Here is a 40,619-nt window from a genome sequence, read left to right on the forward strand (position 1 = left end):
TAGCGAATCTTAATCCTTCTTCTATTGCTATTGAGTTTATTAACTCTATAGTCATTTGTATGTTATCTCCAGGCATAACCATTTCTGTACCTTCTGGTAACTTACAAGTTCCTGTTACGTCAGTTGTTCTGAAGTAGAATTGTGGTCTGTATCCATCGAAGAATGGAGTATGTCTTCCACCTTCTTCTTTTTTAAGAACGTATACTTCTGCATTGAACTTAGTGTGAGGCTTAACTGTTCCTGGCTTAGCCATAACTTGTCCTCTTTCTATTTCATTTCTTTGTACACCTCTTATTAATGCTCCTATGTTATCTCCAGCTTGTGCTTGGTCTAATAACTTTCTGAACATTTCTACTCCTGTTACTACAACTTTTCTTGGCTCGTCAGCAAGTCCTACTATTTCAACTTCGTCTTGAACCTTTAATACTCCTCTTTCAACTCTACCTGTAGCAACTGTTCCTCTACCTGTTATAGAGAATACGTCTTCTACTGGCATTAAGAAGTCTTTGTCAACGTCTCTTTCTGGAGCTGGTATATATTCGTCTATTTGCTCGAATAATTCAACTATTTTGTCTCCCCACTCTGAAGAAGAATCTTGTAATGCCATTAAAGCAGATCCTCTTACTATTGGAGTGTCATCTCCTGGGAATTCGTACTCATTTAATAAGTCTCTAACTTCCATTTCAACTAACTCTAATAATTCTTCGTCGTCTACCATATCACACTTGTTTAAGAATACTACTATGTATGGTACACCAACTTGTCTTGATAATAATATATGCTCTCTTGTTTGAGGCATTGGTCCATCAGTTGCTGAACAAACTAATATAGCACCATCCATTTGAGCTGCTCCTGTTATCATGTTCTTAACGTAGTCAGCATGTCCTGGACAGTCAACGTGTGCGTAGTGTCTGTTTGGAGTTTCGTATTCAACGTGAGCAGTTGATATTGTGATTCCTCTTTCTCTTTCTTCTGGAGCTTTATCTATGTTAGCGAAATCTACTGCTTCTCCTAATTGATATCTATCGAATAAAGTTTTTGTTATTGCAGCTGTTAATGTAGTTTTACCGTGGTCAACGTGTCCTATAGTTCCTATATTAACGTGCGGCTTATTTCTTTCAAATTTAGCTTTAGCCATTTTGAAATACCTCCCTATATATATTTTATGTAAGACGAGGTAACCTCGTCTTACTTATTATACTTATTTTTAAAAAAATTATTATTTTCCTTCAGCTATTTTCTTAGCAACTGAAGCTGGAACTTGCTCGTAGTGGTCGAATATCATTGTGTATGTTGCACGACCTTGAGTAGATGATCTTAACTCAGTAGAGTATCCAAACATTTCTGAAAGTGGAACGAATGCATTTATAACTTGTGCACCAGATCTAGCTTCCATACCTTGTATTAAACCTCTCTTAGAGTTTAATCCACCCATAACATCTCCCATGTACTCTTCTGGAGTAACAACTTCAACTTTGAAGTAAGGCTCAAGTAATACTGCATTACCTTTCTTCATAGCTTCCTTCATAGCCATAGAACCAGCCATCTTGAATGCCATTTCTGATGAATCGACTTCATGGTAAGAACCATCGTATAATTCAACAGCAACGTCAACAACTGGGTATCCAGCAACTATACCAGATTGCATTGCACCTTGTATACCTGCATCAGTTGGTCCAACATATTCCTTAGGAACAGATCCACCAACAGTTTTGTTTTCAAACTTGTAACCAGCACCTGGCTCTTGAGGATTAACTCTGATCTTAACGTGTCCGTATTGTCCTCTACCTCCTGATTGCTTAGAGTACTTGTATTCAACATCTACTGGTTGAGTTATAGTTTCTCTGTAAGCAACTTGTGGAGCACCAACGTTAGCTTCAACTTTGAATTCTCTTAATAATCTATCAACTATTATCTCTAAGTGTAATTCACCCATACCAGATATTATAGTTTGTCCTGTTTCTTCATCAGTCTTAACTCTGAAAGTTGGATCCTCTTCAGCTAATTTTTGAAGAGCTATACCCATCTTTTCTTGAGCTGCTTTAGACTTAGGCTCTATAGCAACAGATATAACTGGCTCAGGGAATTCCATAGATTCAAGTATTATTGGATTAGCTGGATCACATAAAGTATCTCCAGTAGTAGTATCTTTTAATCCTACTGCTGCAGCTATGTCTCCTGCGTATACTTCTGTTATTTCTTCTCTTGTATTAGCATGCATTTGTAGTATACGTCCTATTCTTTCTCTCTTACCTTTAGTAGAGTTTAGTACGTATGATCCACCTTGCATTATTCCAGAGTAAACTCTGAAGAATGCTAACTTACCAACGAATGGGTCAGTCATTATTTTGAATGCTAAAGCTGAGAATGGTTCTTCATCAGATGAGTGTCTTTCTGCTTCTTCACCATTTTCTAATATACCTTTTATAGCAGCTATATCAGTTGGAGCTGGTAAATAATCAACAACTGCATCTAATAATAACTGAACACCTTTGTTCTTGTAAGCAGATCCACAGAATACTGGGTTCATTTCACAAGCTATAGTAGCCTTTCTTATAGCAGTTTTTAACTCTTCTATAGTTGGCTCTTCACCTTCAAGATATTTCATCATTAGATCTTCATCAGTTTCAGCTACTGCTTCAACCATTTTTTCTCTCCACTCTTGAGCTAATTCTTTCATATCTTCTGGTATTTCAGTTATTTCTATTTCTTTTCCTAAGTCGTCTTTATAGATATGAGCTTTCATTTCTAATAAGTCAACTTCACCTTCTAACCAATCTTCTTTACCTATTGGTAATTGCATTGGTACAGCATTTGCATTTAATCTTTCTCTCATCATTGATACAACGTTAAAGAAGTCTGCACCCATGATGTCCATTTTATTTACGAATGCTATTCTAGGTACACCGTAGTTATCAGCTTGTCTCCATACGTTCTCAGATTGAGGTTCAACCCCACCTTTAGCACAGAATACAGCAACTGAACCGTCAAGAACTCTTAGAGATCTTTCAACCTCAACTGTGAAGTCGACGTGTCCTGGTGTATCTATTATGTTTATTCTATGGTCTCTCCATGCAGCAGTAGTAGCGGCAGAAGTTATTGTTATACCTCTTTCCTTCTCTTGCTCCATCCAGTCCATTTGAGAAGCTCCTTCGTGAGTTTCTCCTATTTTATGTGTTTGCCCTGTATAGAATAGGATTCTTTCTGTAGTAGTAGTTTTTCCTGCATCTATATGAGCCATGATTCCTATATTTCTAGTTCTTTCTAAAGGAAACTTTCTAGCCATGGTTCTCCTCCTTACGATATCCCTTAAAAGGTATCTTTATATCCTACTATTAGAATCTGTAGTGAGCAAATGCTTTATTAGCCTCTGCCATCTTATGAGTATCTTCTTTCTTCTTAACTGAAGCTCCTGTGTTGTTTGCAGCGTCCATTATTTCTTTCGCTAACTTTTCAACCATTCCTTTTTCTCCACGAGCTCTAGTGTAGTTTACTAACCATCTTAAACCTAAAGTTTGTCTTCTTTCTGGTCTAACTTCAACTGGAACTTGGTAGTTAGCTCCACCAACTCTTCTAGCTTTAACTTCTAAAACAGGCATTATGTTATCCATAGCTCTGTTGAATACTTCTATGGCTTCTTCTCCTGTTCTTTCAGCTACTAAAGCAAAAGCATCATATACTATTGTTTGAGCTTTTCCTTTTTTTCCATCTATCATTAAATTGTTTATTAACTTAGTAACAACTTTACTTCCATACATTGGATCAGCTAATACTTCTCTCTTTGGAACATTACCTTTTCTTGGCATTTTGCTTCCCTCCTTAATTATTTGATATTATTAAATCATAGGTACTCGACATCATAATATGCCGTGATGCCATAAATATCTATATATATTTAAAGCACCGCACTATAATCAATTGTTAATTTTTACTATTTCTTTGCAGCTTTAGGTCTCTTAGCACCGTACTTAGATCTTGCTTGCATTCTCTTATCAACACCTGCAGTATCTAATGTACCTCTTAATATGTGGTATCTAACCCCTGGAAGGTCTTTTACTCTTCCTCCTCTTATAAGAACAACACTATGCTCTTGTAAGTTGTGTCCTTCACCTGGTATATAAGCAGAAACTTCTATTCCGTTTGTTAATCTAACTCTGGCAACTTTTCTTAAAGCTGAGTTAGGTTTCTTAGGAGTTACTGTTTTAACTGAAGTACAAACTCCTCTTTTTTGTGGTGAACTTGTGTTAGTAGATTTCTTGTGTAAAGAATCGTACCCTTTTTGTAATGCTGGAGCAGTAGATTTCTTTTCTATTGCTTGTCTTCTTTTACGAACTAATTGGTTAATTGTTGGCATCATCTGCACCTCCTTTTCCAAATTTTCGATCTTAATGACCGCCAACTACATCAATATGAAAGCATATTGATTCATAGTAACTTACGTTACTCACAATTAAATGTCTATTAACTCACATTCCTGTGGTTTTAGCTCTTTGCAGTTTGGTGCTGCTAGTTCTTTAATTATATAAAGTCCAATTGAAAACTCTAAGAGCCATAAGCTCTTAGATAACTTTCAATTGCACACTTTAACATTTTATCACCAGACATAATTACTGTCAAGTTACTTTCTAGCTATTAATCGGCTAGTTCAAGCTTACTCTTCAATTTTTTCAACAGCTATGTTCTTGTATCTCTTCATACCTGTTCCTGCTGGTATTAATTTACCTATTATAACATTCTCTTTAAGACCTATTAAGTGATCTTCCTTACCTTTTATAGCTGCTTCAGTAAGAACTCTTGTTGTTTCTTGGAATGAAGCTGCAGATAAGAATGATTCTGTAGCAAGAGAAGCTTTAGTTATACCAAGTAAAGTTCTCTTAGCAACTGCTGGTCTTAAACCGTTAGCAATAGCTTCTTCATTACATTTATTGAATGTTAATACATCTTCATAACCACCTGGTAATAATTCTGTATCTCCTGGATCTTCAACCTTAACTTTAGATAGCATTTGTCTAACTATAACTTCTATATGCTTATCGTTAACGTCAACCCCTTGCATTCTATAAACTCTTTGAACTTCTTTAACTATATAGTTTTGAACTCCACTTATACCTTGTACTCTTACTATATCATGTGGATTTATAGAACCTTGAGTTAATGGATCTCCTGCTTCAACCATTTGACCTTGCTTAACTCTTATTCTTGATCCGTAAGGTATTGCATATACTTGAGTTTCTCCTTCTTGTGGTATTACAGCTACTTCTTTTCTCTTACCAGTTTCATCTATTTCAACTCTACCAGCAACTTCTGTTATAACTGCTAAACCTTTTGGTTTTCTGGCTTCGAATAATTCCTCAACCCTTGGAAGACCTTGAGTTATATCTCCACCGGCAACCCCACCTGTATGGAATGTACGCATTGTAAGCTGTGTTCCTGGCTCCCCGATTGATTGAGCAGCTATTATACCTACAGCTTCACCTATGTTTACTTCCTTACCTGTTGCAAGGTTTCTACCATAACACTTAGAACAAACTCCGTGGTTTGTCTTACAGTTAAGAACTGTTCTTATTTCAACTTTTTCTATTCCAGCTTCAACTATTCTATCAGCATCAGCTTCTTGTATCATAGCATCAGCTTCAACTATAACTTCACCAGTTGTAGGATTTACTATAGGAGCTATAGTATATCTTCCAACAATTCTATCGTATAGTTCTTCTATTACTTCGTTTCCATCTTTTATTGCAGTAACTTCTGTTACATCACTAGTTCCACAGTCTATTTCTCTTACTATAACATCTTGACTGACATCAACAAGTCTTCTTGTTAAGTAACCTGAATCGGCTGTACGAAGCGCTGTATCGGCAAGACCTTTTCTAGCACCATGTGATGATGTGAAGTATTCCATTACTGTTAACCCTTCACGGAAGTTAGATTTAACTGGAACTTCAACTGTTTTACCAGATGCATTGGCCATCAGACCACGCATACCAGCTAACTGTCTTATCTGGTTCTTAGAACCTCTGGCTCCAGAGTGAGCCATTATGAATATATTATTAAGCCTTTCTAGACCTGACATAAGAGCATCTGTAACTTTTTCAGTAGTCTCTGTCCAAGTTTCTATAACTCTTTCATATCTTTCTTCGTCAGATATAAGACCTCTTCTATATGCTTTTTCATATTTATCAACTTTTTCTTCTGCAGCTGCTATATGATCCTTCTTCTCTTCAGGTATCTTCATATCTGCAACGGCAACTGTTATACCACCTCTAGTAGAGAATTTAAATCCTAAAGATTTTATGTGGTCTAACATCATAGCTGTTCTAGTGTTTCCATGTCTTCTGAAACACTTATCTATTATTTTACCTAGAGATTTTTTGTCAACTAAGAAATCAACTTCTAATCCAAATGGATCTTTCTCTCTATCAACAAATCCTAAGTCTTGAGGTATATTTTCATTGAATATAAATCTACCTACTGTACTTTCAACTAAAGAACTTCTTCCATCTTCAAGTACAACTCTCATCTTTACTAATGAATGTAATTCAACCGCTTTATTCTCATAAGCAAGTAACATTTCATTGTAATCTTTAAATATTGTACCTGTTCCTTTTTCTCCACCTTGGTCTTCTATTGTTAAGTAGTAACAACCTAGAACCATATCCTGAGAAGGAGTAGTTATTGGTGTACCATCTTTAGGTGCAAGTATGTTGTTTACAGATAGCATTAAGAATCTTGCTTCTGCTTGTGCTTCTACTGATAAAGGAACGTGAACCGCCATCTGGTCACCGTCGAAGTCAGCGTTGTACGCTGTACATACTAGTGGATGTAGTTTTATTGCTTTACCTTCTACTAATACAGGTTCAAATGCTTGTATACCAAGTCTGTGTAGAGTAGGAGCACGGTTAAGTAGAACTGGATGACTCTTTATAACTTCTTCTAAAACATCCCAAACTTCTGGCTTAACTTTTTCTACTATAGTTTTTGCACTCTTTATGTTGTGTGCATAACCTTCTTTAACTAATCTATCCATAACGAATGGCTTGAATAATTCAAGGGCCATTTTCTTTGGAAGACCACATTGATAGAATTTAAGTTCTGGTCCAACAACTATAACTGAACGTCCTGAGTAGTCAACACGCTTACCAAGTAAGTTTTGACGGAAACGTCCTTGCTTACCTTTTAGCATGTCTGATAAAGACTTAAGTGGTCTATTACCAGGTCCTGTTACAGGTCTACCTCTTCTACCATTGTCGATTAAAGCATCTACAGCTTCTTGAAGCATTCTCTTTTCATTTCTAACGATTATGTCAGGAGCTCCAAGTTCTAATAATCTCTTTAATCTGTTATTTCTATTTATAACTCTTCTGTATAAATCATTTAGGTCAGAAGTTGCAAATCTTCCACCATCAAGTTGTACCATTGGTCTTAAATCTGGTGGTATTACTGGAATAGCATCTAATATCATCCACTCAGGCTTGTTTCCTGACTTTCTGAATGCTTCCACAACTTCTAATCTTCTTATAGTTCTAACTCTCTTTTGTCCAGTGCTGTCCTTAAGGTCAGCTCTTAACTCTTTGCTTTCTTGCTCTAAATCAATATTTTGTAATAATTGTTTTACAGCTTCAGCACCCATACCTACTGCGAAAGTATTGTATCCATACTTATCAACTGCAGTTCTGTATTCTTTTTCTGTTAATAATTGCTTAGCATTTAATCCAGTTTCTCCTGGATCAACTACTACGTATGAAGCAAAGTATAGTATCTTCTCTAAAGATCTAGGAGACATATCAAGTAAAAGTCCCATTCTACTTGGTATCCCTTTGAAGTACCAGATATGAGACATAGGAGCTGCTAGCTCTATATGTCCCATTCTTTCTCTTCTTACTTTAGCTTTAGTAACTTCTACTCCACATCTATCACAAACTACACCTTTGTATCTTACTCTTCTATATTTACCACAGTGACATTCCCAGTCTTTTTGAGGTCCAAATATTCTTTCACAGAAAAGACCATCTTTTTCTGGTTTTAGTGTACGGTAGTTTATAGTTTCAGGCTTTTTTACTTCTCCTCTAGACCATTGTCTTATTTTCTCTGGAGAAGCTAGTGCTATCTTTATCGACTCAAAATTGTTTAATTCAAACAAGGAGTTCTCTCCCTTCTATTTGATATTTACATTAATAAAAATATTATACATCAAAGTCTTCTGTATCATCATAGTCTATTTCATCATAAACTATGTCTTCTTCAAATTCAATGTTATCCATATCACCATTCTCGAAATCTTCTTCTTCGATTTCTTCTATTATATGGTCATCTTCCATTTCTTTAACATTTTCTATTATATCTAATTCAAATTCACCAGTAGTTTCTTCTACATCTAGTGATTCTCTGACTTCTATTTCTTGATCTTCATCAGTTAATACCTTTACATCTAAGCATAAACTTTGAAGTTCTTTTATAAGAACCTTGAATGATTCTGGTATTCCTGGTTCAGGTATATTTTCACCTTTTACGATTGCTTCGTATGCTCTAACACGTCCTACAACGTCGTCAGATTTAACAGTAAGTATTTCTTGAAGTATATGAGCAGCTCCGTATGCTTCTAGAGCCCAAACCTCCATCTCACCGAATCTTTGTCCACCGAATTGTGCTTTACCACCTAGTGGTTGTTGAGTTACTAATGAGTATGGTCCTGTACTTCTAGCATGTAACTTATCATCAACTAAGTGATGTAGTTTTAACATGTACATGTATCCAACTGTTATTGGGTTATCGAAAGTATCACCTGTTCTACCATCATATAAAGTTATTTTTCCATCTTCTGGGTATCCAGCTTCAACTAATGCTTTTCTTATATCTGGCTCTTTTGCACCATCAAATACTGATGTAGCAACATGCCATCCTAAAGCCTTAGCAGCAAGACCTAAATGAACTTCAAGAACCTGTCCGATGTTCATACGAGATGGTATACCTTGTGGGTTAAGAACTATATCTAATGGTGTTCCGTCTGGCATGAATGGCATATCTTCTTCTGGTAAGATTCTAGATATAACCCCTTTATTACCATGACGTCCAGCCATTTTATCCCCAACAGTTATCTTTCTCTTCTTAGCTATATAACATCTAACTAATTCATTAACACCTGGAGATAAATCGTCACCATTTTCTCTAGTGAACACTTTAACATCAACTATTATACCAGATTCTCCATGAGGAACCTTAAGTGAAGTATCTCTAACTTCTCTAGCTTTTTCTCCGAATATAGCACGAAGTAATCTTTCTTCTGCAGTAAGCTCAGTTTCTCCTTTTGGAGTTACTTTACCAACTAATATATCTCCAGAATCTACTTCAGCACCTATTCTGATTATACCTCTTTCGTCTAAGTTCTTTATAGCACTTTCTCCAACATTAGGTATATCTCTAGTTATTTCTTCAGGTCCTAATTTAGTATCTCTAGCTTCACATTCATATTCTTCTATATGAATTGTTGATAATCTATCTTCTTTAACTAATCTTTCATTTATTAAGATGGCATCTTCGTAGTTATAACCTTCCCAAGTCATGAACGCTATGAAGCAGTTTCTTCCTAATGCTACTTCTCCAAGATCTGTTGAAGGTCCGTCAGCTATAACATCACCTTTTTCTATCTTATCTCCTTTATTTATTATAGGAGTTTGATTTATACAAGTACCTTGGTTTGAACGCTTAAACTTAAGTAATTTATATCTATCTTTGTTTCCATCTTCTCTTTTAATTATTATTTCATCAGCTGTAACTCTTTCAGCTATACCAGAGTTCTTAGCAACAACAACTGCTCCAGAGTCTTTAGCAGCTCTGTACTCAACCCCTGTACCTATGATTGGAGCTTCTCTTCTCACTAGAGGTACTGCTTGACGTTGCATGTTCGATCCCATCAGCGCACGGTTGGCATCGTCATTTTCTAAGAATGGTATCATTGCAGTTGCTATAGAAACAACTTGCTTTGGAGATATATCCATGTAGTCAACTCTTGATACTGGAACTAGTTCAACAGCACCATTTTTAGTTCTACATACTAATCTCTTGTTTATGAATGTTCCATCTTCTTCTAATGGTTCATTAGCCTGAGCTCTTATGAATAAATCTTCTTCATCAGCTGTTAAGTAATGTATCTCATCAGTTACTCTACCATTTTCCTTATCTACTTTTCTATAAGGAGATTCTATGAAACCAAATTCATTTATCTTAGCATAAGTACCTAATGAGTTTATAAGACCGATGTTTGGTCCTTCTGGTGTCTCTATAGGACACATTCTTCCGTAGTGAGAATGATGAACGTCACGAACTTCGAACCCAGCTCTTTCTCTTGAAAGACCCCCTGGTCCTAGTGCAGATAATCTTCTCTTGTGTGTTAACTCAGATAATGGGTTAGTTTGATCCATGAACTGAGATAACTGTGAACTACCGAAGAATTCTTTTATAGCAGCAGAAACAGGTCTTATGTTAACTAGAGCTTGAGGAGTTATGGCTTCCATGTCTTGAACAGTCATTCTTTCCTTTATAACTCTTTCCATTCTAGATAAACCTATTCTAACTTGGTTTTGTAATAACTCACCAACCGATCTTATTCTTCTGTTACCTAAATGATCTATATCATCTATGTAACCTATTTCATGGAATAAGTTGAATTGGTAGTTTATAGATGCTATTATGTCATCTAATAATATATGCTTTGGTATAAGCTCTTTTATTCTAGATTTTATAGCTTCTTTTATTTCTTCTTCGTCACTATATTCATCCATTATCTCTTTTAAAGTTGGGTAATGAACTTTTTCTTTTATATTTAAATCATCTATATTGAATTCTATATGTGATTTTATATCTACAAAGTTATTACCTATAACCTTAGCAGTCTTTTCATCATCTAGTAATAAACTAACTACGTTTATTCCAGAATTTTGAATATCCTTAGCTACTTCGTAGCTTATTTTTTCTCCAGCTTTTACAAATACTTCTCCAGTTTCTGGATTAACTATATCTTCAGCTGAAACTCTGTTCATTATTCTGTAGCATAGAGCAAGCTTTTTGTTAAACTTATATCTACCTACTTTTGCTAAGTCATATCTCTTAGCATCAAAGAATAATGCATTTAATAATGATGATGCACTTTCTACTGTTGGTGGTTCACCCGGTCTTAACTTCTTGTATATCTCAATTAAACCTTCTTCAACAGAAGTAGTATTATCTTTTTCTAATGTTGCAGCTAATCTCTCATCTTCTCCAAGAAGTTCGATTATTTCTGCATCCGTACCTATTCCTAGAGCTCTTAATAATACTGTTACTGGTTGCTTTCTAGTTCTGTCAACTCTTACAGATATTACATCATTAGAATCTGTTTCGTATTCTAACCATGCTCCTCTGTTAGGGATTACAGTAGATGATATTAACTTCTTACCTGTTTTATCTCTCTCTAAAGCATAGTAAACGCCAGGAGATCTAACTAACTGACTTACTATAACTCTCTCAGCACCATTTATTATGAAAGTTCCTTTTTCTGTCATTAAAGGGAAATCTCCCATAAATACTTCTTGCTCTTTTATTTCCCCAGTTTCCTTATTTATAAGTCTAACCTTAACTTTTAGAGGTGCACAGTATGTGGCATCTCTATCTTTACATTCTTCTATGTCATACTTAGGCTTATCGTCTAAAGAGTAATCAACAAATTCTAATATAAGATTACCTGTGTAATCTTCTATTGGAGATATGTCTTCGAAAACTTCTTTTAATCCATCTTCGATAAACCACTTATAAGAATCAACTTGTAATTCTATAAGATTTGGCACATCAGCTATTTCTTTTATCTTAGAAAAGCTCATTCTAGTTCTTTTACCTATCGTGACAGGATGTGGCATTCACTTTTCACCTCTCAATAATAAAAAATAAAACCATAGTTTATTCTAACGCATCTAATAATTTTATCATAATGTCAAGCATTTTTCAATATGTATATTATTCTATTCTTTACATTTAATTTATCCTACAAAATATGCATTATTTATTATGCGCAAAATATTAAACTAAAATTCTCATTTTTTACATATTTTTTTAGAAAACAAAAAAGGTGCCCCAAACAGGACACCTCTTAAAAGAAAACTACTTAACTTCTACTGAAGCTCCAGCAGCTTCTAATTTTTCTTTCATTTGGTCAGCTTCTTCTTTAGAAACTCCTTCTTTTAATGTCTTAGGAGCGTTGTCAACTAATTCCTTAGCTTCTTTTAATCCTAATCCAGTTATTTCTCTAACAGCTTTTATAACTCCAACTTTTGAAGAACCAGCGTTAGCTAATACTACGTCGAATTCTGTCTTTTCTTCAGCAGCTCCACCAGCAACTGCACCAGCCATCATAACTGGAGCTGAAGCAGATACACCGAATTTTTCTTCAGCAGCTTTAACTAATTCATTTAATTCTAAAACTTTCATATTTTCTATAGCTTCTAATATTTGTTCTATTGTCATTTTTAGCACCTCCGAATTATTTTCGTTAATTTTTAATTAATTATATAACCAATCCAATTTTTTCTTGGTTAATGTTTATTAAGCTTCTTGACCTTCTTGTTTCTTTATCATTGCATCTAATAAGTATGCGAAGTTTGACATTGGAGCTTTTAAGCTTCCAAGTAATTTTGCAAGAAGAACTTCTCTTGATGGTATGTTAGCGAACTCAACTATTTGAGACTCGTTGTAGAATTCTCCTTCTACTATACCCATCTTTAATTGCATTTTTGGATGAGAATCCATGAATTCTTTTAATATTCTAGCCGGAGCAACAGGGTCTTCGTATCCGAAAGCTATTGCATTAGTTCCAACTAATAATTCATCGTTGAATTGTTCTATACCAACTTCTTTAGCAGCTTTTCTAACTAAAGTGTTTTTGTATACTTTGTATTCAACACCAGCTTCTCTCATTTTCTTTCTTAGTTCAGTAACCTCTTCAACTGTTAATCCTTTGTAATCAACAACAACAGCAGCAGATGACTTTTCTAATTTTTCAACTATTTCAGCCACAACTTGTGATTTAAGTTCTATAGCTTTTCTCATCTAGATGTGCACCTCCTTCACCTGATTAGGTTTAGTATTCGCCGCAATCTCATTTAAAAAAGCTTTCGTGTCTAAAAGTAGACAACAAAAGCTTTAGTAATTTCAATTTATCTAAAACCTCGGTAGGATATTAAGCCCTTAAGCACCTACTGTCTACGGCAAATCTATTCTTTTTTATATCAACAAATGTTATATTAACATTTTTGTTTAGCCATGTCAACAGTTTTTATTATTCTGCTATTTTAGCTGGGTTTATTTTAACTCCAGGTCCCATAGTAGATGCAACTGTTATACTTCTTAAGTATTGTCCTTTAGCAGCAGCTGGCTTAGCTTTAACTATTGCTTCCATTAAAGTTGCAAAGTTTTCAGCTAACTTTTCTCCACCAAATGATACTTTTCCTACTGGAACGTGTATTATGTTAGTTTTGTCTAATCTGTACTCAACTTTACCTGCTTTTATTTCATCTATAGCTTTAGCTACATCAAATGTAACTGTTCCTGATTTAGGGTTTGGCATTAAACCTTTAGGTCCTAATACTCTACCTAATCTACCAACTACACCCATCATATCTGGAGTAGCAACAACTATATCGAAATCAAACCAGTTTTCACCTTGTATTTTTTGAACTAATTCTTCAGCTCCTACAAAGTCAGCTCCAGCTTGTTCAGCTTCCTTAGCTTTTTCACCTTTAGCGAAAACTAAAACTTTCTTAGTTTTACCAGTTCCGTGAGGTAATACTACAGCACCTCTAACTTGTTGATCAGCGTGTCTTGAGTCAACACCTAATTTTATATGAGCTTCAACAGTCTCATCGAACTTAGCAGTAGCTATTTCACTAACTAATGCTAAAGCTTCTGTAGCATCGTAGAATTTAGCTCTGTCTACTTTGCTTAATGCTTCTACATATTTCTTTGCTTTTTTAGCCATTTTTATTTTCCTCCTTGTGGTTATATTCGGTTTTTAAACCTCCCACTTCTTAAAGAAGTGTCTAATTTATTTGAAATTAGTCTTCTACAACGATTCCCATACTTCTTGCAGTACCAGCTATCATTCTCATAGCAGATTCTACTGAAGCAGCGTTTAAGTCAGGCATCTTTAATTCAGCTATTTCTCTTATCTTAGCTGAAGATAAAGTAGCAACCTTCTTCTTGTTTGGTTCTCCTGATGCAGTATCTAAACCAGCAGCTTTCTTTAATAATACTGCAGCTGGTGGAGTTTTTGTTATGAATGAGAATGATCTATCTTGGTATACAGTTATAACAACTGGTATTATCATTCCAGCTTGATCTGCAGTCTTAGCATTGAATTCTTTTGTGAATCCCATTATGTTAACACCGTGTTGTCCTAATGCTGGACCAACTGGTGGTGCTGGAGTAGCCTTTCCTGCAGGTATTTGTAATTTTATTTGACCTATAACTTTTTTAGCCATTTTTCGTACCTCCTTATTTTTATATTTGAGTAACTATTATAATTTCTCTATACTATCTGACTCTACAACAAATAGAGTCTTCTTTCCAAATGCATCTATGCACACTTTAACTTCTTTAGTTTCTACGTCTATCGCTTCAACTGTACCTACTTGTCCAGCGAATGGCCCGTTTGAAACTTCAACAGCATCTCCTATTTCTAAGTCGATATCGCTGTTACCTATTTTAGGTTCAGTTAATTCTATGCCCATAGCTAGTACTTCATCTTCACTTAATGGTACTGGCTTAGACCCTGGTCCAACAAATCCAGTAACTCCCTTAGTATTTCTTACGACATACCAAGATTCATCAGTGATTATCATTTTTACTAGAACATAACCTGGAAATATCTTACGTTGTCTAGTTTTTTCTTTCCCTGTTTTAGTAGTTTCAACTACATCTTCAGTAGGTACAACTACTTGCTTTATGTAGTCTTCCATACCTCTAGTTTTTACAGCTTTTTCTATCGTAGCTTTAACCTTATTCTCATGTCCTGAATAAGTATGTGCAACATACCATCTTGCTTCTTGTAATTCCGACATTTTGATTCTCCTTTTCTATTTTAGTATCAGCCCTAGTGCACCAGATAATACACTATCTAAAACCCACACTAATATAGTAGATGAAATAACTACAGTTAAAACTACCCCTGTATTTTTAAGTAATTCTTTCCTACTTGGCCATGAAACTCTACTAAGTTCTTGTTTTGTTTCTTTTATATAAGATACTAAACCAGTTCTCTTTTTCTTAGTTCCTGCGCCTTGATTTGCTTGGGCAGCCATTTAATCCACTCCTTATAAAAAACTATTTTGTTTCTTTGTGAGTAGTGTGCTTCTTACAGAATCTACAGTATTTTTGTAATTCTATTCTGTCTGGGTTGTTTTTCTTGTTCTTAGTAGTGTTGTAGTTTCTTTGATTACACTCTGTACATGCTAAAGTTACTTTAACTCTCATCTGCTACACCTCCAACTTTTTTATGCAATAATAATTAATATATATATAATAATATAACACCTTAATTATTTATTGAGGTATTATTACCTTCCTGAATCATTACCTTGTATAAGTTATCACAAAATTATAGTGGTGTCAATGTTTTTGTGGTTTCTCTCTTTAAAAAAAGAGGGGGTTAAAACCCCTCTTTTATCTATAGATTAATCACCTAAGAAAAGATTACTCTATTATAGAAGCAACAACACCTGATGCTACTGTTCTTCCACCTTCTCTTATCGCGAATCTTAATCCTTCTTCTATTGCTATTGAGTTTATTAACTCTATAGTCATTTGTATGTTATCTCCAGGCATAACCATTTCTGTACCTTCTGGTAACTTACAAGTTCCTGTTACGTCAGTTGTTCTGAAGTAGAATTGTGGTCTGTATCCATCGAAGAATGGAGTATGTCTTCCACCTTCTTCTTTTTTAAGAACGTATACTTCTGCATTGAACTTAGTGTGAGGCTTAACTGTTCCTGGCTTAGCCATAACTTGTCCTCTTTCTATTTCATTTCTTTGTACACCTCTTATTAATGCTCCTATGTTATCTCCAGCTTGTGCTTGGTCTAATAACTTTCTGAACATTTCTACTCCTGTTACTACAACTTTTCTTGGCTCGTCAGCAAGTCCTACTATTTCAACTTCGTCTTGAACCTTTAATACTCCTCTTTCAACTCTACCTGTAGCAACTGTTCCTCTACCTGTTATAGAGAATACGTCTTCTACTGGCATTAAGAAGTCTTTATCAACATCTCTTTCTGGAGCTGGTATATATTCGTCTATTTGCTCGAATAATTCAACTATTTTGTCTCCCCACTCTGAAGAAGAATCTTGTAATGCCATTAAAGCAGATCCTCTTACTATTGGAGTGTCATCTCCTGGGAATTCGTACTCATTTAATAAGTCTCTAACTTCCATTTCAACTAATTCTAATAATTCTTCGTCGTCTACCATATCACACTTGTTTAAGAATACTACTATGTATGGTACACCAACTTGTCTTGATAATAATATATGCTCTCTTGTTTGAGGCATTGGTCCATCAGTTGCTGAACAAACTAATATAGCACCATCCATTTGAGCTGCTCCTGTTATCATGTTCTTAACGTAGTCAGCATGTCCTGGACAGTCAACGTGTGCGTAGTGTCTGTTTGGAGTTTCGTATTCAACGTGAGCAGTTGATATTGTGATTCCTCTTTCTCTTTCTTCTGGAGCTTTATCTATGTTAGCGAAATCTACTGCTTCTCCTAATTGATATCTATCGAATAAAGTTTTTGTTATTGCAGCTGTTAATGTAGTTTTACCGTGGTCAACGTGACCTATAGTTCCTATATTAACATGTGGTTTATTTCTTTCAAATTTAGCTTTAGCCATTTTGAAATACCTCCTGTTTTTATATTATTAGTTATAGCTTACATTAAGCTTATGATAAGTATTTTACTATTAATTATTCCTGTTTTCAAGATGTTTTTCTAATTTTCTCTTGACTCTTTGAAGAGCATTATCTATTGATTTTACATCTCTTTCAAGCTTGTCTGCTATATATTGATAAGACTTACCGTTTAAGTATAGTTCTAATACTTCTTGTTCTAGATCACTTAAAAGCTCATCCATCTTACGTTGAATGTGTTTTAGCTCCTCTTTACTTATTATAAGCTCTTCTGGATCACTAACTATGCTTGTTGTTATTATATCTAAAAGAGTTCTATCAGACTCCTCATCATATATCGGTTTATTTAATGATATGTAGGAATTTAAAGGTATATGTTTTTGCCTAGTTGCTGTTTTTATAGCAGTTATTATTTGTCTAGTTATGCATATTTCAGCAAAGCCTCTAAAAGAATTTGTTTTAGTAGCATCAAAATCTCTAACTGCTTTGTATAAACCTATCATACCTTCTTGTATTATATCTTCTTTGTCTGCCCCTATTAAAAAATATGATTTCGCTTTTGCTTTAACGAAATTTTTATATTTTTTTATAATATATTCTAATGCTATTGTATCCCCATTACTCGCTTTTAATACTATTTCGTACTCATCTTGTTGCGAATTGTCTATTAACCCATATTTTTCGTCATTAGCTACGAACATGTAAATCTCCCCCAATAAAAACATTTTCATAGCTATATTATAAGCGAATAATTTTAGTAATTTCAATGCATTCTACGAATGTTCTCAAGTTTCGACAATGTCTCTTTATCTAATCTTTCTTCTAACCAATTTCGCTGTATCTTTTTTTGGTTACTACTGTTTTTTTCCCTTATATTCGACTTAGCTTTGTCTAAGTCTAACTTTAACTCTCTGGCAGATATTCTTGTTGCTCCTTTTCCTAAAATAATTTGCTGCTCTGCATAATCATTTGTAGCAACTCTTATATCGTCGTATCTGGAAAGAGTATTTATAAATTTTTCTATGTAGCTATCTGCAGTTTGATGCTCTCTAGTGTATACCACAGTTATATATTTCCTGTCTTCTACAGTTTCTCTACTATGCTTTACATTATATGCATCAAACACTATTATAGCTTTTCTTCCTGTAAATTCAGCATATTCGATTATTATGTCTATTAATTTTTCCCTAGCACTTTCTAGACTTGTTTGAGCAATGTCCTTTAACTCATCCCATGCGTTTATTATATTGTAACCATCTATTATTAGATAACTTTTTACATTTCTTCTCAATTTATTTTACACCTGATCTTTGTTTAAATATCTCATAAAGAAGTATTCCACCTGCTACAGATGCATTTAGTGATGTAACATTACCTATCATAGGCATTTTTATAGTGAAGTCGCAGTTTTGTTTAACTAATCTAGATATACCAAAACCTTCACTTCCTATTACAAGACCTAATGCACCTGTAAGGTTTTGTTCATAGAATACTTGTCCATCCATATCAGCTGCTGCTATCCATAGACCTTCTTCTTTTAATCTTTTTATTGTATTAACTATATTAGTTACCTTACATATAGGTACATATTCTACAGCTCCTGCTGATGCTTTAGCAACTACTGGAGTAACATGAACTGATCTTCTTTTTGGTATTATAACCCCATGAGCTCCAACTGCATCTGCTGTTCTAATTATTGAACCTAAATTGTGAGGGTCTGTTATTTCATCTAGTATTATAAAAAATGGATCTTCTCCTTTTTCTTTAACGCTATCTATTAAATCATCTAATTCCCAATACTTAAGTTCACTTACTTGAGCTATTACACCTTGATGAGAGTGACTTGTACTAATTTCATCTAATTTATGCTTATCAACATATTGAACTATTATGTTCTTCTCTTTAGCCATTGCTATTATTTTTTTTATTGATCCTTCTTTTGCAGAGTTAGCTATCATTATCTTATCTATTTCTCTGCCATTTTTTATCGCTTCTATTACAGGATTTCTACCTTCTATACTTGCCAATTCTTCCACCGCCTATAAATTTTTAAACTTTTCTCTTATCTGAACTATATTACCACATGTCATGTTACCTTCTGGGCAAGGTCCTTTTACACATTTGGGTCCTATATTGTTAAATAAGATTGGAGCTACTTGCTTTAATTGTCTTAGCATTTCTATTGATAGCTCTCTTATTTCCCATTGTGCCCTCTCACAGCATCTATGATTTAAGAAATTATATAAACTTCTTGTATTCATAGTAAATACTACTTTTGTTTCACATGCATTAGGGAATACGTATCTAGCATCTTCTATTGCTTTCTTTTCAGCTTGTCTTTTAGCTTCTTTTTCATTTTTTCCATCTTTTATCATTTTATTATAATGTTTATCAAATAATATATCCACTAATTTATCATATGATTTTTGATCTTCTTCCATCGCTTGTATAAACACTTCTTTAGCTTCTTTTACTGCTTCTATCTCTGGTGGTATTATATATTCAAATTGATCTAACTTGACATACCTTTGACTTTGTTGTGAATAGCTTGCTATACGATGTCTAACTAATTGATGAGAACAAGCTCTTGATATTCCTTCAACTGCAAATGTAAATGATACATGCTCTAATGGAGATTCATGCCCTATATTTATTAACATATTTAAAAATCTATCCACCGATTCATCTGTTAGGTTCTCTTCTATTTGATCCACACCTACTGCTGAATAACATAGCTTTGCAGCCATTGATATTACCTTTTCTGGATCTGGTGTATGTGCTAATAATTTTACTTTCATCTCTAAAACCTCTTCCTTAAAATATTCATATTTTTTATTATACAATATTAAAATTATATTTTTTTATTTATTTTGTCTATCATAATAAAGTATATATACTCATATATAAAAAGGTATTGTTTTTAACAATACCTTTACATATTTTTTTCTATGATATTTATGCCTTTTTCAACTATATAGTCAAGTCTATCTTTCTCTCCACCTAAATGTAGATATCCCACTAAAGCTTCGAATCCAGTTGCACATTTATAGTCTATAATATCTGCATTTTTAGGAGAAGTATGAGATTTTTGATTTCTACCTCTTTTGTAGATTCTTAATTCATCTTCACTTAATTCCTCTTCTATTTCATGCATTACTGTAGCCTGTGCCTTAGCATTAACATACTTTATAGCTGACTTGTGAAGGTCATTGACCTTTTTATTGATGTTCTTTCTTATTAGATACTCTCTTATATATGACTCATATATTGTATCACCTATATAGGCTAATACTAATGGAGACATTGTTATTAATTCCGTTCTATTCATAATTATGCTCTCTTCCACTTAGTTCCTTGTCTAGTATCTTCTAGTATTATGCCTCTCTCTAGTAACTCTTGTCTTATCTCATCTGCTAATTTATAATCTTTGTTTTTCTTAGCATCTACTCTTTTTTGTATAAGATTTTCTATTTCTTCATCTAATATATCATCATTTTTCTTATTAACTATATTTAATACAGAAGTTAATTCATTAAATTCATCTAGACATAATTTAGCAAATTCTAAAGAAGAATTTTCATTTACGTTAGTGTTTATAAACTTAGATAATTCAAATATAGCACTTATTGCGTCTGCTGTATTTAAGTCATCTTCCATAGCATTTATAAACTTATATCTGTAGCTATTTAATTCAGATACTAGATCCTTTTCACCTTCAGTTAAAGAACCTTCTTTTAAGTTTTCTATTGTGAATTCTAATTTTTCTTTAGCATTGTAAAGTCTTTCAAGTCCTGCTTTAGCTTGTGCTAACATTTCATCACTGAAGTTAACTGGATTTCTGTAATGCGCAGATAACATGAAGAATCTTACTATTTCTAAATCATATTTTTCAGATATCTCCCTTACTGTAAAGAAGTTTCCTAGAGATTTACTCATTTTTTCATTATTTATGTTTATATATCCATTGTGTACCCAATAATTAGAGAAAGTTTTTCCACTTCTAGCTTCACTTTGAGCTATTTCATTTTCATGGTGAGGGAATGTTAAATCTTGACCTCCAGCATGTATATCTATAGTCTCACCTAAGTATCTATTAGACATAACTGAACATTCTATATGCCATCCTGGTCTACCTTCTCCCCATGGACTTTCCCATCCTGGTTCTCCTTCTTTTTTTGCCTTCCATAGAACAAAATCCATTGGATGTCTCTTTTGACTATTAACTTCTATTCTTGCTCCCGCTTCTAAATCGTCTTGATTTTGTTTAGAAAGTTTTCCGTATCCTTCAAACTTTTTAGTGTCAAAGTATACATCTCCGTTAGATTCATAAGCATATCCTTTTTCTTCTAATTCCTTAACAAAATCTATTATTTGTTGTATGTTATCTGTTACTCTAGGATGAACATCTGCTCTTTTTATTCCTAATCCATCAGCATCAACAAAATACTCGTTTATGTATTTATTAGCCACTTCTTCTGGTGCTATGTTTTCTTCATGACCTCTTTTTATTATTTTATCATCTACATCTGTAAAGTTTTGAACGTAAGTTACATCAAAACCTCTATATTCTAAATATCTTCTAAGTGTATCAAACATTATGAAAGGTCTAGCATTACCTATATGTATATAGTTATAAACTGTAGGTCCACATACATACATTTTTACCTTTCCTTCTTCTAATGGAACAAATTCTTCTTTTGTTCTTGTTAATGTATTGTATAACTTCACTCTTATCACCTCACTGATTGTTATATTATTTCTTAACTATCTATATATTATATTATAGTTTAAATTCTTTGCAATTAATAGTACTACTATTATGTCCTTATGATTTTAAAAAAATCTAATTGTAAAAAATTTATAGGTTTATTCTTCTAAAAATGAAATCTTTTTTAAAGAACAAGTATTATAAGTTTCTTCACTTATAATTTTTTCTTTTTTTAACTTTTCTAGTATGTTAACATAATCTACACATAAACTTTTCAGCTCTTTTTTTATATCATCTTTATTATTACTATACATAGTTACCCTCCCTGGTATAAAGTAAAACTATATTGTATGTTAAAAATAATTTTTCAAACAATTTATTTTCTTATGCTTTTTATATATTAACTTTGTTTTAAGTAATTCCTTTAGTTATACCCATAAATCTTTTCATCAAAATACTACACAAATAATTTTTTACTCTTCATAACACTAAGAATTAACATATATTTCTTTCTTTCTATTTTGTTTATTTCCTTTATTATATATAAAACTCCTAGATATGCTACATTTTTTTAAGTGTAATATATTTAGTAAAATTTTAAAATAAATATAATTATTATTTAAATCTATTTATATAATTTGTATTAAAATTAATAAAAAAGACCCACCTAGCTAGGTGAGCCTCTTTTTTATATTATAATATGTTATTTTTAACGTATGCTATTCTCTCTAAACAATTTTCTTTTCCTAAAACTTCCATAGTCTTTGGTAAATCTGGTCCATGCATTTGTCCTGTTAATATTACTCTAGAACCCATGAATAAGTTTTTGCCTTTTATACCATGTTCTTTTTGTATTTCTTTAAACATAGCTTTTACAAATGCTTCATCTACAACTTCTGCATTTTCTATCTTAGTTTGTAATGCATCTATTAAAGTTGGTATATGTTCTAAGTTTAAGAATTCTCTACATTCTTCAGTTTCTAATTTAACTTCATTTGAGAAGAATATATTAGCATGTTCAGTTATTTCTTTTACATATTGTAATTTTTCTTTAACAACTGATACCATTCCTTTTATAAAATCATACTTAGTAGTAGCTTCTTCTTCTGTTATAAGACCAGCTTCAACTAAGAAAGGTATAGCTAAGTCTGTTAAGTAGCTATCATCTGCTTCCTTTATATAATGTTGGTTAACCCAGTTTAGTTTTTCTGTATCAAATACTCCACCACTCTTAGATACTCTTTCTACAGAGAAAGCTTTCTCTAATTCTTCCATAGTGAATATTTCTTGGTTATCTTCTGGAGACCAACCAACTAATGCAACATAATTAACTAATCCTTGTGGTAAATATCCTTTTTTCTTGAAGTCTTCAACTGCAACATCACCATGTCTCTTACTTAACTTTTTCTTTTCTTTGTTAAGTATATTTGGTAAATGTACAAATGTTGGTGCTTCCCATCCAAATGCTTCATATAAGTAAACATGCTTTGGAGTTGAAGAAACCCATTCTTCTCCTCTTATAACATGAGTTATTTTCATTAAGTGGTCATCAACTACAACTGCAAAGTGGTAAGTTGGGAATCCATCAGTCTTTATTAAAACTTGGTCATCTAAATCATTAGTGTTAAATTCTGTTTCACCTCTAACTAAGTCAGTGAATTTTATAACATGATTTTCAGGTAATTTTAATCTTATAACGTAAGGTTCTCCTGCTGCTATCTTAGCTTCAACTTCTTCTTTAGAAAGATCTCTACAGTGACCATCGTATCTTGGAGTTTCTCCAGCTTCTTTTTGCTTTTCTCTTACTTCGTCTAATCTTTCTTTTGTACAGAAACAGTAGTATGCTTGTCCATTATCTAATAATTGTTTTATATAATCTTTATATATATCTAATCTTTCAGATTGTATATATGGCCCATTTTCACCTACTTGAGTTATGTTTCCATTTTCATCTATCATAACACCTTCGCTATGATTAACTCCAGCCCAACTCATAGCATTAAGCATATTTTCTATTGCACCATCTACTAATCTAGTTTGGTCTGTGTCTTCTACTCTTAATATGTACTCTCCACACATTCTCTTTGCAAATAAGTAGTTATATAAAGCAGTTCTTAAACTACCTATGTGTACAAATCCAGTTGGACTTGGAGCAAATCTTACTCTTACATTCATTTGAATAGCCTCCTCTAATAGTTGTTATGTATAAATTTATAATATCAGAATAACACATATATTGTAATGTTATTTTACCCAAATCTATGTTAAAATCGCGATATTATTATATTTTTATACCTACAAGTATACACCTATAAATCTATTTTATAAGTACTAACTTAAAAAAATTTAAATTTATCTTATTTTAAGCTCTTATTTTATATTAAAATTTTGTGGATAATATGATTTTCTACACAATTAAAATAGTATATATATCCACATATTAACCATTTTTTGTTGATAGTTTAGTGAATTATATATACTATTTATTATCTATACTATCCTAACTTAACGTTATTCTTAACAAACTCAGCTTCTATTTTAGATTTTATTTCATCTAAGCTTATTAATTCTTTATCTTGGGCATCTCTTAATTTAAATTCAACTTTACCGTCAGTTATATCTTTACCAACTGTGATTCTCATTGGTATACCTACTAATTCGCTATCCTTGAACTTAACTCCAACTCTTTCGTCCCTATCATCTAATAATACTTCTACACCCATAGATTGTAACTCATTGTATATCTTTTCAGCAGCTTCCATTTGCTCTGCTTTTTTGATATTCACTGGTACAACTACTACATGATATGGAGCTATTGATAATGGCCATATTATACCATTTTCATCATGATGTTGCTCTATTATAGCAGCAGCAGTTCTTTCTATACCTATACCATAGCATCCCATTACTATTGGCTTAGATTTTCCATCTTTATCTATATAGTTAGCTCCCATAGTTTCTGAGTACTTAGTTCCTAACTTGAATATATGACCAACTTCTACCCCTCTAGCTATTTCTAATTCAGAACCACATTTAGTACATTTATCTCCTTCAGTAACATTTCTGAAATCTCCAACTGTACCTTCGAAATCTCTTCCATAGTTAGCATTTTGTATGTGGTATTCATCTTTATTAGCACCTATAACTAAATTATTTTGTTCAGCTACTTCATTATCTATAAATACATAGTCAGCTTCAACACCTATTGGTCCAGCAAATCCTATACCTGCTTTAGTTACAGCTCTTACAACTTCTTCTCTAGCAAGTTCAAACTCTACTGCTCCACCTATAGCATTAGCAACCTTAGTTTCATTAACTTCTCTATCTCCTCTTACTACAACCACAACAGTCTTTCCATCTACTTCATATACTAAAGTCTTAGCAAATCTATTTGCTGGTAAGTTGAAGAATTTTTCTAAATCTTCTATTGTGTGAACATTTGGAGTGTGTATTTCTGTTAATTCTTTCATTTCTTCTTTATCTAAAGAAGTATTTACTGAAACAGCTTTTTCCATATTTGCTGCATAGTCACATCCACTACAGAATACTATTTCATCTTCTCCTACTTCTGATTTAACCATGAATTCTGCTGAAACAGATCCACCTATTGCTCCTGTATCTGCTTGAACTGGACTATTATCTAATCCACATCTAGCGAATATATTTGTATAAGCATCATACATATCTTGGTATGATTTATCTAATCCTGCTTCATCTATATCAAAACTATATGCATCTTTCATAGTGAAAGTTCTAGTTCTCATAACCCCAAATCTAGGTCTTCTCTCATCTCTATATTTAACTTGTATTTGATATAAGTTAAGTGGTAATTGCTTGTAAGAAGTTATTTCTTGTCTTATTAAATCTGTGAACACTTCTTCATGAGTTGGTCCAAGGCAGAAATCTCTATCATTTCTATCTTTCACTCTCATCATTTCTGCACCCATTACGTCCCATCTTCCAGACTCTTTCCATAACTCAGATGGTATTAATCCTGAACATAGTATTTCTTGGCATCCTTTTTTCTCTAATTCCTCTCTTACTATGTTTTCTATTTTTTTGAAAACTCTTATACCCATTGGTAATTGATTATATACTCCTGATGCCATCTTTCTTATCATACCAGCTCTCATCATTAATTGATGACTTGTTATTTCTGCATCAGCTGGAACTTCTCTTAATGTTGGCATAAACATTTTTGACATTTTCATAGTTATTTCCTCCTGTTTTATATTTTGAAAGTCTTAATATTAAAAAAAACCTTCCGTCTCTATACATATGTATAGAGACGGAAGGTTGAATTTCCGCGGTACCACTCTAATTAGCCATTAGCCCTCTTTAGGGGATATAACGGTCCCTACCGTAAAGGTTTGTTACCACCTTTATGCTAAAAGATTGGTTCAAAGATTATATCTTAGGAACTTTCACCAAATGTTCCCTCTCTGTGAAGACTCTAGTCTTTTACTATTTCTTTATTATAGCTTTGATTTATGTTTTTTATTTATTGTATGTTGTTATTAATAATAATATTATTGTATTCATTTATTGTTGCACATTTTAAGGAATAATTAATTATTAATTTTATTTTTCCATACTTATGAGATAATATTATATTATTTCATATTAGTTGTCAACTTTAACTAATAAACAAATACTTTGTGATGCTATACCTTGCTTTGTACCTGTAAAACCAAGTCCTTCTTCTGTTGTTGCTTTTACATTTATTCTGTCTAAGTTAGTATTTAAAGCATTAGCTATATTCTCTCTCATACTTTGAATATGTGGTGCCATTTTTGGCGCTTGCGCTATTATTGTAGCATCTATGTTACCTATAGTATATCCCTTTTCTATTATTAGATTATTTACATGTCTAAGTAATTCTATACTATCTGCTCCTTTATATCTTTCATCTGTATCAGGGAAATGCTTACCTATATCTCCTAATGCTAATGCTCCTAACATAGAATCCATTATTGCATGAACTAAAACATCTGCATCTGAATGTCCTAATAATCCTGTTTCATGTGGAACATTAACTCCACCCATTATAAGTTTTCTACCTTCAACTAATTTATGAACATCATATCCTAATCCTACTCTCATTATATAGCCTCCGTTAAATTTGATCTTTTAATATTTGTGATCCTATACTTAAATCTTCTTGTGTTGTTATCTTAATGTTATTATATGAACCTTCTATCATTTTAACCTTATATCCTATTTTCTCTACTAGCATTGCATCATCTGTTCCGTAGAAATTATTTTTAAATGCATCTTCATATGATTTTAATAATATATCGTATTTAAATGTCTGTGGTGTATGAACTGACCACAAAGTACTTCTATTCGGTGTATCTATTATATCTTTATTTTCATTAACCACTTTTATAGTATCTTTTACCGGCACACCTACAACTACTGCATTATTTTCTTTGGCTTCATCTATTGATTTTCTTATAATTTCTTTTGTTACAAATGGTCTTGCCCCATCATGTATTAATACTATATCACAATCTTTATTTAAACTTTTAAGTCCATTATATACAGAGTCTTGTCTTTCCTTCCCACCAAAGGCGATCTTTATGTTATGTAAATTATACTTTTCTATAATTTCTTCCTTAAAGAATTCTTCTTCTTCTTTTTTTATAACTACAACAATATCTTGTATATCATCATTTTTATAAAACTTTTCTATTGTATATGCTATTATTTCTTTGTTATTAAGCTTTATAAATTGTTTATTTATCCCCATTTTCATTCTACTTCCACTACCAGCTGCTACTATAATAACGCCATTCATTTAATCACCTCTTTATATACAATTAACACTTATATATTAACTACTTTATCTAATAAATTATATCAAAAAAGCCTTCGAAAATACGAAGACTTTTAAAATTTAAACTTTAGGTTTTCCAAATATCATTCTTCCAGCTGGAGTTTGTAATACAGATGTAACTAAAACACTTATAGTTTGTCCCATGTATTTTTTACCTCCATCTACAACTATCATAGTACCATCATCTAGGTATGCTATACCTTGACTATGTTCTTTACCTTCTTTTACTACTTGAACCACCATAGCTTCTCCTGGTATTGCTACTGGCTTAACAGCATTAGCTAGTTCATTTATGTTTAATACCTCAACACCTTGAACTTGTGCTACTTTGTTTAAATTGTAATCGTTAGTTACAACCTTACCATTTAGAGTCTTAGCTAGCTTTAAAAGCTTACTGTCTACTTCAGCTATATCGTCAAAATCAGTTTTAGTAATTTCAACTTCTATTTGTAGTTCTTCTTTTATTATATTAAGTATATCTAATCCTCTTCTTCCTCTAACTCTTTTTAAGTCATCTGAAGAGTCCGCTATATGTCTTAATTCATCTAAAACGAATTCAGGTATAACTAATTTACCTTCAACGAATCCAGTTTTGCATATGTCTGCTATTCTACCATCTATTATTACACTCGTATCTAATACTTTAGGTGGTATAACCCTGTTTATTTCCTTCTTAGATCCTTTATCTTTCATAGATCCTGAAATTTTGCTTAACTTTCCTAAGTTAAATAAGTCATCTTTACTCTTTAATGCTACTCTTATACCTAAGTAGCCCATAAACCCATATGTAATAAAAGCTAAGAATCCTCCGATTATAGGTATTGTGCTCATTATACCACTTACTAAGTAAGCTATTACGAACCCAACTATAAGACCTATAGATCCTAGTAATATATCTGTTTGAGGATATTTTGATATTTCTTTATCCATAACCTTAGCAATATCCTTAAATTTATCAGTAAACCACGGCTCTATTGCATAGAATATGATTCCTACAACTATCCCAACTGAAACAGATGCAATTAAACCATATATCTCTGCACCAAATTTAAGTGCCGGAAATGCTTTCATTAAAGTTGCATATGTAGTCATACCTAGAGCAAACCCCAGTATGCTTGTTATAAATCTTATCACTTTTGGTATCAATTCTTCACCCCCGGATTAATACTTAATATTTTTTTATTATAATCTATAATACCATATTTATTCAACAACAAAGTCCTTAAATATATCTTAAATCCTTATTAATAAATTATATAAGTCTATCTAGTAATACTAATTGTTTCATTTTTATTAGTCCATTTCTTATATATGTTGCCCTTATTTCACCTATCCCCTCTACATCATCTAAATCTTCAATAGATGCATCTAGTATTTCTTGGAAATCTTCAAAGTAATTTACTAAATTTTCAATTATAGTTGATGGTAATCTATGTATCTTATTTAATACTCTATACCCTCTTGGTCTTATCTCCATATCCATATTTTCAGAGAATCCACTATAACCTAAAAGTTTAGCCATATTAGTTAAATCTACTAATTCTTCAGGAGATAATGTTTTTATTTTCTTTTTAAATAACTTTATGTCTATATCTTCTTTGCTATAATCTTTTAGTATAAGTTTTTGGTCAATTTTAGTTGTTCCAACTAATTCTTCTAACTGCATTCTGACTAGTGTTCCTTCTTGCCCAAGCTCTATAATATATTTTTCTATTATACTTGTAATTCTCATAACCATTTCCATTTTTTGAAGTACAATTGCTACATCGTATATAGTTACTAAATCATTAAATTCTAATGCATTTAGGCTTGCTACAGCTTGATCTAATACTGCTTTATATTTTTCTAAAGTCTGTAATGCTTGATTAGCTTTTGTAAATATTTTTGATATTTCTTCTAGCGCATACTTTTGATCTCCTCTGTATACAGTTATTACATTTCTTCTTTGAGATATAGCAATAACTATAGAACCTGTCTGCCTTGCAACTCTCTCTGCTGTTCTATGTCTTGTCCCTGTTTCAGATGTAGGAATAGAATAATCAGGTATTAATTGTGCATTTGCAAATAATATCTTCTTAACATCTTGACTAAGTACTATAGCCCCGTCCATTTTTGCTAATTCATATAAATATGCAGGTGAATAATCTGCATTTATATTAAATCCTCCATCTACAACCTTCATTGTATCTTCTCCATTTGATATAACTATCAAACCACCGGTCTTAGCTTTTAGTACATTTTCTAAACCTTGTCTTAATGGACTTCCAGGAGATATCATTTTTAATGCGTGTAATACATTCTTATTATTTAAGATATCTTCCATTATTATTTATTACCCCCTAGTACTATATTTATAGCTTGTCTTAAATTATCAACTGGCCATATTTCTATACCTTTAACATCTTTTACTGCATCATAATTACTTCTTGGTATAACCATTTTTGAAAATCCTAATTTTTTACACTCAGCTATTCTCTTTTCTATATAGCTAACTGCTCTTACTTCTCCTGTTAAACCTACTTCTCCTGTTACTGCTATTTTTTCATCAACTTCAATGTTTCTAAAACTTGATGCAACGGCAATTATTATACCTAAATCTATTGAAGGCTCATTTATTTTTATACCCCCTACAATATTTAAATACACATCTTGATTTTGAATTTGCAATCCTACTCTCTTTTCTAAAACAGCTAATAACATAGCAACTCTATTATAATCAACCCCTGTAGCTGTCCTTTTAGGAATACCAAAACTAGTTGGGGATACTAATGCTTGCAGTTCTAAAAGCATTGGTCTGGTCCCTTCTACTGTAGATATTATTACAGAACCAGCCACATCTTTTGGCTTTTCTGATATAAGTATCTTAGATGGATTTTCTAACTCTACCAAACCTAAATCTCTCATTTCAAAGACACCTAGTTCATTAGTCGAACCAAATCTATTCTTTACAGCTCTTACTAATCTATATGTATTATATCTTTCTCCTTCAAAATATAAAACTGTATCCACCATATGCTCTAATAATTTAGGACCTGCCAATGAACCTTCTTTTGTTACATGCCCAACTACGAAGGTTGATATACCCATTTTTTTAGAAATTTTCATGAATTTAGATGTACCTTCTTTAATTTGGCTAACAGTTCCTGGAGCTGATGATATTTCTGGGCTATAAACAGTTTGAATAGAATCTAATATGATAAGTTCTGGATTTATACTTTCTAAATGAGCTTCTATTATACTTAAATTATTCTCTGCGAATATATACAGATTATCTGAACTTATACCTAACCTTTGAGCTCTCATTTTTATTTGAGATTCAGACTCTTCTCCTGATATGTAAAGTACTCTTTTTCCTGAGTTTGCAACATTGCTTGAAACTTGTATTAGTAGTGTAGATTTACCTATCCCTGGGTCTCCTCCAACAAGAACTAATGACCCCTTTACAACACCTCCACCTAACACTCTATCCAATTCATTTATACACGTTGAAAATCTTTCTTCTTCTTTAGTTTGTATAGAATTTATACTTACTGGTCTTGATGATGATTTATCTATAATGAAAACTTCTTTTTTACTTCCTTTTTGCTCAATTTCCTCTACGAAAGTATTCCACTTTGTACATTCAGGGCATTTCCCTAACCATTTTGAAGTTTCATACCCACATTCTTGACATACATATTTTGTTTTTATTTTTGCCATATAATTCACCCTTAAATTCTTTTTGTCTATATAATTTTAGCATATCTATATAATATTATGTAGAATCTTTAAAATCCTTTATAGCTAATATACCTATATATTATACTAATATTTTTTGCTTATAAAAATAAAGGGGAATACTCTCCCCCTTATTATATATATTACTACTATTTGCACTTAAATACTATCTTATTATTTTCTACCTCTGCTATAACAACATTTCCACCTCGTATGTCTCCTTTTAGTATTACTTCTGAAAGTGGATTTTCTATCTCTTTTTGTATGGCTCTTTTTAGTGGTCTTGCACCATACTGTAAGTCTAATCCAACTTTTGATATAAATCTTATGGATTCTTCGGTCATATTTAGGTTTATGTTCATAGCTTGCAACCTCGATGCTAATTCTTTTGTCATTAATTTTACTATTTCATCTAAATCTTCCTCTGTTAGTGAATGGAATACTATTATATCATCTATTCTATTTAAAAATTCAGGTCTAAATTTTTGTTTAACTTCTTCCATTATACATTCTTTCATATTTTCATAATCACTCTTGACTTTTTCCTCTTTATTTCTATTTGTAGAGAATCCTAATATTCTTTGAGAGCTTATTTTTGTTGCCCCTACATTAGAAGTCATTATTATTATAGTATTTTTAAAGTCTACAGTTCTACCTTTGGAATCTGTTAGTCTTCCATCATCTAATATTTGCAATAAAATATTAAATACATCTATATGCGCTTTTTCTATCTCATCAAGTAAAATTACAGAGTAAGGATCTCTCCTTACTTTTTCTGTTAATTGGCCACCTTCTTCATAACCTACATATCCTGGTGGTGACCCTATTAGTCTAGATACTGCATGTTTTTCCATATACTCAGACATATCAAGTCTTATTATCTTATTTTCATCTCCAAATTGCACTTCTGCTAAGGCTTTTGATAATTCTGTCTTGCCTACTCCTGTAGGACCTAAGAATAAGAAAGATCCAATTGGTCTATTTGGATCTTTTAATCCTGCTCTTGACCTTCTTATAGCTCTCGAAATTGACTTCACTGCCTGCTCTTGACCAACCACTCTTTCATGTAATATTTTCTCTAACCTTAATAATTTGCTAGATTCAGATTCTACTATTTTATTTACAGGTATACTGGTCCATAATTCTACAACTTCTGCAATATCTTCTGGTTTAACTACTTCTGTATATTTTCCCATAGCATTCCATTGTTGTTTTACTTCTTTAAGTTCTTTCTTCAAATTTTCTTGCTGTTTTTTTATTTTATCAATTTTCTCAAAATCTTGATACATTACTGCTTTGTCTTTTTCCTTATCTATGCTTTCGATTTCTTCTTCTAATCCTAAAATTTTAACTGATGATTTACCTATTTTTAACCTAACTCTTGATGCAGCTTCATCTATTAAATCTATAGCTTTATCTGGTAAAAATCTATCAGTTATATATCTTATAGATAAATCTACTGCTGCAACTAAAGATTCATTACTTATTTTTACTTTATGAAAATCTTCATATTTATATCTAATACCCTCTAAAATTTTTATACTTTCTTCTCTAGATGGTTCTTTAAGCACTACAGGTTGAAATCTTCTTTCAAGAGCTGAATCTTTTTCTATATGCTTTCTATATTCATCTATTGTCGTTGCTCCTATAATTTGTAGTTCTCCTCTTGATAGCACCGGTTTAAGTATATTTGATGCATCTATTGTACTTTCTCCAGTTGCACCTGCACCTATTATTGTGTGTATTTCATCTATAAATAGAATTACATTGCCATTTTTTATAACTTCATCTATAACTTGCTTTATTCTATCCTCAAATTCACCTCTATATTTTGCACCTGCTAACATAGAACCCATATTTAAAGTATATAAGCTTTTATTTTTTAAAGTTTCAGGCACATTTCCTTCTGCTATGTTTATAGCTAACCCTTCTATTATAGAAGTTTTTCCTACCCCTGGATCTCCTATTACAACTGGGTTATTTTTTGTTCTTCTACTTAATATTTGTATAACTCTCTCTATTTCAATTTCCCTACCAACTACAGGATCTAATTTACCTTTGGAAGCTAAATTTACAAGATTCTTACCATATTTATCTAAAAGTTTTAGGGATTCCTCCTGTACCTTAACTGTGTATTTTTCTTCTTTTTCTTGTTGTATTGAGTACTCCTCTAATCCCATCATATCAATTATTAACTGCACAATAGCTCTCTCATCAATACCTTCTAAGTTTAATATTTTCATAGCAGTACCATTGCCTTCTTGAACTATCGCTAACAAAATATGCTCTGTTCCTATATAATTAGTTCTTAACTTATTAGCAAACATACCAGAGAGCTCTAATATTTGTTTACTCCTTGGACTTAATGTTACATCTTCTACTGGCTCATTAGCGTTGCCTTTTACTTCAATTATTTTTGATTTGATTATGCTATCTGTTAGTCCTAACTGCATTAATACTTTTCCTGCTATTCCTTCCTTTTCCTTTATTAAGCCAAATAAGATATGTTCACTACCTACCACTTTATGACCCAATCTTTGTGCACTTTCTATACCTATATCTATTGATCTCTTTGCCCTTTGAGTAAATCTGTTAAAATACAAACTTTACCCTCCTCTCTATTATAATAATTACTTAATGCTATCTATATTTGATTAATTTAGTAATTAATTATAGTCAACCTTTTTAATATCATTCAGTTACTTCATAATACACATCTACTAAATGTATATTTAATCTAATTTATATGCATTTTTTTCATTATTGTTCCAAGGTTTAACTTGTACTTTCTAAAAAATTTAAGGCTCTAGATGAGCAATCTAGAGCCTTAAATTTTATTTATTATTTTCCAACTCTATTATTTTTTGAGCTAATTGAGCTGGAACTTCTTCATATGTTTCTAATTCCATCTCAAAATAACCTCTTCCCTGAGTCATGGCCCTTAAATCTATTGCATATTTAAAAGTTTCTGCTTGTGGAGCATTTGCATATATTATTTGTTTTCCTTTTTCATCAGATTCCATTCCAAGTATTTTTCCTCTTCGCTTATTTATATCCCCCATTATATCCCCCATATACTCTTCTGGAACAGTTATCTTAAACTTCATTATAGGCTCTAGTAAAACTGGCTTAGCCTCTTCCATACCCTTCTTAAATGCTATACCTGCTGCTAATTTAAATGCCATTTCTGATGAGTCTACATCATGATATGACCCATCATATAAAGTTGCTTTTATATTTGTAACTGGAAAACCTGCTAAAACTCCCTTTACCATGGAATCCTTTATACCTTTTTCTACTGCTGGGATATATTGTTTTGGTACAGATCCACCAAATATTTCTTCAGCAAACTCAAAATCTAAATTACTTCTTTCAAATTTAATTTTGACATCTCCGTATTGCCCATGACCTCCTGACTGCTTTTTATGCTTACCTTGAACTTCAGCTTTTCCTTTTATAGTTTCTCTATAAGCTACTTTTATATCTTCTAAACCAATATCTACACCAAACTTTGACTTAATCTTATTTTTTATAGTATTTATATGGAGTTCCCCTTGACCTCCTATTAATACTTGTTTTGTCTCAGGATTTCTATACCACTTAATAGTTGGGTCTTCTTCAACCACTTTATTTAATGCAGAACCTATCTTATCTTCATCTCCTTTATTTTTAGGAACCACTGCATAATATATTTGTGGCTTTGGTAAGTTTATATCTTCTAATTCGTATTCATCCTTACTTATAGATACAGTGTGGCCAGTTTGAAGTGAATTTACTTTTGTTACAATTATTATATCTCCACATCTAGCCTCACTTAGCTCTATAAGATCTCCATTTTTCATAGTATATATATTATATATTTTTTCTTTCTCTGATTTATTCAAATTAAATAATTCACAGTCTTTATTTATTTTACCTTGAGTTACCTTTATATAAGACATTTTTCCTATGAATGGGTCTACTATTGTTTTAAATACTTGCCCTTTAAATTTAGCCTCTATATTAGAGTACTTTGGCTGCAAATATTTTGAAACAGTTTCTAATATTTCAGTTGTTCCTATATTGTTTATAGTTGAACCACATATAACAGGAATTATATCTCCTCTTTGCATACCTATAGTTATCCCTTTTTGTATATCTGCATCACTTAAATCTTCTCCACTAAAATACTTATCTAATAACTCATCATCTGTTTCTGCTATAAGCTCCATTAGCGCTTCTTTTACACTCATAGCTTCTTGCTTAAATTCTCCATCTAATCCATCCATATTTTCAAAAACATTATGTAATTTTATAAATTCTTTATTCTCGTATATCGGTATAATCATTGGTACTACTTTATTGCCATACTTCTCTCTAAGCATAGCTAGTGTATCTTTATATCTAGATTTTTCATTATCAATTTTATTTATGAACATTATTTTTGGCATGTTTTCAGTTAATTCTAATGATTTTTCTGTTCCCACTTGGACGTCAGTTGTTGCATCTATAACTATTATAGCTGCATCACTTGCATTAAGAGATGATATTACTTCTCCATAGAAGTCAAAGTAACCTGGTGTGTCTAATAGATTGTATTTATAGTCATTATACTCTACTGGAGTTAATCCTATACTGTATGTCATATTCATTTTATCAGTTATTCTCGGTATTTTACTAGTTAACTTTGATGTGTATGCTATGGCTTCAATTAAGTTTGTCTTCCCGCATCCACTATGACCTAGTATTGCTATATTTCTTATATTACTACTATCGTAAATTTTCATATAAGCACCTACCTTTATAATTTATAAATTACTTTGAGTATTTCACTATAATTACATAACTAAATTTTATTTTTTGATAATAAGTATGTAAACATCTTAACTCTAGGTGGTGATATAAATATTTCCCAAGAAATAGTTAGTACTTAAGGTCTTAGTCATTAATTCTATACTTATTACCTCTTTCCTCTCTTTTACTGTAATTTCATATTTAATAATAAATTTTATTTTATATATATATATTCAATAATCTATATATAATTCCACTTATTATTTATACAATTCTAATGTAGTATATTAATAATAATTTTTCTCATATTTTACTATTGATATACATTTTATCTATTTATCGAAGTTTAATTTATTTAATTGATTATGTCTTTATACTGACAATTATTTCTTCTATTTTTCGATAAATAAAAGAACTTATGCCTTTTAAGCATAAGTTCTTTTTTAGCTTATCATATTATTACAAACTAACTTTAAAGAAGAATATCTTCATATTTTAATCTATTTAATTTATATTAGAAATTCTTAAGTATTGTTTTATATGAGTTAAGCGAATTTTTTATTTATCTTTCATAGTTATAAGTAATTGCTTATCTCTTACTAATTCCCCTTCTTCAACTTTTATTGATTTTACAATACCATCTGCTTTAGCAACTATTATAGTTTCCATTTTCATTGCTTCTATAATAATCATTGGTTGATTTTGTTTTACTTCATCATCTTCTTTAACTAAAATTTTAACTACTTTTCCAGGTATACTAGCTCCTATTTGCATAGGGTCATTCATATCAGCTTTTATTATATCTTTTATGTTCCCAGAGTAGTTATTATCTTTTATATCTATATCCCTCATCATACCATTTAATTCAAATGATACTGTTCTATTTCCATTTTCTTTAACATCACCTATATCTACTAACTTTATAGTAAGTATTTTACCTTCTTCTATCTCTACTTCACACTCTTCACCTTTATTTAATCCATAGAAATACACATGACTATCTAGCTTTGATATATCATTATATAGTTGCAGATGTTTTAGGTAATCTTCATATACCTTTGGATATAAAGTATAACTTAATATATTTCTTATATTTGTATTCATTTTGAATCTCTTATCTAAATCAGCTTTTATACTTTCAAAATCTTCCTTTGGAATTAATTTACCAGGTCTTTCTTCTATCGGAGTGTCTCCTTTTAATACTACCCTTTGAATATCTTTTGGTATTCCTCCTTCTGGTTGACCTATCATTCCTTTACAGTAGTCTAATACAGAATCTGGAAATGATAATTTTTCACCTTCTTCTATTATGTTATTCTTATCTAATTTATTTTTTACCATAAATATAGCAAGGTCTCCTACTACTTTAGATGATGGAGTTACTTTTATAATATCTCCCAATATTTCATTTGCTTCTTTATACTTTTCTTTTACTTCATCAAATTTATTTGACAGTCCTAAGCTATCAGCTTGTGGTTTTAGATTTGTATATTGTCCTCCTGGTATCTCATATTTATATATTTCAGCAGAAGGATTTGATAAATCACTTTCAAATCTAGAATATATTTTTCTTAAATCTTTATAATAGTTTCCTATTTCTTCATATCCATATAAATTAATCTGAGTATCTCTTTCAGTATTTTTAAGTGCTTCTACAATAGCGTTTAGTGATGGTTGGCTAGTTAAACCTGCCATAGTTTCTAATGCTCCATCCACTATGTCCACCCCTGCCTCAGATGCCATAAGGCAAGTTGCAATACCATTTCCACTTGTATCATGTGTATGAAGATGTATAGGAGTATTGACATTATTTTTTAATTCTTTTATAAGAGTATATGCTGAATATGGCTTAAGTAAGCCTGCCATGTCTTTTATACATATTATATCTGTACCTAATTCTTCTAGCTCTTTAGCCATTCTTATATAATATTCTAAATTATATTTATTCTTTGTTGGATCTAATATATCTCCTGTGTAACATATACTAGCCTCTACTATTTTTCCAGTTTCTAAAGCTGTTGATATAGATGGCTTCATATTTTCCACCCAATTTAGAGAGTCAAATATTCTAAATACATCTATTCCCTGTTCTGCTGATTGTTTTATAAATTCTTCAATTACGTTATCTGGATAATTTTTATATCCAACTCCATTTGATGCTCTAAATAACATTTGGAATAATACACTAGGTATCTCTTCTCTAAGTTTTTGTAGTCTAATCCATGGAGATTCTTTTAAAAATCTATATGCAACATCATAGGTTGCTCCGCCCCACATCTCAATAGAAAATAAATCTTTCATATACTCATTAGTTGGTTTTGCTACTTTTAATAAGTCATATGTTCTAAGTCTTGTAGCTAGTAATGATTGATGTGCATCTCTCATAGTTGTATCTGTCAGCAATAGTTTCTTTTCATTTTTAATAGATTCCATATACTTTTCTTTACCTAATCTATTAAACAGATCCCTACTTCCTTCATTAAGTATTATATCTTTATTTATCTTAGGCTGATATATTGAATCAAATGAAGGTTTATCTTCGCATTTATTTTCATTTACTACTGTATTCCCTATAAATTGAAGTAATTTTGTACCTCTATCTTTACTTTCTCTTATCTCAAATAATTCTGGATTAATATCTATAAATCTGGTGCTACATTTTCCCTCTACGAATATAGGATTATTCAATACATTTACCAAAAATCCTATATTAGTTTTAACACCTCTAACCCTAAATTCTTTGATAGATCTTATAGTTTTATTTATTGCACCTTTAAATGTTCTATCCCAAGATATAGTCTTTACAAGTAAACTATCGTAGTATAGACTTATATTCGCCCCTGCAAATCCATTACCTCCATCTAGTCTAATACCAAATCCTGAGCCAGTTCTATATACTTGTATTTTGCCTGTATCTGGCATAAATCTATTTTTAGGGTCTTCTGTTGTTATCCTGCATTGAATAGAATATCCTCTTAATTCTACATCTTCTTGAGATTTTATATTTATCTCATCACTATCCAATCTATATCCTTGAGCAATTAATATTTGACTTTGCACTATATCAATACCGGTTACCATTTCAGTTACCGTATGTTCTACTTGAACCCTTGGGTTCATTTCTATAAAATAGTATTCTCCACTATCATCTACTAAAAATTCTAAAGTACCTGCATTTATATATCCTACATGCTTAGCTATTTTAACTGCGTCATTGCATATATTTTCTCTCAATTTATCGCCTAGAGAAAATGCCGGTGAATATTCTATTATCTTTTGATGTCTTCTTTGTACTGAACAATCTCTTTCATACAAATGTACTATATTTCCATACTTATCCCCTAATATCTGTACCTCTATATGTTTAGGATTAGCTATATACTTTTCTATGAATATCATATCTTCACCAAAAGCTTTTTTTGATTCACTACATGCTGTTTCATATTCTATACTTAAATCTGATTCGTTATAAACAACCCTCATACCTCTACCGCCACCGCCGTTAGAAGCTTTAAGCATTATTGGATATCCTATTTCTTTAGCTATTTCTTTGGCTCTTTTAATGTCTTTGATTGGTTCATCTATTCCTGGTATAGTAGCTACATCCACCTCTTTTGCTATTCGTTTTGAATTTATTTTATCTCCCATCATATTCATTATATCTGCTGATGGACCTATGAATGTTATTCCATTTTTCTCACACTTCTTTACGAACTCTGGATTTTCAGATAAGAAACCATATCCTGGATGAATTGCATCTACATTTTTCTTCTTAGCTAATTCTATAATACTATCTATATCTAGGTATGCGTCTATTGGACCTTTATCTTCTCCTATTAAATAAGATTCATCTGCTTTTGTTCTAAATAAACTATATTTATCTTCTTTACTATATATCCCCACGCTCTTTATCCCCAATTCAGAGCATGCTCTAAATATCCTTATAGCTATTTCTCCCCTGTTAGCAACTAAGATTTTATTAAATTTTTTAAACATAATCCTAATCCCCTCCCTTTTTCTTTTAATATTAAAGATTATAAACTATGTTATTTAATGTTTAAATACGTTTACTTGAAGTCCTTAATAAATAATATAAATACATTTAAATAAATAACTTTTATCTTATATAACAAAAAATACCTAACTTTAGTTAAGGCGGTTTAGATTATATTATTAAGTATTTAAATTTTTTTATTTTTAATATAGAAATTTATTGGAATTGATGCATATTTTGAACTAATCGTTTGTTTAGATATCATTTAATATAGCAAATTTATCGCATTTGCATTAAATAAATGATTTTGGAAATATTGTATAGCTTAGTATTGATTTTTATAAAGACTTATTTTTTATTATATGCTTTAAAATATAAATATTACTATTTTTTCACATAAAAAAAAGATTACGTGGCTACGTCTTACTCTCCCAGGGGGTCGCCCCCCAAGTACCATCAGCGCTAAAGAGCTTAACTTCTGTGTTCGGTATGGGAACAGGTGTATCCTCTTTGCTATAATAACCACATAATCTTTATCTTTTAGAGTTAATACTCTGAAAACTGTATATCATTTAGTTAATGATTTTGGTCAAGTCCTCGACCTATTAGTATCGATAAGCTAAATACATTACTGCACTTACACCTTCGACCTATCAACCAGGTA

Annotated in this window: 31 protein-coding genes, 2 rRNA genes and 2 other annotated features; all 33 genes read right to left on the reverse strand. The window is 31.7% G+C overall.

Annotated features, from left to right (window positions below):
* On the reverse strand, positions 1-1,138 hold a 1,138-nt coding region (gene tuf, locus I1959_RS13200; RefSeq protein ID WP_195238532.1), incomplete at its 3' end, for an elongation factor Tu.
* Between the two features lie 81 nt (positions 1,139-1,219).
* Positions 1,220-3,286: an elongation factor G gene (fusA, locus tag I1959_RS13205; protein ID WP_092921786.1), complete on the reverse strand. Its 2,067-nt coding sequence runs from the start codon at positions 3,284-3,286 to the stop codon at positions 1,220-1,222.
* 49 nt (positions 3,287-3,335) lie between these two features.
* Positions 3,336-3,806: a 30S ribosomal protein S7 gene (rpsG, locus tag I1959_RS13210; RefSeq protein ID WP_092921784.1), complete on the reverse strand. Its 471-nt coding sequence runs from the start codon at positions 3,804-3,806 to the stop codon at positions 3,336-3,338.
* Between the two features lie 125 nt (positions 3,807-3,931).
* Positions 3,932-4,354 (reverse strand): 30S ribosomal protein S12, encoded by a 423-nt coding sequence (gene rpsL, locus I1959_RS13215; protein ID WP_092921782.1) that lies wholly within the window; start codon positions 4,352-4,354, stop codon positions 3,932-3,934.
* 297 nt (positions 4,355-4,651) lie between these two features.
* Entirely contained in the window at positions 4,652-8,140 is a 3,489-nt protein-coding gene (gene rpoC / locus I1959_RS13220; protein WP_195238533.1) for a DNA-directed RNA polymerase subunit beta', read from the reverse strand.
* 43 nt (positions 8,141-8,183) lie between these two features.
* Positions 8,184-11,888 carry a DNA-directed RNA polymerase subunit beta gene (rpoB, locus tag I1959_RS13225; RefSeq protein WP_195238534.1) on the reverse strand — a complete coding sequence of 1,235 codons (3,705 nt, stop codon included), beginning with the start codon at positions 11,886-11,888 and terminating at the stop codon, positions 8,184-8,186.
* Positions 11,889-12,129: 241 nt separating this feature from the next.
* A complete protein-coding gene (gene rplL, locus I1959_RS13230; RefSeq protein WP_092921776.1) occupies positions 12,130-12,492 on the reverse strand; it encodes a 50S ribosomal protein L7/L12 in 363 nt (120 codons plus the stop codon).
* A gap of 78 nt (positions 12,493-12,570) precedes the next feature.
* Positions 12,571-13,074 (reverse strand): 50S ribosomal protein L10, encoded by a 504-nt coding sequence (gene rplJ / locus I1959_RS13235; RefSeq protein ID WP_092921773.1) that lies wholly within the window; start codon positions 13,072-13,074, stop codon positions 12,571-12,573.
* A gap of 46 nt (positions 13,075-13,120) precedes the next feature.
* Positions 13,121-13,251, reverse strand: a sequence feature (ribosomal protein L10 leader region).
* Between the two features lie 52 nt (positions 13,252-13,303).
* Complete coding sequence (rplA, locus tag I1959_RS13240; protein ID WP_092921771.1) at positions 13,304-14,002, reverse strand: 50S ribosomal protein L1; 699 nt, start codon at positions 14,000-14,002, stop codon at positions 13,304-13,306.
* Between the two features lie 76 nt (positions 14,003-14,078).
* Positions 14,079-14,504 (reverse strand): 50S ribosomal protein L11, encoded by a 426-nt coding sequence (gene rplK, locus I1959_RS13245; protein WP_021121982.1) that lies wholly within the window; start codon positions 14,502-14,504, stop codon positions 14,079-14,081.
* A 36-nt stretch (positions 14,505-14,540) separates the two neighbouring features.
* Positions 14,541-15,083, reverse strand: coding sequence for a transcription termination/antitermination protein NusG (nusG, locus tag I1959_RS13250; RefSeq protein ID WP_092921769.1), 543 nt, complete (start codon positions 15,081-15,083; stop codon positions 14,541-14,543).
* A 15-nt stretch (positions 15,084-15,098) separates the two neighbouring features.
* Positions 15,099-15,323 carry a preprotein translocase subunit SecE gene (gene secE, locus I1959_RS13255; RefSeq protein WP_092921768.1) on the reverse strand — a complete coding sequence of 75 codons (225 nt, stop codon included), beginning with the start codon at positions 15,321-15,323 and terminating at the stop codon, positions 15,099-15,101.
* Positions 15,324-15,345: 22 nt separating this feature from the next.
* A complete protein-coding gene (rpmG, locus tag I1959_RS13260; RefSeq protein WP_092921766.1) occupies positions 15,346-15,495 on the reverse strand; it encodes a 50S ribosomal protein L33 in 150 nt (49 codons plus the stop codon).
* Positions 15,496-15,714: 219 nt separating this feature from the next.
* A complete protein-coding gene (gene tuf / locus I1959_RS13265; protein WP_092921788.1) occupies positions 15,715-16,908 on the reverse strand; it encodes an elongation factor Tu in 1,194 nt (397 codons plus the stop codon).
* 69 nt (positions 16,909-16,977) lie between these two features.
* Entirely contained in the window at positions 16,978-17,625 is a 648-nt protein-coding gene (gene sigH / locus I1959_RS13270) for an RNA polymerase sporulation sigma factor SigH (RefSeq protein WP_176698624.1), read from the reverse strand.
* A 62-nt stretch (positions 17,626-17,687) separates the two neighbouring features.
* A complete protein-coding gene (locus I1959_RS13275) occupies positions 17,688-18,215 on the reverse strand; it encodes an NYN domain-containing protein (RefSeq protein WP_195238535.1) in 528 nt (175 codons plus the stop codon).
* Between the two features lies 1 nt (position 18,216).
* Positions 18,217-18,951, reverse strand: coding sequence for a 23S rRNA (guanosine(2251)-2'-O)-methyltransferase RlmB (rlmB, locus tag I1959_RS13280; RefSeq protein WP_176698623.1), 735 nt, complete (start codon positions 18,949-18,951; stop codon positions 18,217-18,219).
* A 12-nt stretch (positions 18,952-18,963) separates the two neighbouring features.
* A complete protein-coding gene (gene thyX / locus I1959_RS13285; protein ID WP_092921760.1) occupies positions 18,964-19,722 on the reverse strand; it encodes an FAD-dependent thymidylate synthase in 759 nt (252 codons plus the stop codon).
* Positions 19,723-19,856: 134 nt separating this feature from the next.
* Positions 19,857-20,252, reverse strand: coding sequence for a Mini-ribonuclease 3 (locus tag I1959_RS13290; protein ID WP_195238536.1), 396 nt, complete (start codon positions 20,250-20,252; stop codon positions 19,857-19,859).
* Between the two features lie 2 nt (positions 20,253-20,254).
* A complete protein-coding gene (gene cysS / locus I1959_RS13295; protein ID WP_195238538.1) occupies positions 20,255-21,652 on the reverse strand; it encodes a cysteine--tRNA ligase in 1,398 nt (465 codons plus the stop codon).
* A gap of 138 nt (positions 21,653-21,790) precedes the next feature.
* A complete protein-coding gene (locus tag I1959_RS13300; protein WP_092921754.1) occupies positions 21,791-21,946 on the reverse strand; it encodes a hypothetical protein in 156 nt (51 codons plus the stop codon).
* A 379-nt stretch (positions 21,947-22,325) separates the two neighbouring features.
* The gene (gene gltX / locus I1959_RS13305) at positions 22,326-23,807 is read right to left on the reverse strand and encodes a glutamate--tRNA ligase (RefSeq protein WP_195238540.1); all 1,482 of its coding nucleotides are present in this window, start codon (positions 23,805-23,807) and stop codon (positions 22,326-22,328) included.
* Positions 23,808-24,127: 320 nt separating this feature from the next.
* Positions 24,128-25,843, reverse strand: a complete 1,716-nt coding sequence (locus I1959_RS13310) for a proline--tRNA ligase (RefSeq protein WP_166506180.1) — start codon at positions 25,841-25,843, stop codon at positions 24,128-24,130.
* Between the two features lie 70 nt (positions 25,844-25,913).
* Positions 25,914-26,120: a binding site (T-box leader), on the reverse strand.
* 135 nt (positions 26,121-26,255) lie between these two features.
* Entirely contained in the window at positions 26,256-26,735 is a 480-nt protein-coding gene (gene ispF / locus I1959_RS13315; protein WP_092921748.1) for a 2-C-methyl-D-erythritol 2,4-cyclodiphosphate synthase, read from the reverse strand.
* A 13-nt stretch (positions 26,736-26,748) separates the two neighbouring features.
* A complete protein-coding gene (gene ispD, locus I1959_RS13320; RefSeq protein WP_195238542.1) occupies positions 26,749-27,432 on the reverse strand; it encodes a 2-C-methyl-D-erythritol 4-phosphate cytidylyltransferase in 684 nt (227 codons plus the stop codon).
* 99 nt (positions 27,433-27,531) lie between these two features.
* The gene (locus I1959_RS13325) at positions 27,532-28,617 is read right to left on the reverse strand and encodes a PIN/TRAM domain-containing protein (RefSeq protein WP_166506179.1); all 1,086 of its coding nucleotides are present in this window, start codon (positions 28,615-28,617) and stop codon (positions 27,532-27,534) included.
* Positions 28,618-28,723: 106 nt separating this feature from the next.
* Complete coding sequence (gene disA, locus I1959_RS13330; protein ID WP_166506178.1) at positions 28,724-29,794, reverse strand: DNA integrity scanning diadenylate cyclase DisA; 1,071 nt, start codon at positions 29,792-29,794, stop codon at positions 28,724-28,726.
* 2 nt (positions 29,795-29,796) lie between these two features.
* The gene (gene radA, locus I1959_RS13335) at positions 29,797-31,170 is read right to left on the reverse strand and encodes a DNA repair protein RadA (protein WP_092921740.1); all 1,374 of its coding nucleotides are present in this window, start codon (positions 31,168-31,170) and stop codon (positions 29,797-29,799) included.
* Positions 31,171-31,337: 167 nt separating this feature from the next.
* A complete protein-coding gene (locus I1959_RS13340; protein WP_195238544.1) occupies positions 31,338-33,791 on the reverse strand; it encodes an ATP-dependent Clp protease ATP-binding subunit in 2,454 nt (817 codons plus the stop codon).
* A gap of 231 nt (positions 33,792-34,022) precedes the next feature.
* Positions 34,023-35,954: an elongation factor G gene (locus tag I1959_RS13345; RefSeq protein WP_166506176.1), complete on the reverse strand. Its 1,932-nt coding sequence runs from the start codon at positions 35,952-35,954 to the stop codon at positions 34,023-34,025.
* Positions 35,955-36,519: 565 nt separating this feature from the next.
* Positions 36,520-39,957 carry a pyruvate carboxylase gene (locus I1959_RS13350; RefSeq protein WP_195238546.1) on the reverse strand — a complete coding sequence of 1,146 codons (3,438 nt, stop codon included), beginning with the start codon at positions 39,955-39,957 and terminating at the stop codon, positions 36,520-36,522.
* 408 nt (positions 39,958-40,365) lie between these two features.
* Positions 40,366-40,482 (reverse strand): 5S ribosomal RNA (gene rrf, locus I1959_RS13355).
* 58 nt (positions 40,483-40,540) lie between these two features.
* Positions 40,541-40,619: ribosomal RNA gene (locus I1959_RS13360) — 23S ribosomal RNA — on the reverse strand; the annotation flags it as partial.

It is taken from the genome of Romboutsia sp. 1001285H_161024_C4 (assembly GCF_015550185.1).
GTDB lineage: Bacteria > Bacillota > Clostridia > Peptostreptococcales > Peptostreptococcaceae > Romboutsia_C > Romboutsia_C hominis.

Coding starts and splice junctions, on each gene's coding strand:
- fusA (WP_092921786.1), bottom strand. CDS start 3,286: ATGGCTAGAAAGTTTCCTTTAGAAAGAACTAGAAATATAGGAATCATG.
- rpsG (WP_092921784.1), bottom strand. CDS start 3,806: ATGCCAAGAAAAGGTAATGTTCCAAAGAGAGAAGTATTAGCTGATCCA.
- rpsL (WP_092921782.1), bottom strand. CDS start 4,354: ATGCCAACAATTAACCAATTAGTTCGTAAAAGAAGACAAGCAATAGAA.
- rpoB (WP_195238534.1), bottom strand. CDS start 11,888: ATGCCACATCCTGTCACGATAGGTAAAAGAACTAGAATGAGCTTTTCT.
- rplL (WP_092921776.1), bottom strand. CDS start 12,492: ATGACAATAGAACAAATATTAGAAGCTATAGAAAATATGAAAGTTTTA.
- rplJ (WP_092921773.1), bottom strand. CDS start 13,074: ATGAGAAAAGCTATAGAACTTAAATCACAAGTTGTGGCTGAAATAGTT.
- rplA (WP_092921771.1), bottom strand. CDS start 14,002: ATGGCTAAAAAAGCAAAGAAATATGTAGAAGCATTAAGCAAAGTAGAC.
- rplK (WP_021121982.1), bottom strand. CDS start 14,504: ATGGCTAAAAAAGTTATAGGTCAAATAAAATTACAAATACCTGCAGGA.
- nusG (WP_092921769.1), bottom strand. CDS start 15,083: ATGTCGGAATTACAAGAAGCAAGATGGTATGTTGCACATACTTATTCA.
- secE (WP_092921768.1), bottom strand. CDS start 15,323: ATGGCTGCCCAAGCAAATCAAGGCGCAGGAACTAAGAAAAAGAGAACT.
- rpmG (WP_092921766.1), bottom strand. CDS start 15,495: ATGAGAGTTAAAGTAACTTTAGCATGTACAGAGTGTAATCAAAGAAAC.
- tuf (WP_092921788.1), bottom strand. CDS start 16,908: ATGGCTAAAGCTAAATTTGAAAGAAATAAACCACATGTTAATATAGGA.
- sigH (WP_176698624.1), bottom strand. CDS start 17,625: ATGTTCGTAGCTAATGACGAAAAATATGGGTTAATAGACAATTCGCAA.
- thyX (WP_092921760.1), bottom strand. CDS start 19,722: ATGAAAGTAAAATTATTAGCACATACACCAGATCCAGAAAAGGTAATA.
- I1959_RS13290 (WP_195238536.1), bottom strand. CDS start 20,252: ATGAATAGAACGGAATTAATAACAATGTCTCCATTAGTATTAGCCTAT.
- I1959_RS13300 (WP_092921754.1), bottom strand. CDS start 21,946: ATGTATAGTAATAATAAAGATGATATAAAAAAAGAGCTGAAAAGTTTA.
- gltX (WP_195238540.1), bottom strand. CDS start 23,807: ATGAATGTAAGAGTAAGATTTGCTCCAAGTCCAACTGGATTTGTACAC.
- I1959_RS13310 (WP_166506180.1), bottom strand. CDS start 25,843: ATGAAAATGTCAAAAATGTTTATGCCAACATTAAGAGAAGTTCCAGCT.
- ispF (WP_092921748.1), bottom strand. CDS start 26,735: ATGAGAGTAGGATTAGGATATGATGTTCATAAATTAGTTGAAGGTAGA.
- ispD (WP_195238542.1), bottom strand. CDS start 27,432: ATGAATGGCGTTATTATAGTAGCAGCTGGTAGTGGAAGTAGAATGAAA.
- disA (WP_166506178.1), bottom strand. CDS start 29,794: ATGGAAGATATCTTAAATAATAAGAATGTATTACACGCATTAAAAATG.
- radA (WP_092921740.1), bottom strand. CDS start 31,170: ATGGCAAAAATAAAAACAAAATATGTATGTCAAGAATGTGGGTATGAA.
- I1959_RS13345 (WP_166506176.1), bottom strand. CDS start 35,954: ATGAAAATTTACGATAGTAGTAATATAAGAAATATAGCAATACTAGGT.
- I1959_RS13350 (WP_195238546.1), bottom strand. CDS start 39,957: ATGTTTAAAAAATTTAATAAAATCTTAGTTGCTAACAGGGGAGAAATA.